The sequence below is a fragment of the Metabacillus kandeliae genome, assembly GCF_021166585.1.
In the GTDB taxonomy this organism is placed as follows: domain Bacteria; phylum Bacillota; class Bacilli; order Bacillales; family Bacillaceae; genus Metabacillus_B; species Metabacillus_B kandeliae.
In genome coordinates this window covers 57,672-115,342 of the sequence record NZ_JAJOZE010000006.1, presented here as the reverse complement: position 1 = coordinate 115,342, position 57,671 = coordinate 57,672, and the positions used below count along the sequence as shown (strand labels likewise).

At 40.0% G+C, this 57,671-nt stretch carries 55 protein-coding genes and 1 pseudogene (2 of these 56 cut by a window edge); 20 read left to right on the top strand and 36 right to left on the bottom strand.

Going from position 1 to position 57,671, the window contains the following annotated elements; genetic code table 11:
* Together LRR81_RS14105 and LRR81_RS14100 are read left to right on the top strand one after the other, a co-directional pair.
* Window positions 1-424 carry the 3' portion of a cysteine hydrolase family protein gene (locus tag LRR81_RS14105; RefSeq protein ID WP_231790022.1) on the top strand. It extends 137 nt beyond the left edge of the window, so 424 of the gene's 561 nt are visible here — the last part of the coding sequence; its start codon lies beyond the left edge, outside the window; it ends in the stop codon at window positions 422-424.
* A 371-nt stretch (window positions 425-795) separates the two neighbouring features.
* Complete coding sequence (locus LRR81_RS14100; protein WP_231790021.1) at window positions 796-1,434, top strand: 2OG-Fe(II) oxygenase; 639 nt, start codon at window positions 796-798, stop codon at window positions 1,432-1,434.
* Window positions 1,435-1,459: 25 nt separating this feature from the next.
* On the opposite strand, the gene LRR81_RS14095 is transcribed toward LRR81_RS14100, so the two are convergent.
* The 4 genes from LRR81_RS14095 to LRR81_RS14080 are packed head-to-tail and all read right to left on the bottom strand — an operon-like array spanning window position 1,460 to window position 5,057.
* Complete coding sequence (locus tag LRR81_RS14095) at window positions 1,460-2,512, bottom strand: sensor histidine kinase (RefSeq protein ID WP_231790020.1); 1,053 nt, start codon at window positions 2,510-2,512, stop codon at window positions 1,460-1,462.
* Window positions 2,513-3,193: a response regulator transcription factor gene (locus LRR81_RS14090; RefSeq protein ID WP_231790019.1), complete on the bottom strand. Its 681-nt coding sequence runs from the start codon at window positions 3,191-3,193 to the stop codon at window positions 2,513-2,515.
* A gap of 56 nt (window positions 3,194-3,249) precedes the next feature.
* On the bottom strand, window positions 3,250-4,065 hold the full coding sequence (locus tag LRR81_RS14085; RefSeq protein WP_231790018.1) for an ABC transporter permease: 816 nt from the start codon (window positions 4,063-4,065) through the stop codon (window positions 3,250-3,252).
* On the bottom strand, window positions 4,062-5,057 hold the full coding sequence (locus LRR81_RS14080) for an ATP-binding cassette domain-containing protein (RefSeq protein ID WP_231790017.1): 996 nt from the start codon (window positions 5,055-5,057) through the stop codon (window positions 4,062-4,064). Before LRR81_RS14080 ends, LRR81_RS14085 begins: the two co-directional genes overlap by 4 nt.
* 684 nt (window positions 5,058-5,741) lie before the next feature.
* Here LRR81_RS14080 and LRR81_RS14075 point away from each other — a divergent pair.
* From LRR81_RS14075 to LRR81_RS14065, 3 genes are all read left to right on the top strand, one after another.
* Window positions 5,742-6,347 carry a sigma factor-like helix-turn-helix DNA-binding protein gene (locus tag LRR81_RS14075; protein WP_231790016.1) on the top strand — a complete coding sequence of 202 codons (606 nt, stop codon included), beginning with the start codon at window positions 5,742-5,744 and terminating at the stop codon, window positions 6,345-6,347.
* Window positions 6,337-6,558, top strand: a complete 222-nt coding sequence (locus LRR81_RS14070; protein ID WP_231790015.1) for a hypothetical protein — start codon at window positions 6,337-6,339, stop codon at window positions 6,556-6,558. Before LRR81_RS14075 ends, LRR81_RS14070 begins: the two co-directional genes overlap by 11 nt.
* Window positions 6,559-7,216: 658 nt before the next feature.
* The gene (locus LRR81_RS14065) at window positions 7,217-7,447 is read left to right on the top strand and encodes a hypothetical protein (RefSeq protein ID WP_231790014.1); all 231 of its coding nucleotides are present in this window, start codon (window positions 7,217-7,219) and stop codon (window positions 7,445-7,447) included.
* A 119-nt stretch (window positions 7,448-7,566) separates the two neighbouring features.
* On the opposite strand, the gene LRR81_RS14060 is transcribed toward LRR81_RS14065, so the two are convergent.
* The gene (locus LRR81_RS14060; protein ID WP_231790013.1) at window positions 7,567-8,115 is read right to left on the bottom strand and encodes a DUF6241 domain-containing protein; all 549 of its coding nucleotides are present in this window, start codon (window positions 8,113-8,115) and stop codon (window positions 7,567-7,569) included.
* Between the two features lie 172 nt (window positions 8,116-8,287).
* Here LRR81_RS14060 and LRR81_RS14055 point away from each other — a divergent pair, with 172 nt between their 5' ends.
* The 6 genes from LRR81_RS14055 to LRR81_RS14030 all read left to right on the top strand — a co-directional run bounded on the left by LRR81_RS14055 (window position 8,288) and on the right by LRR81_RS14030 (window position 16,351).
* Entirely contained in the window at window positions 8,288-8,440 is a 153-nt protein-coding gene (locus tag LRR81_RS14055) for a YvrJ family protein (protein WP_231790012.1), read from the top strand.
* A gap of 374 nt (window positions 8,441-8,814) precedes the next feature.
* Window positions 8,815-11,160 (top strand): glycoside hydrolase domain-containing protein, encoded by a 2,346-nt coding sequence (locus LRR81_RS14050; RefSeq protein ID WP_231790011.1) that lies wholly within the window; start codon window positions 8,815-8,817, stop codon window positions 11,158-11,160.
* A 1,295-nt stretch (window positions 11,161-12,455) separates the two neighbouring features.
* Window positions 12,456-13,127 carry a response regulator transcription factor gene (locus LRR81_RS14045; RefSeq protein ID WP_231790010.1) on the top strand — a complete coding sequence of 224 codons (672 nt, stop codon included), beginning with the start codon at window positions 12,456-12,458 and terminating at the stop codon, window positions 13,125-13,127.
* Window positions 13,124-14,503: a sensor histidine kinase gene (locus tag LRR81_RS14040; protein WP_231790009.1), complete on the top strand. Its 1,380-nt coding sequence runs from the start codon at window positions 13,124-13,126 to the stop codon at window positions 14,501-14,503. The genes LRR81_RS14045 and LRR81_RS14040 overlap by 4 nt, the downstream gene beginning before the upstream one ends.
* Window positions 14,504-14,597: 94 nt before the next feature.
* Window positions 14,598-15,674: an ABC transporter permease gene (locus tag LRR81_RS14035; RefSeq protein WP_231790008.1), complete on the top strand. Its 1,077-nt coding sequence runs from the start codon at window positions 14,598-14,600 to the stop codon at window positions 15,672-15,674.
* Entirely contained in the window at window positions 15,674-16,351 is a 678-nt protein-coding gene (locus LRR81_RS14030) for an ABC transporter ATP-binding protein (RefSeq protein ID WP_231790007.1), read from the top strand. Before LRR81_RS14035 ends, LRR81_RS14030 begins: the two co-directional genes overlap by 1 nt.
* A gap of 322 nt (window positions 16,352-16,673) precedes the next feature.
* On the opposite strand, the gene LRR81_RS14025 is transcribed toward LRR81_RS14030, so the two are convergent.
* The 4 genes from LRR81_RS14025 to LRR81_RS14010 all read right to left on the bottom strand — a co-directional run bounded on the left by LRR81_RS14025 (window position 16,674) and on the right by LRR81_RS14010 (window position 22,324).
* Window positions 16,674-18,176, bottom strand: coding sequence for a malate:quinone oxidoreductase (locus LRR81_RS14025; protein ID WP_231790006.1), 1,503 nt, complete (start codon window positions 18,174-18,176; stop codon window positions 16,674-16,676).
* A gap of 256 nt (window positions 18,177-18,432) precedes the next feature.
* A complete protein-coding gene (locus LRR81_RS14020) occupies window positions 18,433-19,482 on the bottom strand; it encodes an LLM class flavin-dependent oxidoreductase (RefSeq protein ID WP_231790005.1) in 1,050 nt (349 codons plus the stop codon).
* Window positions 19,483-19,570: 88 nt separating this feature from the next.
* A complete protein-coding gene (locus LRR81_RS14015; RefSeq protein ID WP_231790004.1) occupies window positions 19,571-20,455 on the bottom strand; it encodes a Cof-type HAD-IIB family hydrolase in 885 nt (294 codons plus the stop codon).
* 144 nt (window positions 20,456-20,599) lie between these two features.
* Window positions 20,600-22,324 (bottom strand): M14 family zinc carboxypeptidase, encoded by a 1,725-nt coding sequence (locus LRR81_RS14010; protein WP_231790003.1) that lies wholly within the window; start codon window positions 22,322-22,324, stop codon window positions 20,600-20,602.
* A 457-nt stretch (window positions 22,325-22,781) separates the two neighbouring features.
* On the opposite strand from LRR81_RS14010, the gene nagB reads away from it, so the two are divergent.
* Both nagB and LRR81_RS14000 read left to right on the top strand, forming a co-directional pair.
* The gene (gene nagB, locus LRR81_RS14005) at window positions 22,782-23,519 is read left to right on the top strand and encodes a glucosamine-6-phosphate deaminase (protein WP_231790002.1); all 738 of its coding nucleotides are present in this window, start codon (window positions 22,782-22,784) and stop codon (window positions 23,517-23,519) included.
* Window positions 23,520-23,595: 76 nt separating this feature from the next.
* Window positions 23,596-24,318, top strand: coding sequence for a GntR family transcriptional regulator (locus tag LRR81_RS14000; RefSeq protein WP_231790001.1), 723 nt, complete (start codon window positions 23,596-23,598; stop codon window positions 24,316-24,318).
* Between the two features lie 69 nt (window positions 24,319-24,387).
* Here LRR81_RS14000 and LRR81_RS13995 read toward each other — a convergent pair whose 3' ends face one another.
* The 3 genes from LRR81_RS13995 to LRR81_RS13985 form a co-directional block, all read right to left on the bottom strand.
* Window positions 24,388-24,852, bottom strand: a complete 465-nt coding sequence (locus tag LRR81_RS13995; protein ID WP_231790000.1) for a hypothetical protein — start codon at window positions 24,850-24,852, stop codon at window positions 24,388-24,390.
* Window positions 24,853-24,952: 100 nt separating this feature from the next.
* Window positions 24,953-26,074, bottom strand: coding sequence for a hypothetical protein (locus LRR81_RS13990; RefSeq protein WP_231789999.1), 1,122 nt, complete (start codon window positions 26,072-26,074; stop codon window positions 24,953-24,955).
* 180 nt (window positions 26,075-26,254) lie between these two features.
* Window positions 26,255-27,610: an FAD-binding oxidoreductase gene (locus tag LRR81_RS13985; protein WP_231789998.1), complete on the bottom strand. Its 1,356-nt coding sequence runs from the start codon at window positions 27,608-27,610 to the stop codon at window positions 26,255-26,257.
* A 208-nt stretch (window positions 27,611-27,818) separates the two neighbouring features.
* On the opposite strand from LRR81_RS13985, the gene LRR81_RS13980 reads away from it, so the two are divergent.
* The gene (locus tag LRR81_RS13980; protein WP_231789997.1) at window positions 27,819-28,325 is read left to right on the top strand and encodes a GNAT family N-acetyltransferase; all 507 of its coding nucleotides are present in this window, start codon (window positions 27,819-27,821) and stop codon (window positions 28,323-28,325) included.
* A gap of 96 nt (window positions 28,326-28,421) precedes the next feature.
* Here the strand turns inward: LRR81_RS13980 and LRR81_RS13975 are convergent, their stop codons facing one another.
* A complete protein-coding gene (locus tag LRR81_RS13975) occupies window positions 28,422-29,630 on the bottom strand; it encodes a TerD family protein (RefSeq protein ID WP_231789996.1) in 1,209 nt (402 codons plus the stop codon).
* Window positions 29,631-29,790: 160 nt separating this feature from the next.
* Here LRR81_RS13975 and LRR81_RS13970 point away from each other — a divergent pair, with 160 nt between their 5' ends.
* Window positions 29,791-30,135: a hypothetical protein gene (locus tag LRR81_RS13970; RefSeq protein ID WP_231789995.1), complete on the top strand. Its 345-nt coding sequence runs from the start codon at window positions 29,791-29,793 to the stop codon at window positions 30,133-30,135.
* Between the two features lie 148 nt (window positions 30,136-30,283).
* On the opposite strand, the gene LRR81_RS13965 is transcribed toward LRR81_RS13970, so the two are convergent.
* Entirely contained in the window at window positions 30,284-30,667 is a 384-nt protein-coding gene (locus LRR81_RS13965; RefSeq protein WP_231789994.1) for a cupin domain-containing protein, read from the bottom strand.
* Between the two features lie 206 nt (window positions 30,668-30,873).
* Here LRR81_RS13965 and LRR81_RS13960 point away from each other — a divergent pair, with 206 nt between their 5' ends.
* Window positions 30,874-31,698, top strand: coding sequence for a TetR family transcriptional regulator (locus LRR81_RS13960; RefSeq protein ID WP_231789993.1), 825 nt, complete (start codon window positions 30,874-30,876; stop codon window positions 31,696-31,698).
* 35 nt (window positions 31,699-31,733) lie between these two features.
* Here LRR81_RS13960 and LRR81_RS13955 read toward each other — a convergent pair whose 3' ends face one another.
* The gene (locus tag LRR81_RS13955) at window positions 31,734-32,930 is read right to left on the bottom strand and encodes a class I SAM-dependent rRNA methyltransferase (RefSeq protein WP_231789992.1); all 1,197 of its coding nucleotides are present in this window, start codon (window positions 32,928-32,930) and stop codon (window positions 31,734-31,736) included.
* 162 nt (window positions 32,931-33,092) lie between these two features.
* Between LRR81_RS13955 and LRR81_RS13950 the strand changes: the two genes are divergently transcribed.
* Window positions 33,093-34,538, top strand: coding sequence for a DEAD/DEAH box helicase (locus LRR81_RS13950; protein WP_231789991.1), 1,446 nt, complete (start codon window positions 33,093-33,095; stop codon window positions 34,536-34,538).
* A 131-nt stretch (window positions 34,539-34,669) separates the two neighbouring features.
* Entirely contained in the window at window positions 34,670-35,884 is a 1,215-nt protein-coding gene (locus tag LRR81_RS13945; protein ID WP_231789990.1) for an MFS transporter, read from the top strand.
* 140 nt (window positions 35,885-36,024) lie between these two features.
* Here the strand turns inward: LRR81_RS13945 and LRR81_RS13940 are convergent, their stop codons facing one another.
* Window positions 36,025-37,440 carry a PTS transporter subunit EIIC gene (locus tag LRR81_RS13940; protein ID WP_231789989.1) on the bottom strand — a complete coding sequence of 472 codons (1,416 nt, stop codon included), beginning with the start codon at window positions 37,438-37,440 and terminating at the stop codon, window positions 36,025-36,027.
* 119 nt (window positions 37,441-37,559) lie between these two features.
* Between LRR81_RS13940 and LRR81_RS13935 the strand changes: the two genes are divergently transcribed.
* Window positions 37,560-39,287, top strand: a complete 1,728-nt coding sequence (locus LRR81_RS13935) for an amylo-alpha-1,6-glucosidase (RefSeq protein WP_231789988.1) — start codon at window positions 37,560-37,562, stop codon at window positions 39,285-39,287.
* 40 nt (window positions 39,288-39,327) lie between these two features.
* Here LRR81_RS13935 and LRR81_RS13930 read toward each other — a convergent pair whose 3' ends face one another.
* Window positions 39,328-40,047 carry a UTRA domain-containing protein gene (locus LRR81_RS13930; RefSeq protein ID WP_231789987.1) on the bottom strand — a complete coding sequence of 240 codons (720 nt, stop codon included), beginning with the start codon at window positions 40,045-40,047 and terminating at the stop codon, window positions 39,328-39,330.
* A gap of 234 nt (window positions 40,048-40,281) precedes the next feature.
* On the opposite strand from LRR81_RS13930, the pseudogene LRR81_RS21435 reads away from it, so the two are divergent.
* A pseudogene (locus LRR81_RS21435) lies at window positions 40,282-40,359 on the top strand (DEAD/DEAH box helicase); the annotation flags it as partial.
* A 37-nt stretch (window positions 40,360-40,396) separates the two neighbouring features.
* Here LRR81_RS21435 and LRR81_RS13925 read toward each other — a convergent pair.
* From LRR81_RS13925 to LRR81_RS13835, 19 genes are all read right to left on the bottom strand, one after another.
* Window positions 40,397-40,588, bottom strand: a complete 192-nt coding sequence (locus LRR81_RS13925) for a hypothetical protein (protein WP_231789986.1) — start codon at window positions 40,586-40,588, stop codon at window positions 40,397-40,399.
* Between the two features lie 551 nt (window positions 40,589-41,139).
* Window positions 41,140-41,763: an EcsC family protein gene (locus tag LRR81_RS13920; RefSeq protein WP_231789985.1), complete on the bottom strand. Its 624-nt coding sequence runs from the start codon at window positions 41,761-41,763 to the stop codon at window positions 41,140-41,142.
* Between the two features lie 254 nt (window positions 41,764-42,017).
* Window positions 42,018-44,102, bottom strand: a complete 2,085-nt coding sequence (locus tag LRR81_RS13915; RefSeq protein ID WP_231789984.1) for a CHAT domain-containing protein — start codon at window positions 44,100-44,102, stop codon at window positions 42,018-42,020.
* A gap of 160 nt (window positions 44,103-44,262) precedes the next feature.
* The gene (locus tag LRR81_RS13910; protein ID WP_231789983.1) at window positions 44,263-45,105 is read right to left on the bottom strand and encodes a hypothetical protein; all 843 of its coding nucleotides are present in this window, start codon (window positions 45,103-45,105) and stop codon (window positions 44,263-44,265) included.
* A gap of 206 nt (window positions 45,106-45,311) precedes the next feature.
* Entirely contained in the window at window positions 45,312-46,355 is a 1,044-nt protein-coding gene (locus LRR81_RS13905; protein ID WP_231789982.1) for a restriction endonuclease PLD domain-containing protein, read from the bottom strand.
* Between the two features lie 102 nt (window positions 46,356-46,457).
* Entirely contained in the window at window positions 46,458-46,772 is a 315-nt protein-coding gene (locus LRR81_RS13900; protein ID WP_231789981.1) for a hypothetical protein, read from the bottom strand.
* Window positions 46,773-47,080: 308 nt separating this feature from the next.
* The gene (locus LRR81_RS13895; RefSeq protein WP_231789980.1) at window positions 47,081-47,371 is read right to left on the bottom strand and encodes a hypothetical protein; all 291 of its coding nucleotides are present in this window, start codon (window positions 47,369-47,371) and stop codon (window positions 47,081-47,083) included.
* Between the two features lie 17 nt (window positions 47,372-47,388).
* A complete protein-coding gene (locus LRR81_RS13890; protein WP_231789979.1) occupies window positions 47,389-49,077 on the bottom strand; it encodes a recombinase family protein in 1,689 nt (562 codons plus the stop codon).
* Window positions 49,049-49,591, bottom strand: a complete 543-nt coding sequence (locus LRR81_RS13885) for a recombinase family protein (protein WP_231789978.1) — start codon at window positions 49,589-49,591, stop codon at window positions 49,049-49,051. Before LRR81_RS13885 ends, LRR81_RS13890 begins: the two co-directional genes overlap by 29 nt.
* A 261-nt stretch (window positions 49,592-49,852) precedes the next feature.
* The gene (locus LRR81_RS13880; protein WP_231789977.1) at window positions 49,853-51,532 is read right to left on the bottom strand and encodes a DNA primase family protein; all 1,680 of its coding nucleotides are present in this window, start codon (window positions 51,530-51,532) and stop codon (window positions 49,853-49,855) included.
* A 71-nt stretch (window positions 51,533-51,603) separates the two neighbouring features.
* On the bottom strand, window positions 51,604-52,227 hold the full coding sequence (locus LRR81_RS13875; protein WP_231789976.1) for a hypothetical protein: 624 nt from the start codon (window positions 52,225-52,227) through the stop codon (window positions 51,604-51,606).
* Entirely contained in the window at window positions 52,227-52,703 is a 477-nt protein-coding gene (locus tag LRR81_RS13870) for a hypothetical protein (RefSeq protein ID WP_231789975.1), read from the bottom strand. Before LRR81_RS13870 ends, LRR81_RS13875 begins: the two co-directional genes overlap by 1 nt.
* 178 nt (window positions 52,704-52,881) lie before the next feature.
* Window positions 52,882-53,889, bottom strand: a complete 1,008-nt coding sequence (locus LRR81_RS13865; protein ID WP_231789974.1) for a hypothetical protein — start codon at window positions 53,887-53,889, stop codon at window positions 52,882-52,884.
* A gap of 77 nt (window positions 53,890-53,966) precedes the next feature.
* Complete coding sequence (locus LRR81_RS13860; RefSeq protein WP_231789973.1) at window positions 53,967-54,203, bottom strand: hypothetical protein; 237 nt, start codon at window positions 54,201-54,203, stop codon at window positions 53,967-53,969.
* Window positions 54,200-54,484 carry a hypothetical protein gene (locus tag LRR81_RS13855; RefSeq protein WP_231789972.1) on the bottom strand — a complete coding sequence of 95 codons (285 nt, stop codon included), beginning with the start codon at window positions 54,482-54,484 and terminating at the stop codon, window positions 54,200-54,202. Before LRR81_RS13855 ends, LRR81_RS13860 begins: the two co-directional genes overlap by 4 nt.
* Window positions 54,485-54,541: 57 nt before the next feature.
* A complete protein-coding gene (locus tag LRR81_RS13850; RefSeq protein WP_231789971.1) occupies window positions 54,542-55,057 on the bottom strand; it encodes a DUF1643 domain-containing protein in 516 nt (171 codons plus the stop codon).
* Window positions 55,058-55,071: 14 nt separating this feature from the next.
* Entirely contained in the window at window positions 55,072-55,524 is a 453-nt protein-coding gene (locus LRR81_RS13845; protein ID WP_231789970.1) for a JAB domain-containing protein, read from the bottom strand.
* Between the two features lie 142 nt (window positions 55,525-55,666).
* Window positions 55,667-57,583 (bottom strand): Eco57I restriction-modification methylase domain-containing protein, encoded by a 1,917-nt coding sequence (locus LRR81_RS13840; protein WP_231789969.1) that lies wholly within the window; start codon window positions 57,581-57,583, stop codon window positions 55,667-55,669.
* A gap of 14 nt (window positions 57,584-57,597) precedes the next feature.
* Window positions 57,598-57,671, bottom strand: partial view of an Eco57I restriction-modification methylase domain-containing protein gene (locus LRR81_RS13835; protein ID WP_231789968.1) — the 3' end only. It continues 3,031 nt past the right edge of the window; 74 of the gene's 3,105 nt are visible here — the last part of the coding sequence; its start codon lies off the right edge, out of view; the stop codon is at window positions 57,598-57,600.

Genomic DNA, 57,671 nt, shown 5'->3' with positions numbered 1-57,671 from the left:
TGTCAGAGTGGCCTTTCGCGAAGGCTATCCAGAAGTTCCAGCTCAAAACAAAATGTTCTCAGGTATATCCCAGCATGGCGGCATGACAGAAACAGAATGGGCAACAGAAATCCACGAATCACTAGAAAGGCAGCCGAATGAACCGCTTGTCACAAAGCGCCGGGTCAGCGCCTTCAGCGGCAGCGACCTGGAAGTACTCCTGCGCGGTCTTGGCGTTCAAGAACTGATTCTCAGCGGTATTGCCACAAGCGGTGTTGTGCTTTCCACATTGAGGGAAGCAGCTGATAAAGACTACAGCTTGAAAGTATTATCAGACGCCTGCCTCGATGGAGACCCAGAGGTTCACCGCGTTTTGACTGAAAAAGTTTTTCCGCGTCAGGCAGAGGTACTGACAGTGGAGGAATGGGCAGCTGCTATTGAATAATGAGGAAAATCCGCTTAAGAGCGGATTTTTTTGTTTCTATGAAAACTCACTGCTGAGGGCTGCTGGTGAAATTAAACGGGAGTTTGGTGAATATATCAGCCGAATTGGCGAATATGTTCGCTCGATTGGTGAATATAAATGCTGGTTCGGTGAATATGGACTGGCTCCAAGAGGTAAAAAAGCATTTTGCCTCTGTAAAAATGCATTTTACACTCCCATCAGCTCATACGGACTGGCCCTTTTGCTCGCTGCTGAAAATAAATAGAGAAAAAATCCCCCCAAGGTGGTAAAATCTCTTTAACTGCTAGCAGGGAGTTCCCCGCTATGTAATCGCTTACTAAAACTATTTCATTTGAAGAGGTTGAGGAATATTGGCTATACATGTGCAAGAGGAACCAATCTTTTACCATAAGGGAAGCAAGATTGTGACGTCAGACCGGGAAATTCAAATTCTCGCAAAAATAGAAGAGCCGTTTGTGGCCGTTTTAGGCAATGTGCTAAGTGAAGAAGAGTGTGAAGAGCTCATTCAGGTATCAAAAGATCATTTAAACCGCTCCAAAATCGGCTCGCAGCGGGATGTGAACAGCATCCGAACAAGCAGCGGCGCTTTCCTGCCGGAAATGGCAGACGGGGCAGTGGCCCGTGTGGAAAAACGCGTTGCTGAAATCATGGGAATTCCTCTCGAGCATGGCGAGGGTCTTCATATTTTAAACTATCAGCCTGGACAGGAATACAAAGCCCATTACGACTACTTTACATCAGCGAAAGCCAATTCTAATCCAAGAATCAGCACTCTTGTGATGTACTTAAATGACGTAGAAGAAGGCGGGGAAACCTATTTTCCGCACTTAAAGCTCTCCGTCGCACCGCAAAGAGGCATGGCGGTCTACTTTGAATACTTTTATAAAGATCAAACACTGAATGAAATGACGCTGCATGGAGGTTCTCCTGTAGTGAAAGGCGAGAAGTGGGCAGCGACGCAGTGGGTTCGGAGGAAGCAGTACCGGTAAATGAAAAAGCCTAAGCAGCGGCTGCTTAGGCTTTTTCATTTAGCGTGACACTTATCTTAGTTCCTTTTCCAATCTCACTCTCAACCCGAATTTCCCCCAAATGCAAGTCCACAATCTTTTTCACAATCGACAACCCCAGCCCGCTGCCACCAGAGTTTCTGTTTCGAGACGGATCGGCTTTATAAAAACGCTCAAACATATGCATGACCGTTTCTTCGTTCATGCCGATCCCCGTATCTTCTATAGTAATAATCAGCTCTTCTTCGTTTTTGGAGGCGGTGACTGTGATGGTGCCCTTTTCAGGTGTGAACTTGATGCTGTTATGGAGAAGGTTGATCCAGACCTGGTCCAGCAGTTCTTCATCTGCTGTAATCATGATTGGTTCAAGGTTGGCTTCGATTTCAATGTTCTTTGCCTGCCACTGCGGTTCATTGGCGAGAATGATGCGGCGCAGCTGATAATCAAGCCGATAGTTACTTTTTTCAAGGGTCAAATGGTGAGATTCCAAAGATGTCAGTTTTAGCAGGTTTTCGCTTAATTTAGAAAGCCTGGTGCTTTCGTTCTCAATAATCTCGAGATAATGGGCCCGTTCCTCTTTCGTTAGGTCATCATTTTTCAAAGCATTAGCAAAGCCGCTGATCGAGGTGAGCGGTGACTGGATTTCATGTGAAACATTTGAGATGAATTCCTGCCTCATCTCCTCCATGGCTCCGAGCTTATCAGCCATTTCGCCGACGCTTTCGGCAATCTTCGTAAAAGGGTGATTGTTTCCCTCCCGATAATAGGAAAGATCTATTTTGAAGTTGCCTTCTGCCATCAATTTCATCGCCTGAATCATCGGATAGAGGTATTTATTCTGCTGCTCTTCAAAATAAGGTATCATGCGAATGAAATACATCCCGAAGCCAAAAAATGAAAACCCTAAAAAGGAGGTGATTATTTGCCTTGCAAGTTCATGGAGCTCAAGGCCATACACTTTATAGACCAGCGATGTTAGCCAATAGGCCACCATCCAAAATATAAACAAGGCTGTTATGACAAAGCAGATCCCTGCTAATCGCTTCATGAATTCTTTCATTCAGACACACACCTCAAGCCTGTAGCCGAGTCCCCTTAGCGTTGTAATTTTAAAAGGACAGTCACTTTGGGAAAATTGCTGCCGCAGCCGCTTGATGTGCACATCAATTGTGCGCTCGTCTCCTTCGTAATCATAGCCCCAAATATCCTCTATCAGCTGCTCTCTTGAAAACGTCTGCTGAGGGTGTGACGCAAGCTTGAACAGTATTTCAAACTCTTTCAGGCGCAGTGATAGCTCCTGATCCCCGATGAACACTTTATAGGAAGCTTTATCAATGATCACATTTCCTATTTCCACAGAGTTTGAGACCGAAATTTGGTAGCGCTTGAGGAGCACTTTTACCCGTGCAGCCAGTTCCTCTGAAGCAAAGGGCTTGACGAGATAATCATCTGCGCCAAGGTTAAAGCCCTTTACCTTTTGAGAGGTTTCGCCTTTTGCTGTCAGCATCAGGATCGGCAGGGTATCGGAATAGTACGCCCTGACTTCCTTGCAGAATGTCCAGCCATCCATATTCGGCATCATAATATCGAGTATAATCAGATCGACTTTTTCAGCATCCAGGATACCTAAAGCGGCTTTTCCGTCCTCTGCCTCCAGAGACGATAGCCCTTCTTTTTTAAAAATCAGGGAAATCAGTTCACGGATATGGGAGTCGTCATCAATGATTAATACCTTTGCCATAAAGCTCATTCCTTTTGTTAAGTTACCTTTATTTTACTCTTTTTAAAGAAATGCCACTATGTTCTTTTCATATAGTACTTCACAGTCAGCGGGGCAAATACGGCTACAATCACAAGCCCGCCGATCAAAGAAATGACAAGATCCCACCCGACAGTGCCGGCATTAACCAGCTCTCTTACGGCCGTAACAAGATGCGTAATCGGGTTGATGTTCACAAACCACTGCAGCCAGCCCGGCATTGTATTAGCCGGTACAAAAGCATTGGAGAGAAACGTGAGCGGAAATAGGACGAGCATTGAGATTCCCTGGACGCTTGACGCGGTCCTGGCAATAACACCGAAAAAAGCAAAAATCCAGCTGACTGCCCAGGAGCAGACAATCACTAACAGCCCTGCAAGAATGACACAGCCAAGTCCTCCCTCAGGCCGGTACCCCATAATGTACCCCATTGTCAGCGTGAGCACTGTTGCAATCGTATACCTGATCGTGTCTGCCATCAAAGCGCCGGCAAGCGGAGCAATTCTGGCAATCGGCATCGATTTGAATCTGTCGAAAATCCCTTTATCCATATCCTCCCGCAGCTGAACCCCTGTCACAATGGATGTTCCGATAACTGTCTGAACTAAGATCCCCGGTATAATGACAGGCAAGTAACTTTGCACGTTCCCGGAAATGGCGCCGCCAAAGATATACGTAAACATCAAGGTGAAAATAATCGGCTGCAGGGTAACATCAAACAGCTGCTCCGGCGTGCGCTTTATTTTCAATAGTCCGCGAAAGGCCATTGTGAAGGAATGCATCACAGATTGTCTGAAGCTTGCTTTTCTTCTCGGCCGGCGTTCGGACGCCGGTACAATTGTCTGGGTATTCATACGCTTACCTCTTTTCTTGGTTCAGGCTCTCTCACGGCTTCCTCTGCTCCATGGCCTGTAATGGTTAAAAATACTTCATCAAGGGTCGGTTTTTGAACGCTGAACTCAGCAAGCTCGATATTCGCTTCCCGAAGAGCAATTAAAAGATCTGCCACATGATCCGCATGTACAAGCGGGGCGGTAATTTTCCCGCCTTCTGCCGATACGGCAGACGGGACGTTCAAAACCTTCTCTACAAGACGGCGGGCTCCCTGCATATCTTTGCCGTGCTGAATGTTCAAGTGCAGGGAAGAGGTGCCGACAGATGCTTTCAATTCGTCCACCGTACCCTCGGCAACCACACGGCCGCTGTCAATGACGGCAATCCGGTCAGCGAGCTCATCCGCTTCCTGCAAATACTGTGTGGTTAATAGAACAGTAGAACCAGTCTTGACCAGACGGCGGATCGTCTCCCACATCTGATTGCGGGTTCTCGGATCAAGTCCAGTTGTCGGCTCATCAAGGAAAATGAGCGGCGGCTGGGCAATAAGGCTCGCTGCCAAATCAAGCCTGCGCCGCATGCCTCCCGAGAAATTTTTGAGCGGCCGCTTTGCCGCTTCTGTTAGCCCGAACTCTTCCAATAAATCCTCTGCCTTCTGCTTTGCCTCTTTTCTTCCTAGTCCAAGGAGCCTTGAGAAAATAATCAGATTCTCTGTGGCGCTCAGTGCCTCATCAACAGAGGCGTATTGCCCTGTCACGCCGATAAGCTGCCTGACAATATGTGGCTCCTTCACGACATCGTGTCCGAAAATCTTGGCAGAACCGGCATCTGCCTTTAATAAGGTAGCAAGCATTCGGATGGTTGTTGTTTTCCCCGCCCCATTCGGTCCAAGAACCCCGTATATGGAACCTGTGCGCACCTTTAAATCCACACCATCCACCGCACGATGATCGCCGAAGGTTTTGACGAGACCTTGTGCTTCTACAGCCCAGTCTTCGTTTAGTTTGTTCATTCTAAAATCCTCCTTTTGCTGAGTATCTGCTTACGAGTATAGAAAGGAATTATGAACTGAATGTGAAATGAAAAATGAAGCCAGGAAACTTTTTAAAGTCTCTTGGCTTCAGAGGCCGTTCCATTAGTTCACAGTAATAAAAATTTTGTCATGAACAGACAGCTTTTGGCTTGGTTTTGCAATGATATTGTTCAGTAAAATTTCACCATTTTTTATCTTTTGAGCGAATTACAGTACGGCTCCAGCCATCAATATAGTCTGCAAGAGTCCGGTCTAAGCGAAAACTGCCTTCAACTGCAGCTATACGGATTTCACAGGATGAACCAGTAAACCCGAAAAGAGAAATTTTCTCTTCATCATGGCTTGGATTGGGCTCTGTTTTCATAAGACTGGCAGAGTCAACATGTTCAGAAAACGATTTATAGGTATCCAGCTTCTTGTTCCACGAATGAATTTTCGGACATTTATAGATAGCTAATTGATAAATATTTTTGCCGTTCGCATTATAGAAAATAAGATTTATAAAGAATTAGGAATGAAATGCATAAAAGCTGACCCTTATGGATACTTTTTCATCAATAATTTACATAAATTGATAAAATTTGATATAATATAAGAACAAATGTTCCTATTTTGGTTGTTTTTTTTATTTTCTCTTCTCTTTAGTCTATGGAGGTGTAGAAAATGACAAGATATAAAAATCTCAATGAATATAAAAAAAAGAATGCAGAATTCCTAGAACAACCAATAGTAAAAAGTTTTTTTGATAGTAACTCTTGCCATCTCCAAATGCTTGAATCAGCAATTATAGGATGTGATACAAAGGCAAGAATAGAATTGGATAAGCAATTTATAAATCATTTTTATTTCTATAGGCTTGCCCAGTATGTCTCTGTACTTTCTCATAATTACTCAGTAGATTTTGATAAAAGTAAAAGAAAGCAAAGAGAACACTTTCCCTTAATCCTTGATCGACCAATTGAGAACAGTGAAAAGGGAACTTCAACTCTTGATTATCTATCTTATAAGAGTGAAAATACCCATCAAATTGAAATTAAGGATTCTTCCTTAAATGAATTAGTGGGAGATGAAATATTAAGCAAAATCCTGAATAATCTCTCTGATAAAGAAAAAAAAGTTCTACATTTGATAATTATTCAACAATTAAAGCAAGTTGAAGTGGCTAAATTATTTGGAGAAACTCCACAAAATATTGCAAAGATAAAAAAGAAAACGCTAGAAAAAATAAAAAAAGAGTACAGAAAGGGCGTTAGTAAAGATGATAAATAAGCACGAAATGATTGTTAATGTTTTATTGCTTATGAGTCCTAAAATTAAAAAGTCTTTATTAAATACAGATAGAAATGATAGAGAAGATTTGGAGCAAGAAATAAAACTGAAATTAATTGAAGCGGTATTTGGAGGAAGAATCTCACCCCCTCCAACATTTTTAGATTTTCAGGAAGAATTTAATCAAAAGAATCAAAATGCAGCGAGTTAAAAAGCAAGGATAGAGAGATCAAACAAAATTTTGTGCTGCAACAAAACAAGGCTATCTTTTTATGATAGCCTTGTTAAATTACTATTGATAGCAAGATACACTTATTGTTTTTTTGCTCATTTCTAAGCTTCAATCTCCATTGAAAAATGGAAAGGGGCAATTAATCATATACAATTTCCTTAAATATCTGTGGTTAATCCTAAAAATCCTTACTCTCCCCATAATTAAACGCTTCAGGACCCTAAATCTATCTAAAAATTCAACTTGCCTTGGACTATTAAAGAGCCAACAAGGTAAATTAACCATCGACTTTTACCTTGTTACCTCAAATAATCTACAAAGTCTTTTAAAAAAAGTATAGCTGGATAAGTAAATAGTGGACTATATGATACGGTAGTTACAGTATTTAAAATTTTTTTTTAAAAAAAGCTAAGTTTCTAATATAAAAAGTTGTTTTTTAAAACAAATTTTCTCTTTAATCAATAACAAGTTAATTACACATATATTATTAACTTGAATTGTTTATATGGAGGAATTTAATATGCCTTGTTCAACTGTTTATGATCCACACATTCTAAGGGTATGTACTGATGCGGACTCGTACTCTGCAAATGCAACAACGATTGACGTAGTTTGTGACTATGGTGGAGGTACTCCCTTGACGTGGAAATACACCCTTTCTGCTGAGGTTTGGGATGGTTCTAATTGGATCGCTAAAAAATTACTCACTGGGTCTTTTAGTCTGCGGACACCAACTAAAGTTTTTTATATTAAAGATTTAGGGTTGAAATCCGGAAGTAATAGTGTTCGTATTAAAGGCTATTTTAATCGGACAGATACAGGAGCTCTAGAGACTGAGACTACCCCAGCCTTTATTGTCAAAAGGTAAAACAAAAAAAGAAGTCTTTCTCGTAAGTGGACTGTTTACGAACAGTTTAAAAGCACCTATGCAAATAAGTGGCTCCGGTATTGTACCGGGGTCATTTTATATATCCGCTTTTTTAATATTTATGAACTTCTGAAGTTATTTTTAATGAACCTTTCTTCGTCAGACGCCTTTAAAACTCTATAAGCCTCCCCAACCTTACCACCATCTAATTTCCAAAAGTAATTATGATCTTCGATTATGTTTGAAAAGTCTTGGTTTTTCCACTTCGTTGCAATTTGTAGTAAGTATTTTTTTCTCTTAAACTCACTTTTTTGGACAATAAGATATAGCTTTTCAATATTTTCTTTATTCATCTCAACAGCACCGACCTTTTTTTCAGCCATCACTTTTTGATGCGTCATAAAGTGCATTGTATCCATTATCTCTTTCTCGGAAGAATTATTGTCCACTGGAAAAGTTGTTGTTGCTCCTTCAACTTTAGCAACTTGTTCAGGTGCTGCATCAGGATTCCAAGTTTCTTCATCAGTTGTGGTATCAGATTGATTCTGTGCTATATTACTATTTTTTTGGTTACTATCGGATTCGTTAATTGTTTGTTTAAAATTCATAGTAATAAAAGCGATTAGAAATATAGCCATTATTATTAAGACTACAAAGATTTTTTTCATAAGTAGTACCCCTTTCTTAAATTTTAGCGTTTTTGTTTTCCTTTTTCTAACATTATTATACCACTACATGTTTTCAGTAAAGAATAGCCAAGAAGTATTAGGAAAAATTTAAAAAAAACGTTTAAATTTTATCCTCTTTATCCTCTTTAACATGTAAGGGGGTGTGAATAGAATGGAGATAGATATCGCACAATTAATTAATATTTTGGGTAATTTTGGTTTTCCAGTAGCTATTGCTTCGTATTTATTAATCAGATTAGAAAGAAAAATGGAAAGTTTAACATCTGCTATACAAGAACTGAAGGAAATAATAAAAAAATATTAAATGGTTGATATTTTTTGCTGATTCTCTCTTTCATATATAACAAGCAAAAAGGCGCGCTTAAAGCTTGGTACATTTAAAGATCTTTCAAAGGAAATATTGTATTGGTTTCGACGGTTATAGCAGTACAGGTTTGAGAAATTCAACGTACGGAGGAAGTACTGGTTTTATTCCATCTCCATAAACTGGAGAAGCAAGTTGGTTTAACAAGGGCCCTTCATTTAATACTAAAGCTTAATTAACTACTGATAGTTTTGGGCCTACCAGGGAAAAAAATATGTTTACCTTTTTAAAATAGCACAAGCGTATGCTAAGAGGATAGAAAGGGTTTTTACCAAATAAATAATTAAAGTAACATATAGAAAGGGGAAAATTATATGGATCAAATGGTTTTAAAGGTTCAACAGTGGCTTAACAATACCTATTCAGGTGTCCAAGGTTTTACTCCAATACCTGAAGAACTTTATGGGAAAACTGGATGGACAACAATGTATGCCCTTACTAGAGCATTACAACATGAATTAGGAATCACAGTTTTGGTGGATAATTTTGGGAACGGAACTAAGGCTGCATATGAGCGACAAGGATTACTTTCAGAAGGTGATTCTCGTGCAAATTTAGTATATATCCTCCAAGGTGGATTGTTGTGTAAGGGGTATAACCCAGGAGGATTCACAGGAACGTTTGGGCCAGGCACCAGGTCAGCAGTCATGAAAATTCAATCGGATACAGGTATGCATACAATCGATGGAGTAGTTTATTCGCATATTTTTAAAGCAATTTTAACAATGGATGCTTACATTCTTATAGGAGATAATGGGGATTCAAAAGTTAGAGCCATACAGCAGGCTTTAAACGCTAGTTACTATACAACAGCTGGGATCCAACCTTGTGACGGGATTTATTCAAGAAATACTAATAAGTCTTTAATGTATGGAATTCAAACAGAAGAAGGAATTAGTGCAGCTGAACAAACAGGATCTATGGGTCCTACAACTAAATCTCGATTACCGTATTTATTAATGGGAAGTTCTAATGTTAATTTTGTAAGGCTCCTTCAATTTGTTTTGTATCTTAATGGCTATGATCCTGGCCGATTTGACGGGGAATTTGATGCAGGCACTCATAATGCATTAACTTCTTTTCAAAATTTCACTAAACTACCACTCACTGGAACATCAAATACTGAAACATGGCTTTCTCTTTTAGTTAGTACCGGTGATCCAAATCGAATAGGAACTGCTTGTGATTGTGTAACAGAAATTACACAAGCAAGGGCTCAAACTCTGAAAAGTCATGGATATACTCATGTAGGAAGATATTTGACCAACGTTGTAGGCAGTACTTTAAATAAAAAAATACAACCTGGTGAATTAAATGCCATTTTTAATGCAGGGCTATCCGTTTTTCCAATTTATCAAACGTATGGTGGAGAAGCTTCTTATTTTAGTGCTAAACAGGGAGAATTTGATGCAAAGTCTGCATATGAAGCTGCAAAAGAATATGGTTTTAAAAACGGAACAACTATTTATTTTTCAGTGGATTTTGATGCATATGGTAAGGATATAACAAACAATATACTTCCGCATTTTAAGGCGATACATGATCAGTTTGTCATTTATGGTGCATCATATAACGTAGGTGTATATGGAGCTAGAAATATTTGCATACAAGTTTCAGAACATGGATGGGCTAAATATAGTTTTGTAAGTGGAATGTCGACTGGATTCAGTGGTAATCTAGGTTATCCATTACCGTCAAACTGGGCGTTTGATCAAATCTCAACAATTACTATTGGCTCCGGTGAAGGTAAAATCACAATCGATAATGATATTAATTCTGGAAGAGACTTAGGACAATCGTCAATCGGATCTGGACCTGCTTCTATTAACTACGAATCTCTTAAAATGTTGAGATCAATTTTTGAATTAGCCATGGAATATACCGGAAATGCCATACAACAGGCAAACTACTTGGTATCTAATTATTATAAAAAGTCACACTATGATATGGGGATATGGGCATTTACAACTGGAGGTATCGATCAAGGATTTGTAGATTTTGTTAAAAATAAAGGGAAGGAAGTATTAGGTGATCAATTTACAGATATCATTGATCCAATCACTAAAAATAATATTGATATTCAGCATTTAATGGCTACATTATCATCATTACTATATTCACCTGATATTCCATTTGTAGGGGTTCACATAAAAGACTTAGCTGGGTGGGCTGGAGACTTGTTTACTGTTATGATTGAAGTTTACAATCATAGAGATGATGTGAAATACGAGCAATATGGTGACTTACTAGAAAGAACATACAGAGCAGCACTGGATGTGATTGGAACCAGCGAAACTCCAAGTCACTTCTCATATTCCGATTACGCTGGGGACATGGATGCTTTAAATATTGCTAAAATTTTGGATAATGACATTACTATGAATATATTTGATGCCTTCTATAACTATTATGAGTCTGGTGGGGTCCTAAAAAGAATTCAAAACTTCTTTGAGAATAAGTTTAGTTCAGATGTCTCTGAAGTTGAAAATATAGCTATTACTTATTTGAATGATTCATTCCCTGAACTTGATATAGCTTATGCCAGGAATAAATTAAGAGAAGATGATCCGGTACCTGAGTATACAAAAGATGAAGGGAAAGAGCTAGCCAAAGCATGGAAGGATAAACTATTAAAAGATTTAAGCAAAGAAACACTTTGAGTTAATTAATTAATTAATATAAAGCAAGACCCGAATAATAATTCACTTAATAAGGTGATATTACTCGGGTCTTCTTAATGAAGAATGATAGCTAACACTATGATCAGCCTAATTTACTTCTGAAAAAGAAGTCAAATCTAAATAATTATTTTAGCGGAATGTCAAAGTATCCATAGGATAACAAATCCCCATTTTTACTAATAGTATACTTTTTGTAAGTGAAATTTTTGAAAGTCTTACTAGAGGATGGGACATATTTTGAGTATCTTCCCTGCATTTTAAAAAACAAAGGGAATTCTTTTTTATACACGAATACTGTGAGGTACATATTTCCATCATTGACTCCGTTTGATTGATGATTCGATGTTATATATTTCCCGTTAGTCAAATGGCTATTTATGGACAAATACTCACTAGAATATGCCATTAAAGGAAACAATTTAAATATAGATACCAACATTATACAAAAGATAAAAAATGAAGGAATTTTTGATTTGCAATAAAAGAATAGGGCAAATGAAGCCAATAGTGAAAAAACGATATCCATATACCATGCAAAATGAGTCAAATTTAGATTTAATGCTGAATAATATAGTACAATATCCAACTTTGTAGTCAAAATTGTCATGAAGATCCTAATAATTAAATATAGAACTGAAAAAAGCAAAATTCCTTTATGTAATTTATCCTTTATAGGAGTTCTTTTCATTATTATCGTCTCCTTTTTCAAAGGTGAACTTGCGCTGCTCAACTGTCTGTTTTTATTAGATTTTTATTCTCCCAAAAATATACCGATCTATCATTTCTTTACAATTTTGGTTTAACCTTAATTTATACTATATCAGATTAATAAAAATTTCATCTCTAGTTTATCTTTAGCTTAGCAATTAGTAATGTAAAAACTCGTTCCCTAGATACGCACGTGTGAAAAACAAGAGTCACAGCAATTTAAATTGGCTTTTCTTTATTGTCAAAGTAAAAAACTTGCTGTGTTGTATCCTGATTCATTTTTCCTGCATAAGTTATGTACTGCCTTTTACCGAAGATTAAATCCTTATCAATTATTGTAATGTCTGGTAAAACTATTGAATAATCACTCATCTTGAAATTAGTTAATTTAAGTTTTCAAGTAAATCATGGCTTAGTACACCCTTACATGTGCTGTAACTTATTTTATTTTCAAAATAATGGTTTAATTTATATGAACCATAAAAAACGGATTGTTAGATGACGGAGAGCAAGATAATCATATAAAATGATTCAGCAAGCCAATGATTGATTAGGTGGTTATATCCATGATTCACATATTAGTAGCAGATGATGATCCGCATATCCGCGAGCTGCTGCGTCATACCCTCCAAACAGAAGGGTATCTCGTGTCAGAAGCAGCAGATGGCAATGAAGCAGCAACGCTTTTATCACAGCAGGTTCACTTAGCTGTAGTGGATGTGATGATGCCGAATAAAGACGGCTACCAGCTTTGTGAAGAAATCCGCAGCAGCTATAATTTCCCCGTTATTCTTCTAACTGCAAAGGATCAGCTATCTGATAAAGAAAAAGGATACCTCGTCGGCACAGATGATTATGTCACAAAGCCTTTTGAACCGAAGGAGCTTTTATTTCGCATCAAAGCTTTGCTGAGGCGTTATAAAATGGCGAGCCTTGACAAAATTGTGCTGAACGGGACAACGATTGACAGACGGAGCTACGAAGTTCATAGCAACGGCAAAATTCTCCTGCTTCCAATGAAGGAGTTTGAACTGCTGGCACAGCTCGCAAGCTTTCCGAAAAGGGTCTTTTCACGGGACGAGCTGATTCAATTAGTGTGGGGAGCGGATTTTACAGGAGATGATCGCACGATTGACGTTCACATTAAACGGCTGAGAGAGCGATTTGCATCAGTTGAGGATTTCCACATTCAGACCGTCCGCGGAATCGGCTACAAATTGGAGGCATTGAAGCAGTGAGAACTCTTTATCTGAGGCTTTTTCTTACCACTCTGCTGGTGATGATTATGAGCAGCCTGCTGGCGTTTTTTCTATCAAATGCTTATTACCAGTTTTATTTAAAGCCTGTTAATGATGCCAAGCTGACGAAGATGGCAGAGGATGTCAAAGCCTTTTACGATGAAAACCCGGAGGATCCGGCAGGTTCTTATCTGACCCACGTCTCCAATCTCGGCTATCAACTCTATCTTGTAACGGACAAGAACAAAGGCACCTTCTACGGCCATGCTTTCCGGAAAAACACATTAGATCGCCAAACGATTCAAACGGTGCTTTCAGGCGGAGTTTATCACGGCATCAGAGACTATCCATCTAAAATATTTATCACCGGCTTTTTTGAAAATGATTTAAAGAATACGATCGGTCTGCCTGTCACAATCAATAAAAAGCCGTACGCCATGTTTATGCGGCCGGACACAGAGCTTCAAATCGGGGAACTGAGAATCTTCTTGGCTGTCCTGCTGCTCTTGACCTTTGCCATCAGCGTTTTGCTTGTTGTTTTCAGCACCCGGTACCTTGTAGCTCCCATTACAAAGCTGACAGAGGCTACAAAAAGCATCTCCTCGGGTAAATACAATATTCAGCTGAATGTGAAGCGGCGCGACGAAATAGGGCGTCTCGCCTCCCACTTTTCACAGATGGCGAAGAGTCTTGATCAGCTTGAGGCAAGCAGACAGGAATTTGTTTCAAATGTATCCCATGAAATTCAATCCCCGCTTGCCTCCATACAGGGATTTTCCCAAACGCTGCAATCCAGGCACCTGCCGGAAGAAGAGCGCCAGCATTATTTGACCATAATTGAGCAGGAAAGCAGGCGGATGTCGCAGCTCAGCAAACAATTATTGACTCTCGCCTCCCTGGATAAAGAAGAGAGCCTGCTCGATAAAAAAACATACGACCTGGCTGCCCAGCTTAAGCAGGTGATTCTCATGACCGAATGGCACTGGCGGGAAAAAGAGCTGGCCATCGATCTTGAGCTGCCTGAAGCTTTTCTATATGGAGATGAAAATCTGCTTCATCAAGTCTGGACTAATCTGATTACAAACAGCATCAAGTACACAGAGCCAGGCGGGACCATCTCCATCTCACTAAAAAAACAGGAAGATCATTGTATTGTTAGGATTACGGATACAGGAATCGGAATCTCCAAGAAAGATCAATCCTTCATCTTCGACCGTTTCTATAAAGCCGACAAAGCAAGAGAAAGAAAACAAGCAAGCAGCGGCTTGGGCCTCGCCATCGTTAAAAAGATCATTGATCTGCATGACGGAAAGATTGATGTACAGAGTGAGCCTGGCAAAGGAACAGCTTTTCAGGTAACCCTTCCGAGAAGATAACGGGAGGGTTTTTGTTATGCGCTGTTCATGCTCCATTCATATTCAAGTTATATTCTTTTCTTGTAACCAAAACACGAATGGAGATGAACAATAGATGTTTCTTTCACTACGGGAGCTGAAGCATGCGAAGCTGCGCTACCTGCTGATCGGATCGATTATGATTTTGATTGCCTTTCTTGTCCTTTTTGTTTCAGGCCTTGCGAAAGGGCTGTCTTCCGATAATGCTTCCTCGATCCAGTTAATGAAGGCTGATTATTTCCTTTTGCAAAAGGAGGCCGATCACCGTCTGAACCGGTCATCTATATCCCATGAAATTGTCCATCAGGTGCAGCATACGCTTGCAGAGGATCAGGCTGCCCCGCTGGCCATCCGCATGGGGGCCATCACGAAAGAAAAGTCAGATAAAAAGATTGATGCATCCTTTTTTGCGATTGATCCAGATAGCATGCTGAAGCCCAACTTAGCAGAGGGCCAAATGCCAGCGGGCAGCAGCGATAAAAATGTCGCAGCGGACGAGTCGTTAAAGGAGGAGGGCTTTTCCTTAGGAGATCAAATTCGCGATTCGGAATCAGGCAAGACCTTTACCATTACAGGTTTCACGAAAGCACAGTCCTTCAGCCACACCCCTGTAATCCATCTCACTTTTAAAGAATGGAAAGCGATAAACAAGGCGGACCCTGCCTTTAATGCAATCGCTCTAAAAACAAGCGCTGGTATGGAGAAAAACCTTTCCGGCTTTGAGGTTGTATCGAAGAGTGAGGCCTTACAGGGAATTCCCGGCTATAAAGAAGAACAAGGCTCCCTTTTGATGATGATTGTCTTCCTGTTTATCATTGCAGGCTTTGTGCTCGCTGTTTTTTTCTATGTGGTCACGATTCAAAAAATCAATCAGTTTGGTGTGCTGAAAGCCATTGGGGCTTCTTCAGGATATTTGGCGAAATCCATCATCGGGCAGATCCTGCTGTTGACGGTTTTAAGTCTCGCTGCTGCTGCACTCCTGGCTTATGGACTCGCTGCTCTTCTTCCAGGTTCGATGCCTTTTGATCTCGCACCGTCGCTTGTGATTCTTTGCTCCGCCTTGTTTCTCGCCGTTTCGCTGATAGGATCACTGCTGTCCTTGTACAAAGTAGTAAAAATTGATGCCATTGATGCCATTGGGAGGGCTGCTTAATGACAAGCAAGCTAATGCTGGAAAAGATCAATAAAGTATATGGAGATGGCGACAGCACCGTTCAAGTATTGAAAGATGTGTCACTGAATGTAAAAGCAGGGGAATTTATTGCCGTTGCCGGGCCTTCAGGATCCGGAAAAAGCACCTTTTTATCCATCGCAGGAGCGCTTTTGTCCCCTACAAGCGGCCGCATCCTGCTGGATGGCCAGGACATCAGCCAGCTGTCTCCAAAAAAAATGAACCACGTTCGCCTGAAGAAAATTGGATTTGTCTTTCAATCATCCAATCTCATTCCCTATTTAACGGTTCAGGATCAGCTTCTGCTTATTTCTGAATTAGCCGGAAAGAAGGATAAACAGGCCCAAAGGCGATCAGAGAGTCTTCTGGAAAGACTCGGCTTATCCCATCGGAGGAATCACTATCCAGACAGCTTATCAGGCGGGGAAAAACAGCGGGCCGCCATCGCCAGAGCCTGGATGAATGAACCTGAAATTCTGCTGGCCGATGAGCCGACAGCAAGCCTTGATTCAGAGCGGGGCAGGTCCGTTGTCCAAATGCTCGCTGATGAAGTGAAGCTCAGGGACAAGGCTGCGATCATGGTCACACACGATAAACGGATGCTCGATCTCTGCACCCGTGTGATTTATATGGAAGACGGGAGATTAGCTGAGAAATAAAGAGAAAGGTGCTTTGCTGCAGGGTAAAGCACCTTTTTTCTTTTCCTTTTGCACCCTATCTTGGTCTGCCGTTCTTTAAATTTGGCTGTTGATTGCAGTACTCAGGCGTCCGCTTTCCGCGGGGCGGGCGGTGAGCCTCCTCTGCGCTTTAGCACCTGCGGGGTTTCACCTGTCCCGCTGTTCCCGCAAGAGTCTCCCGCCTGGAACGCAGGTCAACAGGTGCGTAAAACTCACCATTCTTCTTTAACATAGCTTTAAATTAAAAAAAGAACCCTCAATCCCCATCAGGATCAAAGGTTCTGTCTTTTCTTGCCCGGATCTTTCAGCTTAACACCGCTTTTTTTTCGTCTAAGCCGAGCGTTTGAGCAGTAGAAGTATGAATTTCCCTGAACATTTCAGGTTTTTCAGAAAGAGATACACCATAAGAAGGCACCATTTCTTTAATTCTAGGCTCCCATTCCTTGATGTGCTGCGGGAAGCAGCGGTTCATGACCTGCAGCATAACGTGAACGGCCGTAGAAGCACCAGGGGATGCGCCGAGCAAGGCTGCAATGGAGCCATCTGATGCTGTGACAACTTCTGTTCCGAATTGCAGGGTCCCTTTTCCGCCTGCGTCTGTATCTTTAATCACCTGCACGCGCTGTCCTGCAACGACAACATCCCAATCCTCGCTTTTTGCGTTCGGAATAAATTCGCGCAGCTCTTCAATACGTTTCTCATTGGACAGCAGCACCTGCTGAATCAGGTATCTGGTCAGTCCCATTTCTTTTACCCCTGCTGCGAGCATCGTCATCAGATTGTTCGGTTTAACAGATCCGATCAGGTCGAGGTTAGAGCCTGTTTTTAAGAACTTAGGCGAAAAGCCGGCAAATGGTCCGAACAAAAGCGTTTTCTTGCCTGCAATATAGCGCGTATCAAGATGCGGCACAGACATTGGCGGTGCGCCGACCTTTGCTTTGCCGTACACTTTCGCATGATGCTGCTCAGCGATTTCCGGCTTATTGCAGACCAGGAACAGTCCGCTGACAGGAAACCCGCCGATATGCTTGGACTCTGGAATGCCTGTCTTCTGCAGCAATGGCAGACTTCCTCCTCCGCCGCCGATAAACACAAATTTAGATGTATGGATTTCCGTTTTTCCGCTGTCCATATTCTGTACTTTTACTTCCCACAAACCGTCGCTCGTTTTGTTCATATCCTTTACCATGTGCTTATAATGAAGCTCTGCGCCTTTTGTTTTCAAGTGGTCAAACAGCAAGCGTGTCAGCGCACCGAAATTAACGTCTGTACCTGTGTCAATTTTCGTTGCAGCAATCGGCTCGCCTGGATTGCGCCCATCCATGATGAGAGGAATCCACTCCTTCAGCTTTGCCGGATCCTCCGAATATTCCATTCCGCTGAAAAGCGGATTTTTTGACAGCGCTTTAAAACGTTTTTGCAGAAAAGCAACATTCTTCTCCCCCATCACCATGCTCATATGCGGAATTGGCATAATGAAATCCTTCGGGTTTTTAAGAAGACCCTTATTGACTAAAAAAGACCAAAACTGCCGTGAGAGCTGAAACTGTTCATTGATGCTGATGGCCTTGCTGATATCAATGGAACCGTCCGGCTTTTCAGACGTGTAGTTGAGCTCGCACAAAGCAGCATGCCCTGTGCCTGCATTGTTCCATTCGTTTGAGCTTTCTTCCCCTGACTTTTCAAGCTTCTCAAACATTTTAATGTTCCACTCAGGAGCAAGCTCCTTCAATAATGTCCCCAAAGTCGCACTCATGACGCCCGCACCGATTAAGATCACATCTGTCTTCTTCTGTATGCTGCTCATTTTCAACCTCATCCCCTATACATATATAAAAGAGTAAGCGCTGCCTTAAGACCGCCATATGCCCAGCCATTTAGATGTCCAGGCAAGCAGCGCTTCTTTTTGTGTAAATATGAACGTTTTCATATTCTATTATAATGATTTACCTCATGAAATATCTACTGTTGTCTAATAATTATAAACTATCTAAATCTATAAAAAAAGTGGGGGGTACTTCCTTGATGCTTTATTTATTGTCACTTTTCCGGATAAGTTTACCTTACTGCTTGGCTTCCCACTCAGCCACTTCCTTCCTGACCGCCGGTGCCACTTCTTTTCCAAGCAATTCGATCGCTTTCATCACATCTGCATGAGGCATGGAACCTACCGGAACATGCAAGAGGAACCGTGTAACACCCACTTCTTTGCGAAGGTTAATGATCTTTCGGGAAACGGTTTCCGGGTCTCCGGCAAAAAGGGCTCCTTCAGTGCTGCGCGCCGCATCAAATGCTGCTCTGTTATAGTGTCCCCAGCCCCGTTCTCTTCCAAGTACATTCATGGCTTGCTGTGTGGAAGGGAAAAATTCCTCTGCTGCTGTTTCATCATCCTCTGCTATAAATCCATGGGAATGTGAAGCAACCTGAAGCTTTGCTGCGTCATGGCCAGCATGGGCTGCTGCCTGCTTATACAGATCCACAAGCGGGGCGAACTGAGCAGGGCGTCCGCCAATAATCGCAAGGACCAGCGGAAGTCCGAGCACCCCTGCACGAATAACGGATTGGGCATTTCCGCCGCTTCCGATCCATATAGGAAGCGGGTTCTGCACAGGGCGCGGATAGATGCCCCGATTTGGTATCGCCGCGCGATGCTTTCCGGACCATGTCACAGTCTCGGATTTTTGCAGTGTTAACAGCAGGTCCAGCTTTTCGTCAAAAAGCTCATCATAGTCGTTTAAGTCATAGCCGAACAGCGGAAAGGATTCGATGAACGAACCGCGCCCTGCCATAATTTCAGCACGGCCATTTGAGATGCCGTCAAGTGTGGCAAAATCCTGAAACACCCTCACAGGATCGGCAGAAGAAAGCACTGTAACCGCACTCGTCAGACGGATCCGCTTTGTTTGAGGCGCTGCAGCAGCAAGGACAACAGCAGGAGAGGAAGCAGCATAATCACGGCGATGATGTTCGCCAACTCCGAATACGTCCAAGCCAACTTGATCTGCAAGAATAATTTCCTCCACGACCTCACGCAGCCGCTCTGCATGGCTTATTGTTTTACCTGTTTTTACATCAGGTGTTGTTTCGACAAATGTGCTGATGCCTATTTCCATTCCATTCACTCCAGAATCGTTCGTTTTATCCTCATTTTAACATGAACAAATAAAAAGCCCGTCATTGGAGTGACGGGCTTTCAGCTTCCTACAAAACAGGATCTTTTTCTTTCATTAACTCAGGTGAATTCAGCACATACTCAATCGCATGAGCCACACCGTTTTCATCATTCGTGAGCGTCACATAATCACTCAATCTTTTCACTTCATCCAGCGCATTTCCCATTGCAATTGCAAATCCGGCAGCTTCAAACATTGGGATGTCATTGTTCTGATCACCGATCGCAACGGTCTCTTCCAGTGGGATATTGAAGTAGTCTGCCATCACTTTTAAGCCATTCCCTTTGTTGCCGTTAATGTTCATAATTTCTATATTAAACGGTGAGGAAGTTGCGACGTACACACCTTCAATAGACTTCATGGCAGTCAGCATCCGCTCTTTTTGGACGGGATCCAATACTAGAATAAAAAACTTCTGAATGCTTAGTTCCTCATCCTGCAGAAGGGAATCTATGTCATGGAACCTTCCTTCCGATTCTTCCGGAATCCTGCACATCTTCTCGAAGTTCTCATCCTCGAAATGCTCGGGCGGAACAGTGCCGGATTCAAGAACCCTGTCTAAGCGGGATGTCCATTCCTCATGAAAGTAGATTCCTTTATTCGTATAAAGCTTAAAAGGAACGGTTTCCTTTTCAATCTCTTTGGCAATGATTTCTCCCTGACTGTCCGCTAAGGATGTCAGCTCCAAAAGTTTGCCATCTGCCATAACGGCTGTTCCATTACTGCCGCCCATTGGAAGTTCCATATCATATCTATCTAAAACGCCTTTGATGGATTCCGGCGCCCTGCCGGATAACACCATCACTTTATGCCCAAGGCTCTGTGCTTTTTTGATCGCTTGTCTATTTTCAGGACTGATGTCATTTTTTGATGACAAGGTTGTACCGTCCATATCAAGTGCAAATAATTTCATTTTCATTCTCCTTCCAGTAAAACTCAGCATTTTCATTATAACTCTTTTTTTCTAGATGAAAAATGGAATTGCTTAGCATTTCATTTTTTTAGAAAAATAAAAAGGCATCCTTATTTAAAAAAGATGCCTTTTAAAAACACGAATTTAGCTGAGGATTTCTGCAGCCATCTGATCTAAAACGGTTTCAAATCCCGGCAGATCCGGATACATGCCAGGGTGGAGCTTGTTGCCTTCTTCCTTGATTTTCACAGATCTTACTTCAAGCCTGTGGTAGACTGCTGTTTTTTCCTGGATAATTTCAGGTGATCCCTGATTTTTTTTCAGCTGCTGAATTTCCTGAAGCAGCAGATAGCGGGAAATTTCGAAAATCACCGTTTCTCTGGCAATTTTGGATGGCGTAATGTACTTTTCGCGGAATAAATCTCTGTACTGGCCGCCGTACACTCTGGAAATAATCTTCTCGGATTTAGCCAGCTGCGAAGTCAGAGTCTCATATTGCGCCACCGTTTGAGCATTCAGAACGTCCTTTTGAATAGAAGTGTTCAGAATTCCTGCATCCCGTTTGACAAGATCTCCTGCTCTAATGCCGTCAATAAAACGGGCTGCCCTCAGCCTGTATTCTTTCGCATCAGCAATTTGTTTAACAGCAGCTGATTTGTAAGGCTCAGGAAGAGATGCCGCAAGCTGATCAGCCTTTTTCACATCTGCATCTGACTGGTTATAGATGTTCATGAACGTATCGGGAATATACAAATAAGCGAGCGATTTCACACGGGTCGAATAATAAGGCTCAAGCGATTTGCTCGATTTTACTAGATTACTGATTTCGGCAGCCGTCTTTTCAGCAGCATTGCCGGCCCGGTTGCGCATCAGCTGATAGCTTTCTTTGGCTATATAAAGCCCTACATCTTTATTTTGCTCCCAAGCCGGCCCAAATTCAGACAGCGGCAGGCTGGTTTCTCCGTTATACCGGCCAATTTCAATCGTAAAAGCAGGCTTTTGCTTGCGCAGAATAAACCAGTCCGTGTACCCTCCTCCAGACGGGTTAGGTCCTGGATAGACAAGGGTGTAGCCAGTCATTTTGCCAAGCTGCTTGGCATACGATAAGTCTCTTGAATAGATCGCTCCCTGCTGATGGAAATTCCAGTAGAGAATTTGCCCGCTTGTATGATAGCTGACAGCCATTTCCGGCTTAATCTCTTCAGTGAATTTCAGGACCGCCTTCGTTTCAGCGGCAGAAGCAGGAGAATAGCCTTTAAAATTCATATAGGAAGGCCTGCCTGTATTCTTTTCAATATCCGCCCAATAGGCATCATATTGGCGGTTAAGATCCACACCTTTTGCATTGGCTTTCCATCTTTTGAAATCCGTTCTGCCGTCATTCATTTTAATAAGGGCCGAACGGTCTGAGGAAGGAAATTTCTTTGTTCCGTATTGCTGAAGAGTTACACCATCAGGGTTCACCATAGGGGTAAACCAAATCGTAGTTTGATTGAGGATTGTGCGGGCAGGCAGGCCGTTAATGCTGCCGCCTGATACGTAATTCTTTGCGTATTGATCCAGCATATACATGTTCAGATTGGTTGTAAGCCATTCTCTTGCATGATGGGAAGCATTAAGATAAGCATGGGCTGATCCCTTTCCAATCGAGACCGCATAGATATTTCGTCCATACTCTGATTTCCCGATCACTTTGTAATGAATCAAATCCGGGTAGGCTGCAGCAAGCCCTTTAATATCAGCTGCCATTTTTTCATAAGTATAGATTTGATTGGGATTCACCGAATAGGCCGCATTGGCCTTATTGATGAAGCCGAACCCTGCAAAAATCACCAAGGACAGGAGCATCGTTTTCCAAAGGTTTTTCAAATTCCCCGTTTCCTTTCTCCTTCATATTTTGGCAGACTAATAGTCTTTCTTTAAAAAAAGGCTGCCTCCAATAGTATAACGGAGGTGAGCTGCATATTGTTTCAGATTTTTATTTTTTCTGAAAATTACTCGAAAAATAAAAGGGCCGGGCTAGTTCGTTATGAACAGCCCGGCCCTTCTAACAAAATGTGAAAATAACTAGTATAGCGACAGATTAACCTTTCCATATGTATATACCAATTTTCTTGATAACCCTTACTTAATTGCTCTTATCCTTAATTTCTCAGTATTTTTTGGTATAGACATCTATACTTATTAGGTGTTAAAATGATTGTGGATTTAGAAAGCTCAGTCAATGAGTTTAAAACTGGAGCCCGCTTGAAGATACGGTCTGGATAACAGCTATGAATTCGGCGATGCAGTTTGGTCTATATCTATGTAAATGGAGGAGAAAGCAATGAAACTGATTGAAGCAAAAGATTACAAGGAAATGAGTAAAATCGCTGCAGACATAATGATTAAGAAGGTTGCGGACAATCCAGCCATCACTCTTGGACTGGCTACAGGCGGCACTCCTTTAGGAATCTACTCCAGCTTAATTGACGACCATAAAGAGAATGGCACTTCCTACAATGGAGTGACAAGCTTTAATTTAGATGAATATGCCGGACTTTCCGGAAAAGATCCAAACAGTTACCGCAGCTATATGAACGAAAATTTCTTTCATCATATTGATATCCAAAAAGAAAATACCTTTGTCCCATGCGGTGATGCTGAAGATCTTCAAAAAGCCTGCGCGGATTATGAAGCATTAATAAAGGCTCACAAAGGGATTGACCTGCAAATTCTCGGAATCGGAGAAAATGGCCATATTGGATTTAATGAGCCTGGCACTTCCTTTGACTCTGAAACACATGTTGTTCAGCTGACAGACTCAACAAGACAGGCAAACGCGAGGTATTTCAGCAGTCTGGAAGCAGTACCGCAAGCAGCGGTCACAATGGGGATTGCCAGCATCATGAAAAGCAAGGAAATCCTGCTGCTCGTATCCGGAAAACAAAAAAGCGAAGCATTAAAGCAACTGCTGAACAGCAGCCCTGATGAAAGTTTCCCGGCCTCTGTGCTTAACAAACACCCATATGTTACAATACTTGCAGATAAGGCAGCGATTGCTGGCTTAATAGTGAACAGCTGAGGGTTTTCCTCTCTGTGTTCTGCCATAAAATGAAAGAGTTTTCACGTTACGAAAGAAAGGTGCAGGGAAGAAAAGTATGATTAATAAGGAGTCACCCATTCCAATTTATTATCAGCTGCAAGAGCATATAAAGGACTTGATTGAAAAAGGCGAATTACAGCCAGGCGATGCGATTACAACGGAGAGAGAATTTGCCGAAAGATATCAAATCAGCCGAATGACCGTCCGCCAGGCTTTAACCCAGCTCGTGAACGAAGGCTACCTGCACCGAATTCAAGGAAAAGGAACCTTTGTCTCTGAACGGAAAATTGAACAGCCGCTTTACCGTCTCAGAAGCTTTACGGAAGATATGGAATCAAGAGGACTCAAACCGGGCAGCCAGCTCATTTCATTTGAAGTCATCCCGGCACCAGGCCAAATTGCTTCACAGCTCGGTATCCAGGAATATGCACCGATCTATGAGATCAAACGCATCCGGCTTGCTGACGATGTACCGATGGCTTTGGAAACAAGCTATATCTCGGCTAACTTAATTAAAGGACTTACCGAGCAGATTGTAAAAAAATCGGTTTATTCCTATATTGAGGAAAACTTGAACCTTCAAATCGACCATGGCTCACAAGTCATCGAATCTTCTGTCGCCAATGAAGTGGAAGCCAAGTTTTTGAAAATCAAAAAAGGCGCTCCAATTATGCTCATTCAGCAAAAAACCTTTTTAAAGGACGAGACGGCTATTGAATACGTCAAATCCTCCTACAGAGCTGACAGGTATAAATTTATGATTGAAACAAAGCGGTGAAATGAGGGGACGTTCGGATTCTGATCCCCTCCGCCTGCTTTGGTCTTACACCCTGCTTTATTCCCCTTTTCATTTCTTTTGCTTCCCGCTCAGCTCAGCCGCATATTGAAACCCATACAGCAGCAAAGCCCGGATAAAATCAATCACGAAATACTGAAATTTCGTCAGCTTTCTCAGTGAACCGATTCTATATTGATCAAGAAGTTTTAGTCCGCCGAAGTAAATAAACCATATATGCAGAATCATATTGGCAAAGATATAAAGCGGAAACCGGCCATAAGCAAACCTCATCATCCAAAGACTGCTTACAAAATAAGGCCCTAAGTTGAATAGGTTCATTCTTTGGAAAGATGAAGATCCCTTATAGAATTTCCACCACTTTTTCTTCTCTCCAAACAAATCAACCGCTTTTGTAAAAGTACAAATAAAAATGGCTGCGGGAAGGTATCTTTTCAATGCACGGCTTCCTAATAGCGGAACGGATAGCCACGGTATGAACAGCATCAATAAATAAAACCACTTTGAATTTTTCATTCCACCACTCCTTAAGTTTTAGCTTATGTATTTTTTTGACTCTTACTCATATAATAAAAGCCTCTGACAGGGTTCCTGACAGAGGCTTACTATGTATCCTTTATTGATAATTAATAAAAGCAGGCGCCGGGTCGAGTGCCAAAACGTCTTTCGGTGTCATCACCGGCTTATCGTTCTTAAAGAACAGCTTAAACCCGCCGTATTGGATGCTTTCCTTTTGCACAAGCTGATGATATCCGGATGTTTTTAAAGGCGCAACTCCAAATCCATCATTATTCAGCACAACCTCCACGTTTTTCATAGGATGAATGGCTTTTTTGTTTGTAATGATTTTGCCTGCAAATTGATGTACTACAACAAATTTGTCCGGCAGCCCGTTCTTATTAGTTAAATCTGAGACATATTGAATTGCTTCCTGAACCTCACTGCCATCCACATGCCCGAGATTCACGCCAGGGACCTGCCCTTCTTTTACATGAAACTCAGTGTCGATTGCTAAATGGACATTCGGCATTTTCAAGTACTTTTCCAGTGATTTCACCTGGTTCATGACCGTGTCGCGCCCCAGCTGAACATCCAGCACAATTAAACCATGATGTTTTTCAGCTAGTTTGGCATATTCCTCAATATCAGATGACGGTGTATGGTGCACATATAATCCTTTTTCCCCCGGATTGCGCTGAGCGATAGTTGTAATCAGCTCAATAGCAGGAATAGCCGGCCTCTCAGGATCAAGCTCTGAATACTTCCGCGTTTGTTCCTTCAGCTTTTTCATCAAGTCTTCAGGGCTGTGCTCCCCAAGTATTCCCATGTTCTTGGAATTTGGATTTCCGTAATACGCCACAATCCGATTTTTCTGAAGCGGTCCATCAGACTCATCCTTTACCCCTTTTGCCAAGGTCTGACCTAAAGGAACACTTCTTTCCCTGCTGTCTCCATGTGCTTCTGACACCGGAATTCTTTCAAGCTCATCCTTTGTAAAATTCGTTTTCAGCGGTTTTGCGTCTTCAGATGGTTTGATTGCCTGATAGTTTGCTTTTTTAGCGAATCTCGGAGACTTTTGCAATTCCTTCTTATCAAGCTTGAGCTCCGTTACGGCTGGCTGTGTTTTTTCTTTTTTCCCGGATGCTTGCTCATTTGTATCAGCTGATTGAGAACAGCCTGTCAGCAATAAATACGGAATACTTAATAAGCAAAATCCTGTTTTAAAACTTTTTTTCACAATATCCCACCTATTTTTTGGAGTTGGATGCGGTTTTTGCCGATCTATGAAAAATATGGTCTATTAAAATTTAACATGAAACAGGAGTGAGAAGTTAGGAAGCTGGCTTATTCTATTAAAAAATTTAAGCAGCCCGTTACTTTATCCATGTCAAAAAAGCACAGGGAACATCCCCCATGCTTATCTCAAACTCTGCGGAAACCTGAACACAAAAAACGGATCGTACTTCCCGTTCACCCTGTTCAGTCTCTCGGCGTTGGCGCCAAAATACTCGCGCTCATAGTTTTTAAGGTTACTGATCGGAAAGTTCACATAGGAGCCTTCCGTAATGCTCTTTATATATTCGAACCGCTCGCGGACCCATTTTCTATTTTCCTCTGCGAAGGCGTCCTCTGTCCAAACAGATTGAATGCCGAAAATATATCGGGCATCTCTGTAGTAAAAGGCTTTCTCCCGTTTGCCGACGCTTGCGATCTCGCCTCCAAGGGCATAAAACGTAACAGCGGCATAGACGGAACCGTCTGCCGGATTTTGCACAAGTTGTGCAATGTGATTAAGCTCAACAGGTGAATAGCTCCTCCCGGCAAACCTGCCTGTTGATTTGAATTTTTCAAATGGGGGATAAGCGGCTTCCACTTTTTTTACTGCTTCAAGAAATGAAGATTCCTGGAGATCTGCCTGAAACCCTTTTACCGCTGCAAATGGCTGCAGCAGCTGCCTGGCCTCTTCTGCGGAACCATAGAAGAAACCAGATCCAAAGATCCCCAGACCTTCTTCTTCCTCATTGTAAAAACTTACGGATAAGGTCAGCCTCTTATCCAGTCCAGGCAGCCAATTTTGCCAAATATCCATCACCTTTGCCTGTTTTTCCTTTGTCGTGACTGCATAAGAGAACCTGACAAGTGTGACGCGGACGGCAGCAGGCTCCGGCAGCTGAAACGTCATGCTGACCACAACGCCAAAGTTGCCGCCGCCAGCACCCCGGCAAGCCCAAAAAAGATCAGAATTGTGGTACCGGTTTGCCTTAATCAGCCTTCCCTGATAATTCACCAACTCAAGCTCCAATAAATTGTCACAGCCCAATCCATAAAGCCGGCTCGAGTATCCCCAGCCTCCGCCAAGCGTAAAACCTGACACACCTACAGTCGGGCACGTGCCTCCCGGAAAAACATAACCATTTGAACCAATAAGATCATATACTTCTGTATTCTTTGCTCCTGCTTCCATCTGCAAAATATTGCGGCTCTTGTCCAATTTCAGTGCATTCAAGCGGCTGATATCAATAACCAGCACAAAATTCCCCGTCGAATACCCCTCATAATGGTGTCCGCCAGACCTGATGCGGATGCTCACCTTATGCTTTTGAGCCCAGAGCACCGCATTTATGACATCCTGCTTGCTTTCGCAATACACAATCACGAGCGGGAATTTATTGATGGCGCGGTTCCACTCCTGACGGGCGCTGTTATAAACCGGGTTAAGGGGGGTTACGACTTCGCCTGTTAGACCTTTTAAAAATGCTGAATCTAAATTCACACTCTCCACCTCTGCAGATACTTGTTAGTGATTATTGTATTTTTGGCGGCGGGAGGGGGTGTGGGTTTTGGGAGAGGAGATATTATGGTTATCACGAACTGAAAATTGATGGGAAGAAAAGGATATTTTTAGAGGAGATCCCTTTGATGATTTCGAATGAATAAATAAAGGCAAACGGTCCTCTCAGGGACCATTGAGGAGGACTTAAATGAAAGAAATTACTACAGAAAATCTTCGATTGCACACTTGGAATAGTAAGTTATTGCAGCAAGCGATTCACGATCCGCAGCAACTGTCTATTGATTTAGGGCTCTATATTGGAGAAGGCTTTCCAAATGAGGATGAACGCAAAGATTTATTTCCTTTTCTATTAGAGTCACTGCAAAAAGGAAACGATGCCCATTGGTATGGAGGCCTTGTCATTCATCAGGAGGATGCTGCAATTATTGGATGTGCAGGATTCCTTAGTCCTCCAGACGTTAATGGAAGCATTGAAATTGGATACGGCATTGTACCAGCCTATCAAAGACGAGGTTTTGCAACTGAAATTGCCCGGGCCTTGATAAAGTGGTCATTTGAGTTTTCTGACGTAAAATCTGTCACTGCAGCTCCTTCCAGCAGTAATGCCCCTTCTATACGCGTTATGGAGAAGCTTGGAATGCAGAAAACAGGATTCTGTCAAGGGCTTGTTAATTGGGTATTAAAAAAGGAGTAAAAAACAACCCTGGTTCAAAACCAGAGTTGTTAGACGCTAAGCTTCCATTAATAACAAACAGGAAGCGCCGTTTATTTATCAGGTCAACTTTTTGATCTACTTATAATTATTCAAAGGCCCAGCATCCATCATCACTTCCACCATACCGGAAGCCCCCATCTGAAGCTTCGGCCTGAATTCGGAGTTCGGCGCACTATACAGCTCCAGTGGACTGATCATCACACCATCCTCCGTGTTTTGAAGGATTCCAGGCACACACGTATAGATTCTATCGTTGTTATTGGCATTTTTAGAGGAAATCGTAACAGAGGTTCCATTATGATTGTCTATACTCATGGACACTCTGTATCGGTAAAAAGAGCCTGTTCCATTTGACTGAGCAGAGTAAACTACAGGAACAACAGCGAGAATATCATCATTTAACCGCAATTTGATAATTTCTGTCTTCGTTGCCCGGTTATCTCTCCCCACATCCCCCATATGTTCCACTGCCCCATGTCCATAGTTTCTGAGCGGAGGAGTTCCTTTTGCCCCGAACATCGCAACGTCAATCTGCTTGCCTTTCTTTGTATAAACTAAAGCATAAATGTCGTAATCTGTCCCGGTCTTCCAGGATACTGTCGCCGTAATTTCCGGTGTTTTTTCAATGATCACAGGCTTTTGGCCTTTATCGAGATTGATCTTGCCCTGTACCTTTTCAAGGTTGATGCTATTGCTCTTTGCTGCTGATTCCCCGGGTGGCGGCTGAATAGGTTCAGGCTCTGAAGGCTTGCTTTCCTCATCAGCTTCAACTTCAACACCGTAATTTCTGCATAAACCATCAAGTCCTGAGTCAAATCCCCTCCAAATGGACTTGGCCTTTGTCTGGCCATTTCTTACATAGACCTCCAACACGACAATTCCATTTTCATTTTTGAAACTGGAAGGGACAAATTCGAGAACCGTACCGCCGGAACTGATCTGCGCTTTTAAATTTCTAACATTCGAAAACCCCGAGTGATTATCCTCCGTAAGAGTGATCGCCAGTTTAGCAATGCCAGAAGGCAATTTGCTCATGTCAAAATGAATGCTATGTACTTTTGTATGGCCTATGTTCTCAGAAGGCATAAGAGAAGCAGCACCAGTAGCGCTTTCCGGCTGATTATAAAAGATAATCCCGCTGTCCCCCTGCACTTTTTCCTCATCTGTTAAAAGGAATGCCGTTAAGGAAATATCAATTAAATTTGACTGATCATAGCTAACCGTAACCGTTCCTTTAGGGGAACTTAACGCTGTATTCGCTCCCATTTGAAGCAATTGGTTCATTTTAGCCCCTCCCTATTTTTCTATTAAAACCATTATATACCTTTTAAAGGGTTCCGTAGAGAAATGAAAAAGCCGTATGCATGTTTAGTATGGAGGGGATGCAAAGTGAAACGATGCAAAATTTGACGCAAGAAGCCAAAATTGGATAGAAGGGTTAATAGTGATGGAATTGTTTTTTGCTCTGATGATTGCTATGAAAAATACAAGCATCACCCAGACGATTATAACCACCCTTTTTATTTATGACTATGAAGTCATTCGTTATGAGTATTCACACTGGGTGCACAATGGCAAGGATGAGCTTTTGGAATATGAATCAGCTAAGAAAAAAGAGCTAGTGGAAGGTATTGAGAGCGTATTGGATGAATATGACGAGTACGCGAGGCTCGCTGGGAGCGATGGAGTTTTTTCATATGAAATCTATCAGTACTTATTAGCCTTTGAGGAGTTAAAGGAGGAGATTATTCACTGGGTGCCAAGGAAAAAGCGACGGAAAGACTATTAAAAAGGCAGATAGGCATCAAAAATTCTCATTTTATGTCATCTCGCTTTTCTATACTGATGGAGTATATATTGAAAAACCTCATCATAGGATGAGGTTTAATAAGCCTTATTAAGCATTCTTCCTCATATGCTTCTATTCCTAAAGCGGACTATACTGTACCAATAGGATCGATTCCTTTATTTTCAATCATCAATACTACAGCCTTGCCTTGCGGTACGACCGGTCTGTGCATGGTGCCTTTTGGCACACAAGTTCCTTCATATTGGCCAAGTTCAAAGCTGCCTTTTTCTGTTTCCAAAATTATGGAGCCCTCTAATACAAAGAAGACTTCATCGTCATTATCGTGTTTGTGCATATGGTATTCGCCCTCAAAGATACCGAGCCGCAAAACGGAGGAATTTACTTCACATAGTGATTGATTGAACCATTTGTCCGTATTGTCCCGAACAATATCCTTTATGGTGATTTTTTCAAGATAATCAAACTTAATATCCATTTGCTGATTGTAGTTGTAATTCTTTTGATTTTCCATCCCTATGCCCCTCTCTTATTAAAAAAACACACCTTTACCCAATCATATCTAATGGGGTAAAGCGGTGCAAATTTTGTTATTAACAGGTAAACTATTTATAATTGTCTTGTTAGATTCTTTAAAGACCCTTTACCAAAAGGGAATCTTCTTAAAAAATGAGTTTATACTTGTAATTTGCATTATACTGACGGCACGGAGGCAGCTGCATGGACATGATCGAAACTGTTTTATACTCAATCCCGCAAAGTGAAACCAATAGCGAATTAATAGATTGTGATTGGAACGACAATTACGGGTTACTGGCAGTAATTGAAAAAAACAAAAAACTCATCATTCAAATTGGCGACAGGCAGTTAAGCCTTGATATTCATTGTGATTATCCTTTAATTAGATGGATCGACTCCACCCATTTCCTCATAGCAGACACCCGAAATGATGGGACAAGAAAGAATCTGCATATTTTAAATACAAATGGTGAAATTCAAAACTCCTTTAACGGCGGGGATGGTATTCAGGATATTGTGGCAAGTGAAGAGGGTATTTGGATCAGTTATTTTGACGAAGGGGTTTTTGGCAGCGGAATATCGACTGAAGGGCTTGTGCTTTTCTCCTATGACGGTACTCCCGAATTTAAATACCATAGCGAATTAATAGATGGGCCACCTATTGCGGAATGTTACGCAATAGGCAAAGCTGGCTCTTCTTTATTATGGCTTTTCCCTTATACAGATTTTCCTTTGATTTGTGTAAATCCAGTTGAAAAAACGCTAATATCATATGAAGTGCCTGAGGTTTTGCATGGCTCCAATGCGATTTGTGTAAGAGGATTTTATGCTTACTTTTACGAACCTTACCATTCTGAAGGTGAGCTATACTGCTGGAAAATAGGCAAAAGTAAGCCTGAGATTATAGGAGAAATTCCAGGCAGAGTAAGAGGATTAGCTACAAGGGAGGCCAATCATTTTATCTCTATGCATGAGCATCAGATAAGGGTTTATAGGATTGTAAACCAGGGAGAAACTGAATATTAGATACAAAAAAATCCTCTTTTTCAAGAGGATTTTTTCTAAGCCAGCTTCTTAATAAACACAACCTTCAAATAGCTGCCCTCTGGAAATTCTTTTATCGTTTTAAAGTCTTTTGGCAGGGAGAATTCCTCGACCAGCTGATATTTCCTGCTGCTTTCTTTAAATGCTTGATCAATAAAGCCTTTAAATTTCTTCATGTTAAACGCGCTGGAATTAGTAGAGGCGACAATGATCCCCTCATCTTTTGTAATAGCAATTGTTTCTTTCAAAAGATCTTTGTAGTCCTTTTCTGCGCTGAATACCATTTTTTTTGATCTGGCGAAGCTTGGCGGATCCAGGATCACCATATCAAACGTCAGCTCCTTTTTCACTGCATACTTAAAATAACGGAACACGTCTTCGACAATGATATCCTGTGCTTCATAATCCAGGCCGTTCACGCTAAACTGCTCAATCGTTTTGCTCATGCTTCGATTGGCTAAATCAACACTTGTCGTCTTTGCTGCACCGCCAACGGCACCAAACACGGAAAATGCCCCTGTGTAAGAAAAGGTGTTCAGGATGTGCTTTCCTTCTGCATAAGCATCCCGAATTCTTTTTCTAACTTCCCGCTGATCTAAAAAGACACCAACCATTGCCCCTTCATTTAAATAAACTGCGAAATTGACGCCATTTTCCTTTACGATTATTGGGAAGGTTCCTCTTTCTCCCGCTACGAAATCATCTTCTTCGATGTATTTCCCGCTCACATCAAACCGTTTCTTTTGATAAATGGCTTTAAACTCTACCAATTCCTTCAGAGCATTAATAATAAGCTCCCGAAATTTGTAAATTCCTATGCTGTACCAGTTGATTAAATAGTAGCCATCGAAATACTCGATCGTTAATCCGCCTAACCCATCGCCTTCACCGTTTACGACTCTGAAGGCGTTCGTATCCTGGCTATTAAAAAATGGCTTTCTATAGTCAATCGCAGCTCTCAATTTTTCCTTAAAAAATTCTTGATCAATCTGTTCCTTCTCATCTCTGCTCAGTACCCATCCAAAGCCCTTATTCTGCTTGCCAAAATAGCCTTTTGCAATAAATTGATTCTTTTCATCAACAAGGCGGATAATGGTTCCTTCTTCAATAGAATCGTTCAGTTTAACAATGGCTTCCTTTGAGATTAGCGGATAACCGCTCTTATATTTAGATGCAAACTTGCCCTTAACAGTAAAATTCATCTCTTTTTTCATCGTGTCATCCTAACAAAAATTTATTGAAGCATGGGGACGGTTCTCGTGCTTCATTTTTTGCCAGGAAGCATAAGAACCGTCCCCATGCTTCCCTGTGCTTCCTCACATATATAACGTATAATAAACCATACATGTCGGAAAAACAAAAAACGAGGTTAAGAAATGACGAATAGAAGTTTTGCAGATTATCAAGTAAGTGATGAAATACAAAGAGCATTAGCAGTGTTAAAGTACGAAACGCCAACAGAGGTTCAGAGTAAGGTGCTTCCATTAGCATTGGAAAATAAGGATCTTGTTGTAAAATCTCAAACGGGAAGCGGCAAGACGGCTGCCTTTGGTATTCCGGTATGTGAATTGGTTCAGTGGGAAGAAAAAAAGCCGCAGGCAATCATTCTTACTCCTACTAGAGAGCTTGCCGTTCAGGTGAGAGAAGATATCACAAATATCGGTAGGTTCAAGCGCATTAAAGCGGTGGCCGTATATGGAAAAGAACCTTTTTCGAAGCAAAAGGAAGAATTGAAGCAAAAAACTCATGTCGTCGTTGGTACACCAGGCCGGCTTATGGATCATATTGAGCGGGAAACCCTTGCTTTAGATCAAGTAAAATATCTTATCATAGATGAAACGGATGAGATGCTGAATAGAGGATTTATCGAGGAAGTAGAAGCGATTATCAAAAAGCTTCCTTCAGACAGGGTGACGATGGTCTTTTCGGCTACCTTGCCTAATGATGTGGAGAATCTCTGCCATAAATATATGAAAGATCCCACTCACATTGAGATTGAATCAACTGGAAAAACAGCTGATACGATTGAACATCTTTTAATACAAGTAAAAGAAGAAGAAAAGATTTCACTTCTTAAAAACGTTACGGTTACAGAAAACCCGGACAGCTGCCTCATCTTCTGCAGAACCAAGGAAAACGTTGATACTGTTTACAGAGAACTGGAAGCAGCAGAATACCCATGTGAAAGACTGCATGGCGGACTGGAACAAGAAGACCGGTTTGCCGTTATGGAAGGTTTCAAAATGGGGAACTTCCGCTATCTCGTGGCCACTGATGTAGCTGCCAGAGGGATTGATATTGATAATGTGACACTTGTGATCAACTATGACGTTCCTATGGAAAGAGAAAGCTATGTGCATAGAACTGGGAGAACCGGCCGTGCCGGAAACAAAGGAAAGGCCATTACGTTTTCGACACCTTTTGAAGGGAAATTCTTAAAAGCCATTGAGAACTACATTGGCTTTGAAATCCCAATGACTGAAGCTCCCACAAATCGTGAAGTGGCTCGTAAAAAAGCTGCCTTCGAAGAAAAGCTTGGCGGCAGGCGTGTTGTTAAAAACAACAAAACAGCCCGTATCAACCAAGATATTATGAAACTTCACTTCAGTGGCGGGAAAAAGAAGAAAATCCGCGCTGTCGATTTTGTTGGAACAATCGCCAAAATCCCAGGCGTCACAGCAGATGATATCGGCATTATCACGATACAGGATCACATGTCGTATGTTGATATTCTTAATGGAAAAGGCTCACTCGTGCTGCAGGCTATGGAAAATGCGACGATTAAAGGGAAGAAGCTGAAGGTTAGCAAAGCAATTAAATAAATTTGTGGATGCTCTTGCTCCTGTAAATTCGGGAGTCAAGGGCATTCTTTTTTTGAAATGTAAAAATGTGTTATGGTAATATAGTTAAATCTGATTTGAACACACTTTTTCATCCAAGAAAAGAGGTATTTATGAACACCGTAGAATTAACCAGGCGGCACTGGCTGCTCATCTTTTCACTCGCATTATTAACATTTGTTCTCGGCACAAGCGAATTTGTGATCGTCGGGATCTTAACTGATATATCTTCCAGTCTTCATATAACCAATTCCAAAGCAGGCACGCTTGTTTCTGCCTTTGCGATAACGTTTGCCATTGCGACACCAATCGTCATGTCCATAACCAGCCATTTCCCAAAGCGCAAATGGATGCTGTTCTTGATCGGAGCTTTCATTGTTCTGAACGCGTTTTGCGTTATTTCATCAAGCTACATGCTGCTTCTTGTACTTCGCATGCTGACAGCGATTGTAACAGGCGTTTTAATCTCACTTGCCATGATGGTGGCCAATGAAACCATGCCGGCTGCCAAAAGGAGCCTTGCCATCTCATTTGTTTTTGGCGGCTTTACGCTTGCAAACGTCATTGGTGTCCCAATTGGAACGGTCATTGCGGCTTGGTTTAACTGGAATGCAACGTTCCTGTTAACCACGTTCCTCGGAGGAATTGCTTTCTTAGCTTCCTTTTTCATTTTACCTAATTTGCAAAGCCAATCCCGGAGCTCTATTCGTGACCAATTTTCTTTGCTGGGACACCCGAGAATCCTAATGGCCTTTTTCATACCTTCTCTTGGATTCGGAGCAACCTATGTCGTGTTCACCTACCTTGTTCCACTCCTGAAAGAAATGACAGCGCCGGAGAGCGCCATTAGTCTTATCCTATTTGGCTACGGTTTTATCTCGATCTTCAGCAACATACTTGCCGGCAAGATCGCCAGCCACAACGCGATCGGGCGGCTCCGGTTCGTTTTTCTTGTCCAAGCTATTGTTCTTATAGGTTTATATTGGACGACAAATAGTCTCATTTTAGGATTGATCAACATCGGCCTGATGTCATTGATGGCCATCCTGTTGACCACATCCACTCAGCTTTATCTAATAGACCTTGCTGGTATCTATCAGCCGAAAGCCACAGGCTTGGCAGCTTCACTTATGCCCGTCGCAAGCAACGTCGGGATTGCGTTTGGTTCTGCGGTAGGCGGAATTGTTTACCATCAAGGGGATTTAATGAATGTGACTTGGGTTGGGGGATTAGTGGCGGTTGCTGCGAGTTTGCTGACTTTTGTGAGTTATCGGATGGATCAGAAGGAGAAAGCTGTTAGCAGGAGAGAGAAGCTGCGGATGTCTTGAAGAAATTAAAAAGAAGTACCAAGAACCTTTGTTGGTTCTTTGGTACTTCTTTTTTGGTTTATGGTACCCATCCTTTTATGGCAGGAAGCATCAGAACCGTCCCCATGCATCCCTTTTAGAAGGAAGCACCAGAACCGTCCCTATGCTTCCGTTTTAAATAACTTGCTCTTAAAGAACAAAAACGTTAATCCAACGGTTATGACGAATGTGATCCCCATGCCGGTGAAGTAGGAGCTCCAGTACTTCGGAAAGACTGATAGGAATGACAAGACGCCTCCTACCCCCACAGATGCAGCTTTTACTCCTTGAGCTGCAAGGAACGCACTGCCCACTGCGCTTCCGATCATGACGGCGATGAATGGATATCTGAATCGAAGGTTAATCCCGTAAATCGCAGGCTCCGTTACTCCGAGCCATGCAGATAAGGTTGCCGTTAGGGACACACCCTTCAGCTTTTTATTTTGCTTAATAATAAAGAACATCGTCAGTGCGGCAGCACCTTGGGCCAGTGTCACTGTTTCGCCGATCGGCCATAATGTGACATAGCCCAGTGTACCGGCCATTTGCAGGTTAACGCCAAGGAAAATATGGTGCATTCCTGTGATGACTAACGGCCCTGAGATAAGACCATAGACAGCCCCGGCAAATGCAGGAGAAACTTTGAAGAGATATAAAATTCCGTCTGTTATCCAGGTGGAGCCTGTCATGGTAATCGGTCCAACAATTCCAAACGTTAAAAGACCCGTAAAAACCAATGCAAGCGGTGCCACAAATAGCATTTGGAAATTATCCGGAATGAAACGCTTCAGCTGTTTTTCCGACCACATTAAGATCCATGCTGCCAGAATAACCGGGAGCACCTGCCCTTGATAGCCGATTTTCGCAATGTTCCAGCCAAACAGGTTCCAATACTTAACATCCCCTGGATTTCCCGCGTAATCATAAGCAGACATCAAAGAAGGATGGACCAGCAAGAGTCCCAATACAATCCCCAGCAGCGGACTTCCCCCAAACTTCCTTGAAGCAGACCAGGCTATGAGGACAGGAAGAAATGTAAACGCTGTATTCGCAATGACATTAATAAACTCAGCAAAGCCTGTCCAGCCCGTGTACACATCCAGCAGGGATTTTTTATCGAAAAATATACCGGGATTGGCAAGCAGGTTATTTAATCCTAAAAGCAGACCTGCCGCGACAATTGCGGGCAAAATCGGGATAAAAATATCCGCGAGAACCCTTACAATCTTTTGAAGGACATTTCCTTTTTCGGCGGTAATTTTTTTCATATCATCCTTTGACACTTCATCTGCGCCGGTTTGAGCAACAAACTCGTTGTAAACCTTTTCAACTAAGCCCGGACCAATGATCACCTGAAACTGTCCGCTTGCTTTGAACGTTCCCTTCACAAGTTCATTTGCTTCTAGTGCTTCTGTATTAACTAAACTTTCATCTTTCAAAATCAAACGAAGCCGGGTGACACAATGCGATGCATTGCTGACATTTTCCCCTCCGCCGATATTTTTTATTAAATCAGCAACATTTTCTTTGAATCCCATTATCAAAGCCTCCTCTATAAATCGCTTTCATTTTTAACTTGTTTAAACAAGTTCGATATAGTAAAGTATAAATTGTTATGACAGTATGTCAAGATAATTATGAAATGGAGTGTTGAAGGTTGGATATTCGCGTCACGCCGATGAGCCACTTTGGTTCTTACATGGCACTCACTTTCCAGGAGAGTGAAACCACTCAAAAAAATGGGATTTATATTAATTCAGTTCGGGGAAAATCGAAGCACCATCAGAATGCCCTCAAAATCATCCCTACAGTAAACGGGATTCCTGTTGAATATACTTATAAAGCTGATGAATTTCACATCTCTCTTACCTTTGATGGCGGAGAGCTGCAGCTGTGCTTTGAAGATTCGGAGAGAATTTTTGTAAAAGGCAGCGGTGAAAATGTTGTGCTTACCCTTGATACCCAGCCCGTCTTCAACTTTGAATATAACTATCTATTAGGAAATACCGGCGAAGAATTCTGTATTGTGAACAGCTACAAAAATTTAACCAAATACATGATTTTCGCACCAAACGGCTCTGTAAGCCTGCAGCAGGATGTATCGATGGATCCAGTAGGGAGTATGGGTAAGGCAAATAATCTGTCGAGCATAAGAATAGCTGCCAATCATGATTGTGAAAGCTTTTTATGTGTCATTGAAGATGTGCCAACCAATGGAGGTGTTCCGGAAAAAAGAGACTACTCTTTTGAAGCGGCACTGGAGAAAAGCACGCTGCATTTTCAGGAGTTTTTATCCACGCAGCCGCCAGTTCCGGCAGGATACGAGCAAACCTTGAGAGAAGCCGCTTACTTAAACTGGTCCTGCATCGTCAATGCACAGGGTCTTCTGAAAAGAAAAGCCATGTATATGTCGAATGCGAATTTCCCTGGTGTATGGAGCTGGGACAATGCCTTCAACGCGCTTGCTCTGGCAGGGGTTGACGATGAACTCGCCTGGGATCAAATTCAGCTGCTGTTCGATCATCAAGATGATAAGGGACAAATTCCCGGCTCAATCAGCGATTCAACCATCCGCTGGAATTTCTCCAAACCGCCTGTTCAAGGGTTATTCGTCTTAAAGATGATGGAGAAAATGACGCTTTCCAATGATCAATTGGAAACAGTATTTTCCCAAATGAAAAAGCATGTACAATTCTATCTTAAATACAAAGATTACAATCAGGACGGCATTTGCGAGTACCATCACGGCAATGATTCGGGGCAGGATAACAGCACCGTTTTCAGAGATGCCCAAATCATTGATTCGCCAGATTTAACAGCCTTCCTGATCAAATCAATGGACATGCTGGCTGTTGTTGCTGGAAAGCTGAACCGTCAGCAGGATCAGAAGTATTGGGAAAAAGAAGCCAATATATACACAGAGAAATTCTGTGATTACTTCCTGGTGGATGACCTGCCAACCGCTCGTTTTACAAAGGACCAAAAAGCGATAGAAAGCCAATCCATCCTGCCGCTCATATCCATCATACTCGCGAACAAACTGCCGGAGGCTGCAAAAGCCAAAATGATCAGTGTCTTGAGCAGCGAGCAGTATTTAACGGAATGGGGCATTGCTTCAGAAGCCCTAGACAGTCCGCTGTATGAAGAGGATGCGTACTGGAGAGGGCCGATTTGGGCACCGACTACTCTTCTTTTCGCAGAAGCTTTAGAAGAATGCGGTGAAGAGGAGCTGGCCGCAGAAATCGCCCAAAAATTCCTGAAGCTTTGCAAAAAAAGCGGATTTGCGGAAAACTTCCATGCTGAAACGGGAGAAGGATTAAGAGACCTTGCCCATACATGGACCTCCAGTGTTTTTATCCATTTCGCAGGAAAACTCGCAAAATAACAGAAAAAGTGTACGAGCATGAACGTCTCGTACACTTTTTTTATCTGCGCTGCGTCTTATCAAAAAAGACAAAATTTTGAGGAGTGTGCCTTGATTGAGTATGCTCAAACATGATGCCGTCTGCATTAAAAATGTGACTCGTCACAACCACGACACTGTTAAATCCATCAAGCTTCAAATACTTTTCATCCAGCTCTGTTGTGCGTTCCACCACCATTTTACGCTTGGCTGTAACCGCTCTCTCATTTCGTTCATTAGACAGATACCCATAAATCGAGTCCTCCGCGATCTCGACTGTCAGCTCCTTCACGATATCCTTCCGGAAATAGTTATAATCCATAATCACCGGCTCGCCCTCTAAATGACGAACCCGCTTGATATGATACACCTCAATACCGACTGGAAACAGCGTATGCTGATGTAGAGCTTCATCCACCGTCAGCTCTTCAAATACAATCACTTTCGTTTCATGCTTCTTATGATTTCGAAGCGCAAACTCTTTGAACGATTCCGTATCCCCAAACATGTACTCATTCTTAATGAATTCCTGATAAATCACCCGTGCACCCTGCCCATGCTTCGTCTGCACATACCCGTCACTCACAAGATTCCCAACCGCTCTCCGCACCGTATTCCGCGAGCAATCATATTCTTTCACAAGCGTATTCTCGGATGGAAGCAATTGCTGATACTCATAAACGTTTTTTTCAATTTTTTGCTTTAAATCTTCATATATCTCTATATATTTTGTTTTTGGCATGGATTCCTCCTGTGTTCCTTTGGACCGTTTGCTGCTTTATTTTTATTATGTAGATCGTATCATATTTTTGGAAGCGGGGGGATGGTTCTTGGAAGCAGAGGGACGGTTCTCGTGCTTCCTTTTACGAGGGACAGATCATTGTCCCGTATTTCGAACATAGGAAGTATAAATAAAGGAGATCTCGATTTCAATCGAGATCTCCTTTATTATGTGTGAAGGAACCTGTCCAATAAACAGGCCTTAATCCTTACCCCCAATAGGGAGCTAGCCGTTCCAGTCCGGGGAGATATTACGAGAAGGTTTAAACGCATTGCCTGTAATCAAAGGACTCAGTGTGAGTTAAATTTGCCTACTCTTTAGGCAAGTCAAGTGCTTGGTATGCCAGTTGATACTTTCCTCCTTCGGCAACTTCTGAATGGTACAAAGCCTTGAGAGCAAAGTTTTTCTCTAGCTTATGTTCTTCCATCAACTCTTTTAAACGCATTTGCAATTCTTTATTGTCTTTAACCAGCTGTTTCATTTGTGATTTAGTAAACTTCATGGTGCTGACTCCTTTCTGATCAAAGATTACTGCCCAAAGATTATGGATTTCTTTTAAAAGGTCCTTACAGTCTTTTTTCAGCGCAGGATACCATATTATTTGACCTTGCAAAAGAGTCAGGATCTGTCCCCTCTTCAGGGAGAAGTGGCTGCCGGGAAACGGAGTGAATATTAAAGGGAACGAAAAGTAAAGTGACGGGCCTAGCGACCGTCCCTGTGTAATTTAATCCCTTCTGAAATCAAGGAGGATTTCCACATTATAATCTGAAAAGCAAGAACAAAAAGCTGAATGTCCTCTCTACTGATCTCTTCTACTACGATGTGTTAATTTTTTATCAACTTTACATCCATATATCCATATTAGAGTTACAAAGCTGTAGAACAATAAGCTCCTAAGTGCTTTTGAAAACTATCAGTAGCAATTAGTTATTTTCACTAATTAGTTGATACATTAGTAGAATCCATAAATGGAATGAATCCATTTTAAATAAATCATATGATAATAAGTTGTTAACGATAATTCCCAAAAACCAAATAAGCTTCCTTTGTTTGTTAAATAAATACCTTTTTAGCCGTTTTCCCAATTACATTAGTTCCTATACCATCTACAGCTCCCCCAATAACTCCTCCAACAAGAGGTACAGCCTTTCCTAAATTCACAATTCCTTTCTGTCCAAATTTTGTAATAAGCCTAAAACCAACAGCTTTATTTATTGTTTTTATTATCTCTACTGGCATTCTTTTAATAGCTTCTTTAGCCATAGATGTACCTATTTTTATTCCTGCCTGCTTTAATATATCCGAAGCAGCTTGCCCTGTTAGACAAACAAAAACAAAAGTTTTAACTTGATCATCCTTTAAGTCATACCCTCTCAAATGAGCAATTGTAGCAATCATTCTAATTTGCACGTACATTACAGATGCAACATTTGCAGGAATAGTAACAGGTAGTGTAACAAGTCCACCTAATCCTGAGAGAAAGCCACTCGTTGCTCCCTTAGCATTTTGCCAGCGTATTAAGTTATCAATCGCTTTTTCAACTGATGAGCTTTTCTTTAAATAACTTTCTGCTAGCTCTGCTGCGGTTTTGGTTCCAGGTAATCCATCGACTGCTTTTTCATATGCCCAATCTAATATTTGAGTCACTTTACTCTCAGTTAAACTATTTGATGGCAAGATAATCTCCCCTAATATGGAATTATTAAATTTTGGATATTATGAGCTTGAACGCTTCTAGTCTATCACAAATGATAAATATCCCAAATTATTGAAAAACCTTACCCTTAACGCTTACTTTAAACCCATTTATTAAATGGGAGTATTAATGTAAAATTTTAGTAAAATGAATATTTGTGAGCTAGTCTTTTTTCTTTTACTTATGATAAGGCTCACCGTGATGTGTCTAAGTGAGGTTTTTTCCATCAGAAGTACTAAGACCCGAATTGCTTTTTATACTCTTCAAACACTGGCTCTGTTAAAATTACATTCTCCGGCACACCTGACCATACATAGAAGCTAGATTCAGGAAATACACCTTGTGAAGAAATTAATGATTCAAATTCATTCTGCACTCCAGTTTCTTTAGCCATTTCACCTAAAATACTAATTGTATCTGTATAGAAAAAACCTGTTCTTAAACGTCCTTTTGACCTTTCAAGGCCAAAAGTTTCTATAACACTCAACCCTCCGTTTGCTTTACTTTGGGCCCACTTCTGTAGATTTCTAGAAGAAGCAAATATTTCATTTACCGCATTTGATGAAACAACCCATTTCCAAGCATCACTAAGAGTTCTTAAATTCCCACGCCCGCTTAAAGCCTCGCAAATATATACAAAAAGCCTAATTGTAAGTACCGCGTTCCTAAAGACATTAACTGGAATTAAAGTGCCGAGGATTGCCTTTGCTCCATTTCGGTGAAGCAAATCAGTAACTGTTACCGCTCCAGCGCCACGTGGTGCTACATGACATGCACTTAATACCACAATAGGTGGAACTTTTATTTCATCATCAGTAGCAAACCATAATTCATTCCCAATCCATAGTCCTGAAACATTTTGTTTATCATCATAATATCCATGTGCCGAGATGACCAAAATATCTGCATCGGAATTTGTTGCTAGAAATTTTTTCAGTTCTAAGATATCCTTTATTTCTGAATACGATACATTAACATTTTGATTAGACTCCAGCATATCTATCGCCATCTTCCATGCATTATCAGAAGCATTTCTTATACCGTCATCTGGTAGTAAACATTCGGCAATCACAACTTTAAATCCTTTTCCAATATAAATTTCACCCACTCGAGGAAGCTCCATTTGAAGAGCACGAGTTAATGGAGTTAGAGATTTATAAGAAATAGGTTTTATACAACACAAAGGGTCATCGTATCCAGGTAATACAGCGATTCCAATTGGAAAATCAGTAAATGCTGTTATATGAGAAGCTCTGCTTATTATCTTTAAAGCCTCATCTCCCAAATGAGATGATAAGATTTTTCCAATCTTCTTCATAGAATTCCATACGTATTTATTAGATATATTAGTTGCCTGACAATGTGATTCTAATTGATTTAATTCAATAAATATCTCCTTAGGTAAATAACCACCATCAAGCCAATATCCATTCCTAGCTGCAGCTCTGTGAATACCTAGTATATCGACTACACTTTTTTCATTATCTTCTAATTTATTGTCTTTAGTATTACGTGGTCTATGGCGATTAGCTGTTCCTGTAAGAGTAATTACTATGGGAACTGTTGTTTGAAACTTTTGTTTGTCGTTTACTTTAATCCACTCTTCTTCAGTGGGTGAAAAATTTTGTTCTTTTTCAAAATAAACCATTGTATTTATCAACGAATGAAGTTGAATGGTTTGGAAAAATACACCTTTTTTAGAAAAGTTATTTTCTTTTAGTGATTCAAATATATTATCAAAAGCACCTAACTGGTTTGCATTATAAGACAGCGGAATTGTAGATTTAGCCTTATCACGTAGAAGTTTTGGCTTCGAATTGAGCGGGTTGTTTCGACCATCAAGCTTATTCATTAATTTAGTAATGGTTGCCCAATGATAGGATAAGGTTTCATCTGACAATTCAGTCAACTTAATGTGCCCTAAAGGTGGTTCATACTTTGTAGTGATTTTCTCGGCATTTTCGGTGAAATCATCTTCACTAATAAATAGTGTCGGAGGATAATTTAACCACATTGGACTCTTGGCCACTTCTGATAAAATATAAGATGGAATAAGAATTATACTGTGTGGTACTTCATATCCCTTTTCTATTACTTTTGGGGGCAAATCCAAAGTATCTAAACCATTCCGTGGCAGGTGCAAACAATACTCAATTGCAGGAAGCACATTTTGTAATTCAGGGTCAAACCCATGTATGGCATCCTCATAGATTTTTGTAAACGGCTGGTCAGTTATAGGCAAATATTTTTCTGATGGTTTTTCTGCATTAAAAATCACATAATAATTCAAATAAAAACTTTTCATATGTGAAATATTCATGAGTTCTGGATTCTCCTATTCTTAAACTCCAGTAAGGTTCGGCTCAATCAACGAACCTGCCACTTAAGATTATTTATTCCTTAAAATAAACTATCTTTAAAAAGTGAGCTTTATTTTTTTCCTAAACTATAATAATTACTCTTTAAAACCTTAAATCTAATTATGTTCTTAAAAAGGAACCTAATCTCCATTGATTCCACTGATTCTTTTTTTCTGCTCTCCCAGGAGCAACACAAAAGTCATTTATTACCGTAGCATCTCCTGAATAATCAAATGGAAGTGAATCTTTATTTTGATTTACATATTGAGCAATATACTTACGGGCAGCAGTTATACCTGATAAATCGTCTTGTAATAGCTCAATCTTATTATTATAGACTTTATCTACCTTATATGGTTTATGTGACTTACTACCTGTTATAATAAAATAAAGTTCGTCACTCTTATTTATATGACGTATAATTTCTTTAGGCATACCTGACGAACGCCTCTTGGACCTGAATTTGTTTTTTAATATTAAGAAATTTTGTAATAGATAACGAAGAACTTCATCATCAGTTTTAATCTCTTCCAAACTCTCCATAATATTATCCCATGTAAGACGAATAACTTGAACATCTTCCTTACCTATCAATCTTTTATGTGCTGATATTTGTCCCTCATCTAAAACTCCTCTTATTTTGAATTCAAAAAGTATATTGAAATTTTCTCCACAAATCCATGCATCTGGTATTGACCCGGAATTATCCTCTAATTCTGAATGAGGTAAACCACTTTTATATGGAGCAATACCAATAACAAACTCATACTCTTTTTGTGGTTGGGGACAAAATTTCTTTCTAGTATGTATAGACAAGGAAGTATGTTGAAAATCAAGAGATTCCTGCGGAATTAATTCCTTAAGAAACTGAGGTAAAATTAACTGGTTTTTATAATCTAAGATACACATTAGTATGTGTGTATAATGGTCTTCTTCTTGTCCCTGATACTGAAAGATGTTCAATCTTTTGCCTCCTAAACATTGAATTTCCTTTGAAAATTTACAATGGAATTTATAACCATCGACTTTAAGCATTTAAAATGGAGAAGATGGAAATAGACTGTAAATCTTTCATAGTTTCTTCGCCCATGTCTATTCAACTTAATACATATAAGTTGAACTTAAATAGTATTCAATCCACATATTTTTTTCTTTACTGAACTGCAGCCTTACTCAGCAACAGAGGCATCTATTATATTAATTACATGACTAGCAAATTCTTCTGTCAGCTGAATTTTATCTAATCCAAACATTAACCCATTAAGGTTTTTCCCCTTATTATTTTTCGTTATAGGTGCAATAAAATCGTATGAAGCTTGTATGCTTGAAATTGTATTATCAAAAGTATTCCATCTTTGACTATAAGCTGGACAAAGGTTCCTACCTTTAACTTCCCAAGGCCATCTGCTAGACGTCCCTTCCAAATAATAAGGACCTTCAATAACTTCAAAGTAACCTAACAACTTAGTCGTTCCCACACCGTAGCATATGAGAATATCTCCTACTCTTACAGAAGTAGGTTTCTTCTTAGAGAAATGAAGCTCTTGTATATCTGTCGATAGTCTCCTCTGCTCAGAAAAGGGCTCGTCCGATACTCCAACGGGCTTAATAAAGTAACGTTTATCAGATGTAACTGTATGCTTTCTTTTTTTCAGTATATCACTGACAGTTAAACTTATTTTTGGTTCTTTAGACATAGGAGTCGCTTTAGAAAAGGCATCTATCTTTTTTATTATTTCTTCTAATTCTGTAGTAGTTAATACTCTGCTTTCAACACTATTGATTTCACTAATTAATTTTAATAAATGATTACTATCGTCAATTAGAACGCCCCATTCATGATTAGTTTCTAATCCAGAATTAGTAAAATTAGCAGAAGTAATAATACCTTGGAGTGGTACTCCTGATTTCAAAGATACATAGATTTTTCCATGCAACTTATTGTCAATACGGACGTTGAAACTTATATTATTTCTTTGGCAATTCACGCCAAAGGAATAGAGTGAGTTTGATTTTTTTAATAAATCAGGACTATTATCTTTTAGTGTAGTTATCAACGAAATATGTCTGATATCCCTATCGTTTAGGTCTCTAAAAAAATCATCAAATGACTCCATGAGGAATGGACTTATTATCATAAGCTCATCTGCATTTAAGAGAATTTTTTTAACTTCAATATAATGGCTAGAAAAAATATTATTTAATAGTTTCATAATCTCCCTCACCTCACATAGAGCTGTAACAATTTACCTATTTTAGTATACATTAATTAATTTTTGCTTTCTATGAATAGTAAGGGAGAATTTGACTTTCTTTTACACTCTCAAATAGTAATGTAATTGTATATCTTCTAACTGAGAAATTCCTATTCTCAAACACAAGTAAGAATTTAGTTGTATTTCTTCAACATATTCAAGTTCTAATCTATTTTGTAACAGTAAGTCTAATTCTTTAGAATCCTCAACTATTAATATTGCTTGATGATTTTCAAGAAGAAATTCTTCAATCCTTTCACCATTACTTAGATACTCGTATAGGTGAGAAAACTCACTGCTTAGGTAGTTTAACAATTCATCTGGTATATCTCCTGCAAGGTTATTAAGGTCTGTCAAACATTGAATCCTTTTCATCAACGATAACTCCTTGAAGGATTCTGTGTAAGCTCTGATACTAAACAAGCTACAATTCCAACCACTGTTCCCATTAAAAAGTATTGCATTATAATTCCCCCCTTTATTTTTCGGCTATTGTTTTCTTCACATACACATAGATGGATACGCCAAACGCCACACCTGCTTTAAAAAGGTCAATTGGTGTCATGAACTCACCTCCTTTACCGTAAAATAAAACACGAAAATAGAGACGAAAACTCTTAATAGAGCAAACCTCTCTGACTTTTAAGCGTATTGATTGTCTTACCTTTCCAGCTGCCAATTCTTCATACGAAGCTAATAGGCTTAACAAGTTCACCATCTTTCAACAGACCAATTCCGATATCCTTCAAACCATGCTTATCCTGTAATAAGTACACAACGTTTGATGCACCGCCATCGTAGAAGAATACCCAACATGTTAGTTCTGGTTTGTTTTCATCTGGAATAGTAGCCTTAACCTCTTCATTGCTTATGTCATCTACTGAAAGAGTTCTAACGTCCGCTTTCCAGTCCTTCCAAGCTAATTGTGGGTGATGCTCCTCCATGTAATTCCTGAATACATTAATAACGCTCATAGGTAATTTGCTCCTTTTTATAGGTTAATTAAAATAGAAAAAGGGGGAGAGAACTCATCCGTAATAGATGAATCCTCTCCCCCTTTAAAGGTGAAGTGATTTGCAACTTCTTTATTGAGTTGTATTTGTATCGTATCAATCTTTCGGTCCTCACTGATGGTGATTTGACGGATGAGCAGGTGCATCAGCCTTTTCCTCTGCTCTCTGGTCAATGACTCTTGATAGGCACTTTTGAAGTTCTGCATGACCTGTTTGACCATTGAAAAGTTTATAAGCTGTGTACCACCTTCCCCCATTTGTAATTCAATTGGGGATAGTCTTTCTTCAAGTCGTTCCTTTTCTTCATTCAAAGTGGATAGCCGCTGCACAAGGTCTGCTTTTTGAATCAAATCATCTTCGTACAAACCAAGGACTTTCTCTTTCTTTTGTTGATTAGATTCTAGTGCCTTTTTCAAGGTCTCATATTCGTGCTGAAGCGGAGAAGAATCTCGTTCTTTCTTGTTATTAATACGTTCAACAATTTGCTCTATAAGCACATCACTTGTTGCTATGTTTGATAGCTTTTCAAGTACATAAGGGTCTGCATAATCCGTCCTTACTCCATTCGAGCGACAAACCGCTGAACCTTTGTTCTTCCAAGCTCCACATACATAATACTCCAGAACCTTTTTTATTCCGTCCTTGAGTGTATTCGTTGTCCTGCCAATTACCATTCCTGCCCCACATGCAGGACACTTCATGATACCAGTGAGAGGGAACTCGCCGTCATGTATCCGGTTAGGCTTGCCGCTTCTGCTCGCCATGATATTTTTTGCTTTTTCCCATGTTTCTTCTGATATGATGGCTTCGTGCTGCCCCTTTTCAATTACAGGGTGAGGATTGATATTGTTTCTCCTCTTCTCGTTCCAATCTCTCCGGACATTGTAACGAATAAATCCTGCATAAAGGGGATTGCTTAAAATCGTTTTTACCCCGTTGATGGAGAAGTCTTTGTTCTTTTTTGTCCGATGTCCTTCATTGTTGAGTTTGTTTGCGATGGATTTGTAACCATTCCCCTCAACGTAAAGGTCAAATACCTTTCGGACCGTTTGCGCTTCTGTTGGATTAACAACAAGTGTTGAGAGTTTTCTCTTACGGTTTTCTCCTGGAGCACTCACAACATCATAACCAAGAACCTGCCCGCCATTCCACGACCCTTCTTTAGCTCTTGCTAACATCCCCATTTTTACGTTTTGAGCGATATTATCTCGTTCAAATTCTGCAATAACTGCCAACATACGGAACTGCATTTTTCCAGCAGGAGTTGCTGTTTCATAGTTTTCAGTATATGAGCGAAAAACAATATTTTTCCCTTCAAGTTCTTCAACAATATTCAGCAAGTCTTTCGTCTTTCGAGAAAAGCGATTCACCTTCCAAACAAGCACTAATTCAAAGTCTTTACTATTGGCATCATGTAGTAGTTGTTGCAAAGCAGGTCGTCCCTTAATATTTTTTCCACTTTTACCCCTATCCACGTATTCCTTATGGACAACATAACCTTCTCGCTCGCACATTTCCCTTAGTACTCGGACCTGTTCATCAATACTGTAGCCTTCCTCTGCCTGTTCCAATGTGGAGACTCGAGCATAGATAGCTGCTCTTTTCTTTGTTCCAGTCCGGCTGAATTGGTCAAGCTGGTCATCGAGCTGTCTCGCATAGTTCGGCATCAAGTTCACCCCCTTTTTTGTTTTCATCTTCAATTGACCAACGTGCCACCAGTGACAGCGGAATCCCTTGCATGGCTGCTAACCTTAAATGTCTCGTATTGAGTAATTTGCACATGTACTCAAACACTCTCAATCCTTCTCCTGTGGAAGTGTCGAAAGGTTCCGTTACTGAACAAATTTCCACCCCATATCTTGCAAGCTCTCTTTCTATTTTTTGAAGTTCTTCCCCATCAGAAGAAAGCGTAAATACATCCCAAACAAGGACTACTCCGAACAAACCTTCAGCAGCATCCTTCATCATTTGCTTCAATACCTTTCTTCTTTTCTCATGAGATTCCAAGCTTGGTTCCCAGTAGACTCTACTGACTTGATATCCAACCCGCTCACACTTGTCTTTTAAGACCTGGACGTCTCGATGAGTTCTGTACCCCTCGGGTTGGGTCCACGATGTATTTCTTGTGTAAATTACAATCTTGTCTTGGTTCTGCTGTGCAGTATCATCCCTACTTATCATTGGAACTTCCTCCTTTGGGGTGTTTTGTAAGATATTCTGTGACCATTTCTGCTAACATGTCTAAAAGATTTTGATATTCGTAAGTAGAATCTCCTTTTTCGTTCATTGCAAGCTCTCCTCGTCGTAGTAATAATATATATTTCATTTCTTTGTAAGAAAGTGGGGGGAGGGGTGGTTAGCTAAAACAAAACTTTTTTCATTGGGTTTTAAACTTTTGGTATTGTGCAGTTTTTTTGCTTTTCACACACCCCCTACACCCCCTTAGAACTGAATAATATCGCCAGCTAGAGTAGGGAACTGGAAATCTTCCAATTTTATCAGCTTTATTCCGTCATAGTAGACAGTTCCTTTGACTTTCTTCTTTACAATCGGGATATTTTCACTGTCTAAAATCACTTTGAAATAGCGCCAAAATACTTGGCGAGATTTTGTTCCTTTGTCGTCAATTCCTTGAATATTTAACCATTGACTATACGTATGGTGAAAGTCGGATTGCTTAGTGCGGAAACCGTCCTCTTTGACTACATGAGAATGAAAAAATTCTCTCACTGGATTTTGCTCATTGTAGTAAGCACGTTCGGTTTCTTCAATTGCTTTACAGGCACTGAACTGATAGTTATTACTTCTCAACCGCTTCAATCCTAATATCGCCCAATTAAGAATTCCAGGCAGTTCCTTAAGCAGTTCATCTTTCAACTCTACGTTTCGTTCTTCTTTTTTAAAGGTTCTTGGAAAAGGAACGATAATAAGTTTTCGGAAATACCCTTCTGTTACATCTGTTGAGTCGGGAAGATTATTGACTAAAAACACCAATCTGCAGTATGGGCGATAACTAATAGCTGGTCGATACTTAATGTTAATAGTGATGTTATCTCCACTAACCATTGCCTTAAAATTTTCAGTTTTGAGTGCTTTACCACCCATTTCATTCTCAGCTGCAATATTAAGCGACTTCCCAATAAGGGTTTCCATGCCAAATGTTTGGCTGAATTCCGAGAGAGCGACACTACTAACATTATCTGCACCTACAAGAGCAGTAATTATGGAAGCCATGACACTTTTGCCATTAGCTCCGCCACCATAATAATAAACTGCCTTTTCAGCTTTGGTTTCAACCGTCAGCCAATACCCAACTAACTCTTGATGAACATTGATTAGTTGGCAATCATCAATGGTAATATCTTTCATAAAGGTCATGAAATGAGGAGCAGTGGCATTAGGGTCAAACTCAATCGGAATTTGTACAGTTGATAAAAATTCAGGTGAGTGAGGTTGAAGTGTAAAGGTTGTCAAGCTGAGCATCCCATTCCTCACATTAATGTAGTTACGATTTGTATTCATTTCGTCAACAGTATTTGCTTCACGTTGAAGCACTTTTACTACTTCGGCTTCATAGGGGCTTTTCCAACTGTTCCATCTGCCCTCGTGCATGATTGTTCGTAGGACCTTTCCAAGACTAACTTCAGAGAGTTCTTCATACACACCTTTTCTGTTGTAAAGGAACAATCGACCATCCTTTGTAGAGCGAACATGGCATCTTTTTATAAAGTGCTTTGCAAAAGCGTTAGCATTGAACTTGTAGCTGTTTTTCTTTTCATCATATAAATAGCCACGTTCCTCTGCTTTTCCAACCATAAGGATAAGTTTTAACTCTTCCAGTAGGTCTAACGGAACGAGGGATTCAGACACTAATTCCGCTTTATTGTACATTTCAATCGCAATTTGTCTTGATGAATCATGTACATGATTCATCAAAGCAGAGAAGAAGGCAGCACCTTCTTCATAAGAAACCATTTTAACTGCTGTAACAAGTAGAGAAAGATTCTCTTTATTATCTATTGACAGTATTTTTGTTTTTGTTGTTGTAGTCGATTCTAGCAACTTTACTTTGCTAATTGGATAGTTTGAAATATAATCATTCAGGTTGTTTACTGTTGGCATGTCATTTCTCCTTACTTGGGTAGGGAATAGGCTTATGGAGCCTATTCCACTCTTAAAAATGCTTATTAATATTATGAATTTACGCTTTTAACTAGTAATCTTTCATATATATCACCTGAAGCTGGTTCAAAATGGCTTATTTCACATGTTCCAACCAATCCAACTAATTGATTAATCGTAATGTTCTGCCCTTGAAAAAGGGTTTTAAAGCTAGAAAGAAAGACCATAAATGGCGACTCAGCTTTTGTTGATACGATATATGGGATAGTAATTTGCTGAGGTAATTCCATACCCATCTTTTGAACAGAGAACGTAATATACAACTGGTCATATGGTCCGAATTTCCCTGCTACATTTTCTTTACTAGCTATGTTGTCAATACGGAAGTCATAGTTACCTTGCTCAACTTTTGCCTTCCTTGGCAATTTCACATTGTCCCCGAAAAAAGAAATGGTACGGTTTAATGCGGAATCATTTCTCTGCTTGTTTGGTTCATACACATTACTATCTTCATTAAAGGAATCATGTTGCATATCTGGGGCAATAAGGTCGCTATTCGCCGATTGTCTCGGTGCAACTGGACTATTCCATCCCTCTTCTGCATTATTCTTGTCCAACACATTGTTCCATCCTTTCTCTTCTGAAACTTCCTTTTCACCATTCAATACTGGACGCCTTACTTTTTTTAGTGCCACTACTCCAATACCTCCAATTCTTCACAGTTGTTTTTTTCCTTTTCATAGAAGTCTACTAAAGCCTCAATAGACTCAGAAAATCTGAAAGTATTTATCACAGTATTGAGATACCATGCAACTACAATGGAATCAGCTTTCACTTCATAAGCAACAGGTTTTACGTGAAACTTATTGAGATTGTCAATAATAAGACTAATAACTTTACTTCTTTCTCCATCTTGCATATCTGACAAAAGTTTTTCTCTGTAGCGGTTAACTTCCGCAAAGACCATTACATTTTTTACTGTATTGACATCATCTAGGACAGCGAAATCATTTTCGCCATTTTCATCGAATATCTCATCTCCAAAATCATACCTCTCCATTAATCTTTGTTCCTTCCCAGAAATGTTTTCCAACCCAATATGCTCCTGACCATTATTAATGAAGGTCAATTTTCCTTTGTAATATGTTTGAGTTTGTTCTTTCAACAGCATCAATTTCCCCTCCTAAAATATAGTTAGCTTTCAAAACTCTATTCTGATTTCCTAGGTTTGAAGAGCTAACTGCTTTCTACAATTCATATAATGCCATATGCTTTTATAACCAATGGGTATCTCATAAATAGAAATTTGAGACACCCTTTCTCAAAAAAAAACAATAGTGCATTTCACACTATTGTCCCTTTAAAAATCCATTTGCTCTTAGTATTTCTTTCAGTGCCATCATCTCTTTCGAAGAGGGTGATTTTTTTGGCTCTTTGCTTTTGGATTCTTTATATTCTTTTTTTGCTTGCTCTAAAATTTCGTATGGTGAAGCATATTCTTCAGCGCCTACATAGTTTCTTTCGTTACTTAGTTCGAACAAGCTATGCTCCTTATACCCTTTCTTCCTAAAAACTTTTAACTCACTGATAATTTCTTTTTCTTTTAGTCCAGCTTGATTAGCCAATTCTTCAATGGTTTTCTGTACCATGGTATCTTTCCGCTTTTTAGTATCTAATAAATCTTTTATAACTAAACGGTCTAACTTAATCTTCTCCTTAGATGGACTTATTTCTTCTAATAATTCATCAGAGTTCAAGTTTACAATTTCTTCGGCCGACTTATTAACAACCTCTTCTGCTCTAATTTCGGAGAAAAGTTCACGGATATGTTCAAACTTCCTTTTTAGTAAAACCATTTCTTCAATATAATACATATGTAATATTTCTTCATCTGTGGGACTTAATGTCTCTTCAAGGTTTGGTATGCTCAAATTTTGCAAATACTTATTCAGTTGTTGCCTTTCATTGAATGTTACCAGTTCTAGTTTTGCTAAAATTGACTGTAAAGTAAATTGCTCTTCAATCTCATTAATTAACAACGTTTTAATATAAGATGTTAGCTCGTTTAAAAGTTTTAAATCTCTATCCTTTGGATGCTTTTGCATCAATCTACTGTAAGTAACATGGCCTCTAATTATTGATTTAATGGCTTCTGTAGAATCTATGTTAAAAGAAAATCCAGTTTTATTCTTAAATATTTCTTCATCTATAGCTACTGAATTTAAGACCTTTTTAAAATATTTACAATTATTAGGGTTGGCATCTTTTACTACGTCGGCAGGAATTGTATCTATGTCTTCACCTTTTAGTACTAGTAATTCTTTAGTAATTTGATACATAGTGATTTTTTTATCCATTTTTTCAACTCCTTAGAAGGTTATACCCCTTCTGTTATCAAAAAAAATCGGAATCTCGTTTCCGATTTTTCATCCCTTTATTTTACACCAATATCACTTAAGACAATATCCCCTTCTAAGTAATCCACGTACCACCAGTCTTCAAATCCCATTTTTCGTTGATAAATGTTTTCGCTTTCGAGACAAATCTTTATTTCGATTTCTTCACCCTTATCTTCCGCTGTGAAATAAACAAAAGACCAATCTTCCATATCAAAGGTCACGTGCTGATAGGAGCGTTCTTCTAATTCATTAACATACGCTGTATATATCATTTCTCATTATCCTTTTCTCTGAATAAGAACTCTTCATAAATCCTCTCTCCGTCTTTTAGACAAACTAAAAAGAGCGGACTATTGGTTTCTGCTTCTGTAGCAACACCAACAATCCACTCTGATTCTTCATTGTATATATACGTTTGAAATGAAACAGGATTCGGTAAAATCCGCTTCACAACTATTGAAATAAGTTCCTCGTCCAGTTCCTCGTGATAAAGAAGCACCGTTTCCTCTCCTACTTCATCCGGTTCAACTGCTACACCAAACTTCTCTTTCATAAAAACTTTCAACTGCTCAATACTAAACATGACTTGTACCTTTCATACATAATATTTTTATCCTGCCTTCTCGCTATCCTCATACCCTACTAATTTCCACTGGTTTTTCAGTGCAGGATAGAGAGGATGAAAACCTTTTCGGCCAAATTTTGCTTCTAATTGAAGAATGTTTGCTTTCTTATCTAGCAATAGAGCTAAAATCATATTCAACCGTTCAACAGCTTTCTTGTTTGTTTCTACTCCTTTACCAACTGCTATTATGACATCATCCACTCTAGCGATAGCTTCTTGAATACACTTCAAATTTTCAAGACTGGACTCTTTTGTTTCGTCACCATCCAGGGATGGAAATAAATTGACTATTTCTGCCACACCGTATTCCAATTTTGAAAGGTTATTAATGACGTACATTGTTGTTTGGTCTTGCACAATTTCATCCGCCTGGCCTGCGCTTTTCATGATAACAAGTGCCTTTTTCTTGTTCTTGTCCCACTCTTTCCTAATAAGATATTTGTTTCTCATTTCGTCATCATAAGTGACTTCTGTTTTTAGCGTGTTTTTTATTGTTTTCACTGCCCTTACTCCTTTCAAATTACGCCTTTCTCTTTTAAAGAATTATAGGTACCATCTCCAATAATTATATGGTCCAATAGCTCAATCCCCATCAACTTTCCAGCTTCAGCAAGACGTTTGGTTACTTCCACGTCTTCCCGAGATTCTTTAGTATCACCAGATGGGTGATTATGAGCCACCATGATACTCGCTGCTGATGATAAGATAGCTGATTTCATGACTTCACGAGGACTGACAATACTGGCATTTAAGCTACCTATATGGCATACGTTTATGGATACTGGTTGGTTCTTGGTGTCTAAGGTTACAACAATAAAGTGCTCCCGGTCCCTATCTTCCAAAAAGGTTTTTAGTAATTCATACGCATCCTGAGGTGAACGGATACTTCTTTTTTTATAGAGAATACTAGACTCTCTAACCAGTTTCACTGAAACAATGTTGACCCTCTTTGCAGATAAATTTTTCATTTACCATCTCTCCTTTAATTAAAATAAAAAGAGGGTGCAATTATGCTTCATTAAGCATAATTGCACCCTCTTTAAAGTCTCAACTATAATATATATTTGTAATTTCGAGTAAATACAGTTTTCTAGTACTAAGAGCATCATTTCATTGAGGTAACAATGAAAGTTGTTCTTCAAATTCTACTTCATATAATTCCTGCAATAACTCATCAATAACAGCTTGATTCTCTTCATTGCGTATTACCTCAACTTGTTCATCCGTGAAAGGAGGTAAACTAAACTCTTTAAGGTAATTTTTTGCAAAAGACATATAACCATTTGCATACGGCTTACTTGTACTAACTACGTAGTACCAGAAAACTTTGGAGTAAAGAATTTTCTTTAGTAAAGCAAGTTCTTCAGTGCTATCTGAAAACAATGCATACCCACAGTAAAATAAAATATCTTCTTCTAAACTTAAAATTGCAACAGGCTTGTCTGTCATATAAGGTAGTAGCAACTTCTTACCAGTATTATTAAGGCCTTGTGTTCTACCAAGAGCATACCATGCAGGATATTTATCTATCGCTTTTCCTTTATCTCTTTCAAGCAATTTATCCTTGTAATGAAGAAAGTACTGATAGGTACCTGTGTATTCTTTCATCAATACTTCTTCCTCAATTACTTTGAACTTCCCATCTAAACCTAGCTTATACGGAAAAATCAAATATTCCATTTTGGAAACCAAGTCATCTTGTGATTTTAGGATATTGGGTTTAACAATTCTCCTACAAAGTTCTTTCTCAACCTTAAATTTCTCTCCATCTTTACTGTAAAAGTACATATATTTATCATCAAACTCATTAGCTGTAACTATATAGATATCATTAGCTAATGTAGCAACTCCATTTTTTAGCCCATAGTCGCCCAGCTTTTTAGAAAATCTTCTCATTTTATTAATTTTGTTAAGTGTCGTTAAATCCCCCAGGCTCCATCCTTTGCTATTGTCCAATGTTGAAAGAGGAATAGCATTCAAACCATTCACATCATAATCGGATAAATCATCTAGTGATGAATATAAAATGTTATCCTCCAGGGTGCTTTTATTAATTATATTAATACATGTATAACTAGTCACACCTTTAAACATCTGAGCATCTTTAAAATTAATGGTTTCAATTTTATACTTTTTGTCCGATAGGTAACCTCTAAGGTTTCTACCATTTACACTTGTCAGGAACGTGCTAACAGAAATATAACCTAGAATCCCTTTCTCATTTAAAATTTCTAATCCTAATTGGAAAAAGGCAATATAAAGGTCCGGATTTCCTACTTTTGAGACTTCCCATCTATCTAAAGAATTTTTAATCTCGGGACTTATATTCTTTGCTCGTATATAGGGGGGATTTCCAACTACTAAATCAAACCCTTGCCTTTGGTCATTGAAAATTTCCTTAAAGGTTTCTTCATAATCCAAACTTAAGGAATCACCAACAATAAGATTAAAGTTAACTTTTTTATCTAAAACTTCTCCATCTTCTAAAGCTGTTAAATGTAATAACAATTTAGATTTTTCGATATTATGAGAGTAAATATCTACCCCATATATCATTTTTTCAATGATATATTGATAAGGGATATTGTATTTGTTATTTAGAAATTGAGCTACTGTTATAAGAAATGAGGATGAACCACAAGCAGGGTCACATATTCTTAATCCGTTAATTTGATTTTTGTTTACATTCATTATTTTATTTACTATAAATGACTTAATTTCTTCAGGAGTAAAGACCATACCATTAGCTTTTCTTTCTTCCTTAGGAATTAATAACTCAAAGGTATTTACAAGCATATCTAAATTAAAATTTACAACCTTATTTTTCTCAAAATACAAATCTACCCTTTTTTTGAATTCATTGTATTCTTCTTCTGTAACGAGAAAACAGTAAGACTTTAAAGTCTCACTGCTTTCTAAGTTCTCAATCAAATTAAAATCTATATAGTATCTTAAAATAAGCTTTTCAATAATTGGCACTTCTTGACTAAAACCATTAATATGCTTAACAAATTTTCTAATGTCCACTTCTATATCAATCCTTAGTCTTTAATTGTCATATAAGCATTATAGCTCTCCTCTATAGTAAGTTTTTCGAATTCATTCAATTCATATA

What these genes read in the sequence shown, in the direction of transcription:
- LRR81_RS14000 (WP_231790001.1), top strand. Translation starts at nt 23,596, where the DNA reads ATGATTAATAAGGAGTCACCCATTCCAATTTATTATCAGCTGCAAGAG.
- LRR81_RS13870 (WP_231789975.1), bottom strand. Translation starts at nt 52,703, where the DNA reads ATGCTGTTGAAAGAACAAACTCAAACATATTACAAAGGAAAATTGACC.
- LRR81_RS14090 (WP_231790019.1), bottom strand. Translation starts at nt 3,193, where the DNA reads ATGGCAAAGGTATTAATCATTGATGACGACTCCCATATCCGTGAACTG.
- LRR81_RS13885 (WP_231789978.1), bottom strand. Translation starts at nt 49,591, where the DNA reads ATGATAAGTAGGGATGATACTGCACAGCAGAACCAAGACAAGATTGTA.
- LRR81_RS13965 (WP_231789994.1), bottom strand. Translation starts at nt 30,667, where the DNA reads ATGGAAAATCAAAAGAATTACAACTACAATCAGCAAATGGATATTAAG.
- LRR81_RS13955 (WP_231789992.1), bottom strand. Translation starts at nt 32,930, where the DNA reads ATGAAAAAAGAGATGAATTTTACTGTTAAGGGCAAGTTTGCATCTAAA.
- LRR81_RS14045 (WP_231790010.1), top strand. Translation starts at nt 12,456, where the DNA reads ATGATTCACATATTAGTAGCAGATGATGATCCGCATATCCGCGAGCTG.
- LRR81_RS14080 (WP_231790017.1), bottom strand. Translation starts at nt 5,057, where the DNA reads ATGAACAAACTAAACGAAGACTGGGCTGTAGAAGCACAAGGTCTCGTC.
- LRR81_RS13980 (WP_231789997.1), top strand. Translation starts at nt 27,819, where the DNA reads ATGAAAGAAATTACTACAGAAAATCTTCGATTGCACACTTGGAATAGT.
- LRR81_RS13995 (WP_231790000.1), bottom strand. Translation starts at nt 24,852, where the DNA reads ATGAAAAATTCAAAGTGGTTTTATTTATTGATGCTGTTCATACCGTGG.
- LRR81_RS14020 (WP_231790005.1), bottom strand. Translation starts at nt 19,482, where the DNA reads ATGGAAATAGGCATCAGCACATTTGTCGAAACAACACCTGATGTAAAA.
- nagB (WP_231790002.1), top strand. Translation starts at nt 22,782, where the DNA reads ATGAAACTGATTGAAGCAAAAGATTACAAGGAAATGAGTAAAATCGCT.
- LRR81_RS13960 (WP_231789993.1), top strand. Translation starts at nt 30,874, where the DNA reads ATGGACATGATCGAAACTGTTTTATACTCAATCCCGCAAAGTGAAACC.
- LRR81_RS13945 (WP_231789990.1), top strand. Translation starts at nt 34,670, where the DNA reads ATGAACACCGTAGAATTAACCAGGCGGCACTGGCTGCTCATCTTTTCA.
- LRR81_RS13845 (WP_231789970.1), bottom strand. Translation starts at nt 55,524, where the DNA reads ATGAAAAATTTATCTGCAAAGAGGGTCAACATTGTTTCAGTGAAACTG.
- LRR81_RS14055 (WP_231790012.1), top strand. Translation starts at nt 8,288, where the DNA reads ATGGAGATAGATATCGCACAATTAATTAATATTTTGGGTAATTTTGGT.
- LRR81_RS14070 (WP_231790015.1), top strand. Translation starts at nt 6,337, where the DNA reads ATGATAAATAAGCACGAAATGATTGTTAATGTTTTATTGCTTATGAGT.
- LRR81_RS14025 (WP_231790006.1), bottom strand. Translation starts at nt 18,176, where the DNA reads ATGAGCAGCATACAGAAGAAGACAGATGTGATCTTAATCGGTGCGGGC.
- LRR81_RS14075 (WP_231790016.1), top strand. Translation starts at nt 5,742, where the DNA reads ATGACAAGATATAAAAATCTCAATGAATATAAAAAAAAGAATGCAGAA.
- LRR81_RS14030 (WP_231790007.1), top strand. Translation starts at nt 15,674, where the DNA reads ATGACAAGCAAGCTAATGCTGGAAAAGATCAATAAAGTATATGGAGAT.
- LRR81_RS13950 (WP_231789991.1), top strand. Translation starts at nt 33,093, where the DNA reads ATGACGAATAGAAGTTTTGCAGATTATCAAGTAAGTGATGAAATACAA.
- LRR81_RS14085 (WP_231790018.1), bottom strand. Translation starts at nt 4,065, where the DNA reads ATGAATACCCAGACAATTGTACCGGCGTCCGAACGCCGGCCGAGAAGA.
- LRR81_RS13860 (WP_231789973.1), bottom strand. Translation starts at nt 54,203, where the DNA reads ATGATATATACAGCGTATGTTAATGAATTAGAAGAACGCTCCTATCAG.
- LRR81_RS13890 (WP_231789979.1), bottom strand. Translation starts at nt 49,077, where the DNA reads ATGCCGAACTATGCGAGACAGCTCGATGACCAGCTTGACCAATTCAGC.
- LRR81_RS13880 (WP_231789977.1), bottom strand. Translation starts at nt 51,532, where the DNA reads ATGCCAACAGTAAACAACCTGAATGATTATATTTCAAACTATCCAATT.
- LRR81_RS13975 (WP_231789996.1), bottom strand. Translation starts at nt 29,630, where the DNA reads ATGAACCAATTGCTTCAAATGGGAGCGAATACAGCGTTAAGTTCCCCT.
- LRR81_RS14050 (WP_231790011.1), top strand. Translation starts at nt 8,815, where the DNA reads ATGGATCAAATGGTTTTAAAGGTTCAACAGTGGCTTAACAATACCTAT.
- LRR81_RS14095 (WP_231790020.1), bottom strand. Translation starts at nt 2,512, where the DNA reads ATGAAAGAATTCATGAAGCGATTAGCAGGGATCTGCTTTGTCATAACA.
- LRR81_RS14060 (WP_231790013.1), bottom strand. Translation starts at nt 8,115, where the DNA reads ATGAAAAAAATCTTTGTAGTCTTAATAATAATGGCTATATTTCTAATC.
- LRR81_RS13900 (WP_231789981.1), bottom strand. Translation starts at nt 46,772, where the DNA reads ATGAAAAGGATTCAATGTTTGACAGACCTTAATAACCTTGCAGGAGAT.
- LRR81_RS13915 (WP_231789984.1), bottom strand. Translation starts at nt 44,102, where the DNA reads ATGAATATTTCACATATGAAAAGTTTTTATTTGAATTATTATGTGATT.
- LRR81_RS13855 (WP_231789972.1), bottom strand. Translation starts at nt 54,484, where the DNA reads ATGAAAGAGAAGTTTGGTGTAGCAGTTGAACCGGATGAAGTAGGAGAG.
- LRR81_RS13925 (WP_231789986.1), bottom strand. Translation starts at nt 40,588, where the DNA reads ATGAAGTTTACTAAATCACAAATGAAACAGCTGGTTAAAGACAATAAA.
- LRR81_RS14035 (WP_231790008.1), top strand. Translation starts at nt 14,598, where the DNA reads ATGTTTCTTTCACTACGGGAGCTGAAGCATGCGAAGCTGCGCTACCTG.
- LRR81_RS13895 (WP_231789980.1), bottom strand. Translation starts at nt 47,371, where the DNA reads ATGAGCGTTATTAATGTATTCAGGAATTACATGGAGGAGCATCACCCA.
- LRR81_RS13905 (WP_231789982.1), bottom strand. Translation starts at nt 46,355, where the DNA reads ATGAAACTATTAAATAATATTTTTTCTAGCCATTATATTGAAGTTAAA.
- LRR81_RS13930 (WP_231789987.1), bottom strand. Translation starts at nt 40,047, where the DNA reads ATGCCAAAAACAAAATATATAGAGATATATGAAGATTTAAAGCAAAAA.
- LRR81_RS13865 (WP_231789974.1), bottom strand. Translation starts at nt 53,889, where the DNA reads ATGGATAAAAAAATCACTATGTATCAAATTACTAAAGAATTACTAGTA.
- LRR81_RS13940 (WP_231789989.1), bottom strand. Translation starts at nt 37,440, where the DNA reads ATGGGATTCAAAGAAAATGTTGCTGATTTAATAAAAAATATCGGCGGA.
- LRR81_RS14015 (WP_231790004.1), bottom strand. Translation starts at nt 20,455, where the DNA reads ATGAAATTATTTGCACTTGATATGGACGGTACAACCTTGTCATCAAAA.